The organism is Paenibacillus sp. PDC88 (assembly GCF_900106725.1).
In the GTDB taxonomy this organism is placed as follows: Bacteria; Bacillota; Bacilli; order Paenibacillales; family Paenibacillaceae; genus Paenibacillus; species Paenibacillus shunpengii.
Window position 1 is genome coordinate 1 of the sequence record NZ_FNNT01000010.1, and the last position, 57,671, is coordinate 57,671.

Genomic DNA, 57,671 nt, shown 5'->3' on the forward strand with positions numbered 1-57,671 from the left:
CGCGGCGGACACCCTTGCCTTTGGCTAACAGTTCCTACTGCCAAGCCTGTAGCGGACTTTCACCGCCGAGCTATCGCCCATGCCGGGCGCACTAATAAAAGTGCGTTACAAGAGATCCCACTCTTGTAACGCACTTTATGACCTGTACTAAGTAAAATACCTACCTTTGATTCTATTAATACGAATCATTATTATACCAAGAAACGTTTTGGACCAATTTACGTTGCTATTCAACCTGCTCTATAAATAACTCAATGGATTTTGTGGAGTTCCATTCACACGTACTTCAAAGTGCAGATGTGGACCTGTTGAATTCCCAGTTGAGCCCACTTCAGCGATTTTTTGACCGCGGGATACAGATTCGCCTTCTTTTACTAGAGTACCATTCTCTCTGATGTGAGGATATAGTGTCCATAAGCCATCTCCATGATCAACGATAACTGTATTACCATATCCACCATACCACTCTGCCATAATGACCACACCTTCTTCTGCTGCATAAATACTCGTACCCTGAGGGGCAGCGAAATCTGTCCCATTATGCATTTTCCCTACCTCACCTGTTATAGGGTGAACACGTGGACCAAAGTTAGAGGAAATGATTGCACCTTGAATCGGCATTCCTAGTACTCCACCTCCGTTGGAAGAACTGCTGGAGCTCGATTTAGTATTGGAGCTAGAAACCTTTTGCAGTGTTTTTTTTCTCTCTGCCTCTTCTGCAGCGGCTTTCGCCTTCGCAGCTCTTGCAGCCTGCTCTTCTTTCAACGCATTTTTTTCCTGAACCAGTTCCGACCGTTTTGACGCAATTTCAACCAACATTTGATCTTGCTTATCACTGAGTTCACTTTGTGTTTCAATCTCTTTCTCATATCCAGCAATCAGCTTCTGCTTTTCTTGCTCTTTACTAGCTAGCTCCGCTTTATGAGCTTTCTTCTCTGCGTATAGCCGTTTATGCTCTGTATACTGCTTATCAAGTTGCTGTTTCTTCTCTACAACAAGCTGCTTATCTTTCTTGTGTTCAACTAATAGATTTTGGTCTTGGTCTACTATCATTTTTAAAGAATCCATACGCTGTAGAAAATCGGTGAGGCTTGTAGATGATAACAATACATCCAAATAGGAAACTGTACCATCCGTGTACATCAAACGTACTCGGGATTCTAGTAAGTCCTCACGAGCAGCAATCCTCTCTTCTGCAGCTTGTAATTCTTTCTTTGTATTGCGTAAGTTTTCTTCCGTTGTTTCAATATTGTAGGAGACAGTTGCAAGCTCATTGCTTACGTTATCTATTTGCTTCATGATGCTCTTCAAATATGTTTCTTGCTTTTGCTTATAGTAAACGGCTTCCTGCTTTTTCTTTTCAGCTTTTTCCTGCTCTGATGTTGCCGAATTAGACTGTTGTTCGAGCTTTTCCAACTCATTATCAATATCACTGATGCTTGACGCTGCATGACTATAAGCAGGGCTAAGAATAGTGGCTGTAATCAAACTTATTGCAAGTGCAGTTGCTGTCTTTTTCAACTTAATTCCCATCCTTGTACATATTTTTAAATTCGAATTTTGTCTTTCATTGAGATAAATGGCCTTAAGATTAATAGAGAGATGACGCTACTTGTCCTAAATCGCCTCAAAGTTACTAAAACCCCTAAAATATTGCCATATATGTATTCGAGATATGGCGAATTATTAAAATTTTGTTACCTTACATAATGTAGTTTATTTCACTCTACCTTGTCAACTCTTGGAGACGACAAATAAAGAGAGATTATCAATTTATCTGACAGCAAAGAAGATCCCTAAGAACGTTAAATTTCTTATTGGAATGGTTTGAAGGAGCAACCGTTGTCTGGCTCTTTTCTCTAGGTAACGTTCTTCAGACACGTTCAATTGAAAAGACTCGTAACTCAATACGTAGTCTAATTGATCTTGCTCCTTCTGAAGCTTTTGTTAAGAGCGACCAGCAACTTACAAAAAGACCTGTAGAAGAGATTTCTGTTGGAGAAATTATTGTCGTTAAACCTGGTGGAAAGATTCCTTTAGACGGAGAGGTTATCGGTGGTGAATCGAGCGTAAACCAAGCCCCTATTACAGGTGAATCCATTCCAGTTGATAAGAACGTTGGAGATACGGTCTATGCAGGTACCATCAATGAGCATGGATCTTTAGAAATAATCGTGACTAAATTAGTTGAGGACACAACCATTTCTAAAATTATTCATCTTGTTGAAGAAGCACAAGAGCAAAAAGCGCCGACAGAGGCATTTGTTGATAAATTCGCGCGTATCTATACTCCGATTGTGTTCGTTTTTGCCCTTGTCGTGATGCTTGTACCTCCATTAGAATTACTGGTTGTAGCATGTCCTTGTGCCTTGGTTATTTCGACTCCTGTTGCCATTGTATCTGCAATTGGGAATGCTGCTAAAAATGGCGTTCTCATTAAAGGTGGTGCATTCCTGGAAGTCGCAGGAAAGGTCTCTGCAATCGCCTTTGATAAAACGGGTACATTGACTGAAGGAAGACCTAAAGTATCGCAAGTAATTACAACGGTAGCAACAGAGGAAGAGTTGTTGTCCCTTGCTTATACGTTAGAAGAGTATTCCACGCACCCGATAGCTAAAGCTGTAGTTGAGTACGTCAAAGAACAAGGACTCTCCTCACTACAAGGCAATAAGTTTAGAAACCTAGTAGGTAAAGGTGTAGTAGCTAACATAGGTGATCAGGAATATTATGCGGGAAACCTCAAATTATTTCTCGAGTTGAACACCCCTCTTGGGGAAATCGAGTCGAAAGTTCAGATCCTTCAACAAGAAGGGAATACTATTGTTATTATTGGTACGCAAGAAAAAATAATCGGTGTGCTTGCCGTGGCTGACAGTATTCGTGAAACTTCAGCTAGAGCGCTTCGAGACCTTCAAAGTGTCGGTATGAAACAAGTGGTGATGTTAACGGGTGACAACGAGGGTACAGCTAAGAAAGTTGCTTCAAAGACAGGAGTAACCCGATTCTTTGCCGAACTGTTGCCTGAGAATAAAGTCACTGCTATTAAACAGCTTCAAAACGAGGGTCACTTAGTAGCAATGGTCGGAGACGGGATAAATGATGCTCCTGCTCTTGCAACAGCTGATCTAGGTATCGCCATGGGTGGAGCTGGAACTGATACTGCAATGGAGACGGCAGACATTGTATTAATGGCTGATAATTTAGAAAAGCTTCCTCATACGGTTAAACTTAGCCGTAAGGCAATTCGTATTATTAAACAAAATATATGGTTTTCACTTATTATTAAGGCTGCTGCTTTAGTATTGATATTCCCTGATCTGCTCACTCTTTGGATAGCCGTAATTAGTGATACCGGTGCGGCGCTTATTGTGATCTTAAATAGTATGCGATTATTAAAGGTTAAAAGTTAACTATTGTTCTAAAGAATCCCCTACTTTTCAGTTTGGGATTCTTTAGAATTTTCAGACACAAATTGATGGGCGTCATTATTAGATTGAAAAAAGTTGTTTAATTGTCTACCGCTTTCTTCTTTACTAAACTAACCTGCCCGTTAGAATTCCTGTAATACGAATATTTGGAGTTTGAATAAAAAAGAGCGCCTCGTTAAGATGGGGTTACGCACGAGGTCATTGCCTCAAAAACCCATCTGGAGGTCACTCTATCATGAAGTTTAAAGCACAAGACAAACAAAATCAACTCATTGAAAACATTACCGTTCATCATTTAGTGGTCGGCGTAGATATCGCTCAAGAGACCCATGTAGCCAGGGCCGTCAGCTTTCGTGGGATTGCTCTAGGGAATCCGCTCCAATTTGGAAATCATCGTGAAGGCTTCGAGCTTTTCAAACGTTGGATCCAAGACTTACTTAAAACCCACCAATTGAACAAAATTTTGGTTGGCATGGAGCCCACCGGTCACTACTGGTTCAGCCTAGCACGCTGGCTCTCCGACCAAGGTGTAGAGGCTGTTCTAGTAAATCCGCATCTTGTTAAAAAGAACAAAGAAAACCGAGATAATACGCCCTCTAAAAGCGATCACAAAGATGCGCTTGTTATTGCGGACATGATTAAAAATGGGTACTACTCCCCTGTTCGTTTTCATTCCGAGACTTACGAAGAACTACGTATTCTCATGGCTAATCGAGAAACCGTTACCAAGCACCTCAACAGTGCCGTCAACCAGATTCATCGCTGGGTCGATATTGTCTTTCCTGAGTTGCGGCAGGTCTTTAAGATCCTTACCTGCACCAGTGCAATCGCCACACTGAGACTCTTTCCGTTACCGAGTGAGATCGGTCAGTTAACTACGGATCAAGTTATTTCTGGCTGGAAGCAATATGTGAAGCGTCATGCTGGAGTGAAGCGCGCTGAGCTGCTGATTTCACTTGCAAAATCCAGTGTGGGTACGACTCAAGCTCTCCGTTCTTACAAGCTTCATCTGAGTCAGCTGCTCGAAGAATATGACTTAGCTCAGCGTCAACTTGAGCAGATTGAGCATGAGCTCCATACTACTCTCAAATCTATTCCTTATGCACAGAAGCTGCTTGAAATCCGAGGCATTCATGTAACAAATCTAGCAGGTATTCTTGGTGAGGCTGGAGATCTAAGTGGTTATTCACATGGTAATGCGCTGTTACGTCACGCCGGCTTGAATCTAGCCGAGGCTAGTTCCGGGAAATGGCGAGGAAAGATGGTGCTGAGTAAACGAGGCCGACCTCGCTTACGTCATTTTCTGTATCTCATGACGATGAGCATGGTGATGACGAACCCGGAAATTCGGGCTTTACACCACTACAATGTCGAGGAAAAGAAGTTAAAGAAGATGAAATCCATTATGAAATTATGCGGTAAAGTGGCGCGTATGCTTGTTGGTCTGGCCAAAAACAATGAACCTTACGATTTGACCAAAGTTTTCCCACAGGCAGTCATAAAATCATTCGATCCTCACCAGCTCATGCATTCGTAGGATTTCAAGAAGCACGGAGTATCGGGAGACATTACGCAAAAGGGCTCGGACCCGTTCCGTTAGAAAGACCGACCTCCACCCCTTAGATAGATGTGACGAAGGAATGATAGGGCTTTGACCCGTTGAGACATGGGAGCGAGAATCGCTAAGGTGAAGTGGAGACGTGCACGATATGGAACAATTTAGGTGATTGATACTTCACCTGTGTTTGCGCATGCCCTTTTCTATTCACCCCAGCCAAAAGCTGCTCCATAACTTCTTCTCGCACACTTACCACAGGGTGAAATCCTGCGAATTCACGAGCTTGAGTGAGGAAGTGAAATCATTTCGAGGGAGCTTAATGAAAATGGAGTAGCTGCCGACCGGCAATCTGCTCCATGCTCTTTGTCCTATCCAAATAGAATAACTCTTTTCCCGAACTGAGAGGGACCGTTATATTTGCGATGAGATAAGAATTGCTGCAAACTTACATTGTTTTATATAATCGGCGAAGTGCATCTCTCATTTCCGACTTAATATTGATATCTGGTCTCTTAGATTTTGCAGTTTGTTCAGCAGAATCTACATCCTTCTCATGTCCTAATTCAAGCAGAAGTCCTGTTGAAACCGTTCCTGTACGATTACGTCCTCCTGAACAGTGAAAGTATACCTTCTTCCCTTCATCTACTGCTTTCTTAACAGCTTGAATAGCCCTTTTAATCGATTCGTCTTGATGATCTTGATCTTCAACGATAGGGAAATGGTGACGAGTAGTACCCTCACGCAACTCTAAGTTGCCACTTGAACTGTCCCGCAAGTCAAACACATCCGTAATCCCTTGCTCCTTTACCGATTGTTCAATATCATCAGCACCACCTATATAGACTTTACCTTTTATAAGTTCATGGTAACTCATTACTGGTTTCCTCCAAATTATCTAAGATAACTTTCTTAAATCCCTAAAAGAACCCGAGTATTTTAATCTCGGCTTACGTTACACGCTTACTCGCCCGTTTTCGCGAACGTTTCGATACGCTGTCCAATTTCATCGCGTACACGTTGGAATACTGACCATTTTTCTTCGTCTGTTCCTTGAGCTTTCGCTGGATCATCAAATCCCCAGTGTTCACGGCGAACATTTGGTGGAGTCATTGGGCATTTATCAGCTGCATCACCGCAAAGAGTGATGACAAGATCAGCAGAATTTAGAATAGCTGGGTCGATTATATCGGATGTTTGATTGGAAATATCAATACCTACTTCGTTCATTGCTTTTACCGCATTTGGATTTAAGCCATGTGCTTCAATTCCAGCACTATACACATTCCATTCGTTTCCTAAGTGTTTTTTTGCCCAACCTTCAGCCATCTGACTGCGGCAAGAGTTTCCGGTGCACAAGAAATAGATCGTTTTTTTACTCATATTGTTATCTCTCCTTTAATAAGTCCAAACTATATTTTTTATAAAATGAGGAGCCATAAATACAAACCTAAGAGTGTAATAAACAGGGTTGGAATCGTAATAATTATCCCCGTTTTAAAGTAGGTTCCCCATGATATTTTGATGCCTTTCGTTGAAAGTACATGCAGCCATAGAAGCGTTGCTAATGAACCGATTGGAGTAATTTTAGGTCCTAAATCAGATCCGATGACGTTTGCGTAAACCAAAGCTTCTTTTATGACTCCTGTAGCATGAGTCGCATCAATAGCAAGCGCATTAATCATTACTGTCGGCATGTTATTCATAATGGATGAAAGAATAGCTGCAATGAATCCCATTCCCATCGTTGCTGCAAACAACCCCTGCTCTGCCACAGCTGCAATTGCATCAGCCAAGAGATCTGTCATGCCTGCATTTCGTAGTCCATATACAACAACGTACATCCCGATTGAAAAGAATACGATATTCCAAGGCGCACCTTTAACTACTTCTTTCGTTTGTACAGCAGGACTTCTTCTTGCAAGCATTAAGAAAGCTAAAGCGATGATGCCAGCAACGATAGAAACTGGAATACCAACAAACTCACTTACAAAGTAACCGATAACGAGAATGGCCAGCACGTACCACGATATCCGAAACATGGCGTGGTCTTTTATCGCTTCCGATGGAGCTTTAAGATCGGAATCATCGAATCTCTTAGGAATACTTCTTCTGAAGAAAATATAAAGAACAAGAATACTTGCCACCAAGGAAAAAACATTCGGAACAATCATCCGACTCGCATACTCAGTGAAGCTGATCCCAAAGAAATCGGCAGATACGATGTTGACCAGGTTACTTACAACCAGGGGAAGCGATGTAGTGTCTGCAATAAAACCGCTGGCAATGATAAACGGAAACACTTTTTTCTCATCAAAGTTTAGGGCTCGTACCATAGCAAGCACAATCGGCGTCAGAATGAGTGCAGCTCCGTCATTCGCAAAGAAAGCAGCGACGAGTGCACCGAGTACACTAATGTACACAAACATTCGAATTCCATTTCCTTTGGCTGCCCGAGCCATATGCAGTGCAGCCCATTCAAAGAACCCGATTCGATCCAAGATTAATGAAATCAAAATAATGGCCACAAACGCTAAGGTTGCATTCCATACGATTTGCGTAACGTCCCAAACATCTTGGAAACTGACGACTCCAACTAACAGAGCAAGAACAGCACCGCCACATGCAGACCAACCAATGTTTAAATTTTTCGGCTGCCATATGACAAGCACTAGTGTAACTAAAAAAATGATACAAGCTAAGATTGTCGATACCACTATAAAACCTCCAACTTGACTATCTTCTAAGGTTTAGCAAGACATACACAGCATGCTCTGACCTTATCTGTTAAAAACATCAAAGAACCTGAATATAAGCTAGCTCTAGGATTTGTCATAAACCGCCTCCTCTTTTCCGAAATCATTATATAAGCATATACTTATATATACAACCCACTTTTTTTATTTTCCTCCGATACAAGAGGATTGTAATCCCTGTTTATTAAGCTCCGTCAGAATTTGCTGAGCATGAGGTAAATTTTGCAGAACAGCCTGAATATACGGTTTGTCCTCCACATGCAGCGAGTAGTAAATCCACTGACTTCTTCTCGATTCTTTTACAAGATCCAAGGATTTCAGCTTCCGGATATGCTGACTTATCGCTGGCTGAGACATTTCAAAGATATCCACAAATTCGCATACGCACCATTCGCGTTCTTGTAAAAGCAACATCATCGTAAGTCTTGTTTTATCTCCTAGAAGCTTCAAACGATCCGCAGCGAGAGATAAATCAGATGTGGTTACAATTTCACTCATGATCCTACTCCCCTTTCTTACTATCGATAATTTCTGTTGTATTCATCATACATAACATCTATCCATTTATCAAATTATTTTGATGTATTGATACCATGCTGACTCTATGTTAAAATTTAATTAATCAAAAATATTTGATTTATATAAGGGAGAATATTCTCATGACGATAGACGCGACATTCTTGGCCAGTTATGAGGCCAAATTCAAAGCATTAGCGGATCAGAAGCGACTCCTCATAATCAATGAGCTTTGCCAATATGAAGAAGTTTGCGTTTGTGATCTTGTAGAAAAGATGGAAATACCTCAGTCCAAGCTCTCCTATCACCTTAAGATACTTCTAGATGCCGGATTCATACTCAAAGAAACAAGAGGTACTTGGAGCTATTACAGGCTAAATCAAAGTGAAATCAATAAAGTACTGTCTCCGGAATTGTGCTGTATATTCACAAAACCGAGTAGTACTACCAATCAAACCAGATGCTAATCTAATTTGTCTGTTAAGGAGGATTCTTATGTATAAATCAGTTATTATTGGTACCGGTCCTGCAGGATACACAGCAGCCATCTATCTTGCGCGTGCTAATTTGAACCCTCTCATTATTGAAGGACTTCAGCCTGGTGGACAGTTAACCACAACGACCGAAATTGAGAACTTCCCGGGTTTTCCTGAAGGAATCATGGGTCCAGAATTAATGGATAACATGCGTAAACAAGCCGAACGTTTTGGCGCTGAGTTCAAATCCGGATTTGTAAGTGAAGTGGACTTCAGTAAACGACCTTTCAAACTCAAAATTGATGGCCAGGATGAGATCGAAGCAGAATCCGTTATTATCTCCACTGGAGCATCAGCTAGATATCTTGGTATACCTAATGAGCAAGAATACGTCGGGCGTGGCGTGAGTACCTGTGCTACATGTGATGGATTCTTCTTCCGCGGTAAGAAAATCATTGTCGTAGGCGGTGGAGACTCTGCTATGGAGGAAGCTAACTTCTTAACTCGATTTGCTTCTGAAGTCGTATTAGTCCATCGTCGGGATGAATTAAGGGCCTCTAAAATTATGCAAGACCGGGCAAGATCAAACCCAAAAATAACGTTTGCCTTAAATCGAACACCAGTAGAAGTACTTCCCAAAGAAATGGGGATTCAAGGATTAAAAGTCCTTAATAATGAAACGGGACAAGAAGAAGTGATTGAGGCGGACGGATTGTTTGTCGCTATTGGACACACACCAAATACCTCTTTCCTAGGTGGACAAATCAATACGGACGCTCATGGATACATTGTTGTAAATCCAGGAACGACAGAAACCAATATCCCAGGTGTTTTTGCTTGTGGAGACGTACAGGACTCTAAGTACCGTCAAGCGATCACCGCTGCAGGATCAGGTTGTATGGCTGCTATGGATTCTGAAAAATTCCTGGAGGGTTCGGCCATACAGGACTGGAGCGGCATTCTAGATCAATAATCTCTCTTCAAAAGCTCATCAAACACTCTGATGAGCTTTTGTTTTATATTCAAGAAAATAGTCTACAATGGAGGTAGCAAAATGGAGATACGTATTCGACCTGCAATCGAAAGTGATGCTCAAGGTATTATGGAGATCTATAATTACTCAATCGTAGTTGAGAGAAATGCAACCTATGAAACAATACCTAAGACGTTAGAAGATCGAACCCAGTGGATACGATCCCAAGGAGATCGGTATCCCATTGTAGTTGCAGAATTGAATGATCAGATTATTGGCTGGGCCTCTGTGTCTAGTTACCGGACAAGGGAGTGTTATCGAGGGGTTGGAGAATTTTCTGTATATGTACATAAAGACTTTAGAAAGCAAAATGCAGGCTATAAGCTGCTTGATGAACTTATTAAGGTGTGCAAGGATTCAGGTTATTGGAAGCTGCTCTCACGTATCTTCACCTTTAATCAAGGAAGCCGGAAACTGTGTGAACGCTGTGGGTTTAGAGAAGTTGGAATATATGAAAAACACGCGAAATTAGGGGATGAGTGGCTCGATGTTGTCATAGTCGAGAAAATCATTTCTGAAAATCTAATCTAGTGGAGAGTAAAAAGGCCCGTCATCCGGCGGGCCCTTTTAATTATTTATTTGTAGCTTAGCTACAGCAAGAAGACACTTTAGCAGCAGGTGTTGGAGAACAGCAGCTATCCTCAACTTGATCGAATACATTATTTATACTGCATACACCCGTCTCTGGTAATTCCAACTCCACTTTTTCGGCTCCTTCATAATCTCCTACCAGATAAGCAGCAATGGATCTCACCTGCTCATAGCCTGTTGCCATAAGAAAGGTTGGAGCTCGGCCGTAGCTCTTCATGCCCACAATATAGAAGTTCTTTTCCAAATGTCGAAGTTCTTTTTCGCCGTGTGGACGAACCGTTCCACAGCTGTGTACATTAGGATCAATAAGTGGAGCTAGAGTCTCTACACTTTCCGTAGTTTGATCGATACTCAGTCGCAGCTCGCTTAAGAACGAGAAATCCGGACGACTTCCTGTGTTTACAACAATTTCGTCTATGCCCTCAACTTGTTTTACTTCACCAAGACTCGTGCCGGTAATGTTGATTTTACCATCCATTTGTTTCAAATGATGAATACGGAATGGTGTAAAGACCTTTATTCTACCTTGATCTACAAGTCGATGAATCCGACTTCCAAGTGCTCCTCTAGCCTTCAATTGGTCATTGTCTTCCCCACCATACGCATTTCCTACTTTACTCTTTCGCATGATCCAAAAGATTTCTGTATTTGGATCTTTAGACAGTTCCAGCATTGAGTTAATTGCCGAATGCCCTCCTCCAATTACCGCCACTTTCTTACCATTGAATCGTTCACCATCTCTGTTATTAATATCAGGGATGCCATAATAAATATGCTCTTTAAGATCTCCTTCTTCCTTCGTCCAAATCCCACTGCTATGGATCGGATTTGCTTTCCCCCAAGTGCCTGTCGCATCAATCACTGCTTTTGCCTCATACAGGGTTGTTAATTGGTTTTCCTCCACTAAAATAATAAATGGCTGGCTTTCACGCCCTAAGGTTTTCATTTTGTCCATATCTTTTCTGCTGACTGCTGTTACTTTTACATTCAGTTTTAAGCTAGATTCTATCTCAGGCAAACGGGATAGTGGGTATAGATACTGCTCCAAAAGCTCTTTACCAGTTGGTAAAACATCATCATCTGGACGTTCCCAACCCGCTTTCTCGAGTAATCTAGCCGCTGCTTTATCGATGTTGTATTGCCAAGGGGAAAATACTTGTACATGCCACCATTCCTTAATATGACTTCCCACCTCAGCTCCAGACTCAAAGATGATAATATTTTCTCCTCTTTCAATGAGGTGGGCTGCTGCAGCAAGTCCGATTGGACCGGCTCCAATGATGGCTACAGGTAGATTGGAGGACGGGTTACCGCTCATTTTAACGACATCTTTGTTGGTTTCAGGAGCACAACAATTATTTTGAACTTGTGTAAATTGGATTTCTTTCATTTAACATACCTCACAACATGTTTTTATTTGCAATTTGCAAGTATATATTGATTATGTAGGGTGATCTTAAAGATCACCCCATTGGTGTACAGCATTTATCTGATTTCAGCATACTTTCATTTAACAACTTAATCGATCGGAGAACCGTTTCTCTCTCAAATTCATTCATAAAAGAGAAAACCTCATTTAAGTAGCTGTTCATATTCTCATCGATCGTCGTAGCCACGAATTTCCCTTCAGTCGTCAGATGCAGAATATATACTCTACGATCCTCTGGAAGTGTTGTTTTCTTAACTAAGTTCTTTTTAATCAACGTTTGTACCTGACGGCTAAATGTGGTTATATCCATGCCAAGCGTCTCCGCGATCTGCTGCATAGATGGCTCATGCTGTCGATCAATTTCATAAAGTATATGGCTTTGGATCATGGATATATCATTAGTCCCTACACTACAACAATTCTTATTCAAAAGGCCGAATCGGCGTGCAGTCACTTGTAGTAGTTCTCTCGGACTTTCTTCCATCTAAGCTCACCTCTTGATTCAGTTATACTATATATATTTGCATTTTGCAAGTATATGATTTAAATCATCCATGTATATATCCGATCACCAAGTCAATATTCAATATTAAAGAGGCAGAGCGTTAAAATCTTAAAAACAAATTTAGACTTCTGATTTTAAACTAACCATCCTAATTTAAAATTTTTTGGCTTGATCGATTACATATCGAGCATCGGGTCCAACACCACGAAGTGTAGCAGATGAAAAAGACCGCTGTCCAGGTATTCCCACATAATAAAGTCCTTCTACAGCAGTACTTACCCCTTTCTTTTGTAACGGTTCTTCATTCACATTTAAAGCATCTAACCTCTTTAAATATTCATAATTTGATCGATAACCCGTTGCAAATATGACCTGATCTATCTTCTCTTTCTCACCGTTTTCCCAAACCACTCCTTCTTCATAAAAGGCACTGAACATCGGTCTTTGTTGTGGTTTTCCTTCCTTTAATCGCTGTCGATAATGATCTAGATCCATTACGGATGAATTAAGGGCTAACTTTTTACCGATGGGCCAAACGGAATTGATACCAAACCATTTAAACCAATCATGAATATCCCGACCTAAAATACGCTGCGGTACTAGAGATACAGGTTCTCTTACTGCGAGTGTAGCATGTGCTACTTCCGCTAGTTCCATGCTAATTTGTACTGCTGAATTCCCTCTCCCCACAACAATTACTCTTTGATCTTTGTATGCTTCAGGGGATCTATAAAATGCAGAGTGAGTTATAGATCCTTTGTAAGTTTGCTCTCCGGTTATTTTAGGAACATAGGGCTTGTTAAACGATCCGGTAGCACAGATAAGAGTCCGGGATAAGTACGTTTTGCCTGAAGAAGTATGAATTTCAAAAGCACCTGTATTATTCCGGAGCACCTCTATGACTCGGGTATGAAAAACCAGAGGCAACTCAAAAAATCTCGCGTATTCATTTAAATACGCTATCACTTCATCTCGAAGTGGATAACGCTCCCCCGGTGATGCCAAAGGAAGACCCGGTAATGATGAGTACTTAGCCGGTGAAAATAACTTAAGGCTGTCATAATAATAAGGCCAAGATCCTGCAGCCTGCCCCCCAGCTTCTAAAATCAAAAAAGAACGTCCACTCGTCTTTAAGTAGTATCCCGAAGCTAAGCCTGCCTGGCCGCCGCCAATAACAATCGTATCCCAAATTTTCATTTGTACCTTCCCTTTCCTACATCATTATGAAACTTGATACAATCGTTTCCGCCGATGATTAAAATATAAAAACAGACTACACAACCATAAAAGCAGAGCGGCCGCAGTGTTAATCATCGTATCTCCGAACACGGAAAGTAAGGTGAATCCCAAAAAAGGGCCTAATGCTGCTCCCACATCGACAATCATGGAGTAAAAAGATACGACATGATGGCGATTGGAGGACGTAGAAGCGTACTGAGCAGCGTCTGCATCAGTAAGGGTCGTCACAATAGAAGAAATAAGAAGTAATGCGATCAAAGTAAGTAACCAAGCTAATGTATTGACATTCAAACCCAAAATGGCAAACATTATTCCTCCTGCTATAAAGCTTACGGTTAACCAAACCACCCTTGATTTAGATTTATCGCTAAGCTTACCTGCCCAATAACCTAAGATCGGATCTGAAAACCATTTAAATGCTAGCAGAATGCCGGTAATTGTAGCTGCTCCGATAGAGCTCAATAAAGCTATCGTTGAAAAGTCCTGCAGTTCAATCCAATAACTTAAAGTGGATTTCATATAACCTTGAAATAGGAGGGAAACGCTGAATCCAGCAAAAAGAATGATAAGGAGTTTTGAATCTATTTTTAACATTGCTCGCTGGTCCAATTGTGTTAATTCCTTTTTTGTCATTTCATTTCTGCCTGGCTTACGAATAAAGAACAATAACGGGATCGAGATCAAAGCAAATATTCCGAATCCCATAAGTACAAATGAAACCCCGAAATTTTCTGACAAAAGAGAGCCAAATACCATACCCACCACAGCCCCACAGCCTGAGAGCCCATTAAACAGTCCAGTAAGCTTACCCGGCTGGCTGCTTACGGTAACAGCTTCAACGATCGAAAGTTGACCGGCTTGTCGGATAAATGACCAAGCAATGCCCCAAATACATCTTGCTACGAGCAAAAAGGCAAAACCTTGAAAGTAGCCATAGGAAAAAGTAGTAATTACTGTGAGTATAATTGCAATCATTAATCCACTTTTAATGGAATACCGGGTATAGAACCAGCCAATGAGCGGATGAATTGGAATGCGGATAAAACGATTAATAGATAGTAGAACCCCCACCTGCCATAAAGCAGTTAGTCCAAAATCTTTGCTATACACGGGTAATACTGCGTAAAGCATTGCATCACCAAATAAACAAATCGCAGTAATAATCGCGATAATTCTCAGATTATTTTCAACTTGTGGTGTATTAAGTGGCTGACTCCTCTTCCTTTCAACGAGCAACGATCTTCACACTCCTCTGCTTTCGCTTCTCAATAAACGGTTATATGAAACATCTTCTTTATACCCTTAAAACTTGTTATTTGCAATTATTTTTTTTATAAAATCAATAAAAAATCTCTATATTTAACTGAATTCGGGGAATTCAAAATAAATTAGAATATATTTTACTTGCATTTTACAAATATATAGTATATAACTTAATCAAATAAATAGATCAGGAAGAACACACCATGTTTAGAGAATTTTATTATTACGAACACACAATAAACCAAGAGAAAAATACAACAGAATGGATAGATGACAGTATATTCAGAACAATAGAGACTCTCATAAGCACTTTGAGAGAGTTACTCAAAGGTAATAAAAATAAGACCAGCAATCTAGTATGCTGTCCTTAATAAGGATATTTTACTTACCAACAAAGAGTTGAAGTGATTCGACTCTCAAGTAATGTAAAAACGACCTTCTATTGAGAAGGTCGTTCTAAATTGACGATTCGTCAATTTAGAATTAAACTAACCTGCCCGTTAGCTTAACAAAAAAGCAGCCGATCACATTGACCAGCTGCTATTTGTATTATTTAATTAACGTTTCCCGATAGTTTGGTTTAAGATTATTTACGAGACATTATTATTTAATGGTTTACAGCACAAATTGCCCTCGCCTTTTTCTAGAGTGGATTTCAAACTTTCAAGAACACCTGACCAAGCCATTTGGTGCCAGTTAAATGCTTCAATCCAGTTCTCATTATCTTTAAAACCTATATGTTTAACAATTACTTTTGTAGAATTTTCACTTACCGATTTAAAACTAACTTCGACAGTTGTTAGGGTATCTTCATTGTTCATTAGATTTTTAAACTGGTCTGGACCCTTCCAAGTAAAATTTAACTTTTGTTCAGGTATAAACTTAGTGATCTTACACCCCATCGTATTCATACCTGTTCTATCTCCAGGTATGAAGAAAAGTTCGTATGTACCACCTTCCTTAGCCTCTATTACAGTTTCAGGTGCAAACCATTCAGAAACTCTTTCAGAAATTGTCCAAGCATACCATACTAAATTTAATGGTGCATTAATGCTTACCTCTTTAATAAGAGTTTTATCATTTGTATTGTTTGTCAGAAAAATCACCCCTTCTGTAAATTTTTTCAAATATATAGTAGCATTCATATAAGGTTTATGAAATAGCTTTCTTTATTTCCAATAAAAGTTATGCTTATGATGTGAATGCTTATTACGAAAAATACCGAGTAAAAGTTAAAAAGGCCGTTCGTCTGCTCGTAGCTTAATAGAAGAAAAGCAGCATATCATGATGATCTGACCTGCTGCTCTTTAATGATGAGTTAAATTTATTCTGTTGATAGAGAGGACACTGTGTACGGTGCATGGATTTTCCCCTTACTGTGATCTGCTTTCATTCCATTTAAAACAACTTCTATTTAGAAGGGAATTACTTATGCAGCCGATCACTTATTTCAGTAAGATTCTCAGCAAACCCCACGAATACTCTATCATCTATAACTATAGTTGGAACTATCTGCTTCCCCGTTAGTTTCCGAACCTCTTCTGCATACGTGGCATCCTCTTCGCAATTATATTCAGTAAAGGACACCTGATGTTCATTGAAAAATCGTTTAGCATAATTGCAATCACTACAAGTTGGAATCGTATAAATCTTAATAGAATCTCTACTCATCTCATCTCCTCCTTCTTCTTTGTGTTGATTATCCAGCTACACTCTTTAGCTCATCAAGCGAGACCCGATTGACAAACTTACTGAACTTTTCTTTTCCTTTGGCATTAGCAATGTAATAATGAATAATGGCCTTAATAACCGGAACGAGCTGCTCTGCCGCTAGTCCAGTTAGTAACTTAGTTGCAATGGAAGCTTTTAGTCCCTTCGGTTCACCACCGACATAAATATCGAATGCACTCTTCATCTTGACTACACTAATATCTTTTAACAATGGCTCACTTGTTCCGAGTCCGCAACCTGCATAACCAATTTTTATTGGTGTTGGTGTTTCAATTCCAGCTACCGCTTCATTTAACCTTAGTGCTGTATCTAAACCGGCATCTTCTGCTCCTTTGCAAAAATTGCAAGCAATTAGACTTTTCACTACAAATCCAGACGGATAAAATTCTAATCCAGCTTCCCTTAGCTCTTTTGTAATTCTGTCTCTCTGATTGACCGGCACTTCCATGTAAAGCTGCTTGAATGGTGTCATTTCTAATTTTGTTTGACTATCTGCCAAAGCACCGATCTTTACTAACTGCTCTGGAGTGAAGAGGCTTCCGCCAACTTGTATTGGCGGATTGACAGCAATTTTAATGTTTTCTCCCATAACTAATCCCCCATGTAGATCATTAATGCTAGAGTTTCACACGTTGTAATCGTAAAGCATTTAGAACAACGGAAACTGAACTCAGTGCCATAGCTGCACCTGCTACCCAAGGTGCCAACAAACCGATAGCTGCGATCGGAATCCCAAGGGTATTGTAACCAAGAGCCCAGAAAAGATTTTGTTTGATGTTGCTCATTGTCTTACGACTCATATATATAGCGTCCGGAATGCTAGACAGATCCCCACGCATTAACGTAACGTCCGCAGCTTCCATAGCAACATCTGTGCCAGTGCCGATTGCCATTCCGATATCAGCTGTAGCGAGTGCCGGAGCATCGTTAATTCCATCCCCCACCATAGCAACCTTTTTACCTTCTGTTTGAAGTTTTTTTACTTCCTCTGCTTTACCTTCTGGAAGTACTTCCGCACGAACATGGTCGATGCCGACTTCAGCGGCAATCGCTTTCGCAGTTCGTTCATTATCCCCAGTGATCATAATGACCTGAATTCCCATATCCTTCAATCGGCTAACCGCAGCTTTTGATGTCTCTTTGATAGTATCCGCTACTGCCACCATTCCGGCATACTGACCATCAATTGCAACTAGCATTGCAGTTTTTCCAGACTCCTCCAAGGTCGCCATGTTTTCAAAGGCTTCTTTCGCGCTCACGCTGTATTTATCCATCAGCCTACGTGTTCCGATCAGGACATTCTTTCCTTCTACGGAAGCCTTGATGCCAAAACCGGGAATAGCCTCAAACGCTTCGGTTGCTGGAATCTCAATATTTCGATCTTGAATACCTGCAACAATTGCTTCTGCAAGAGGGTGCTCTGAATTTTTTTCAGCGGCACCAACAAGTCTTTGAAACTCCACTTTATCTATATTTGTTATTACATCTGTAAGTTCTGGCTTCCCTTTAGTGACAGTCCCCGTTTTATCAAGAATGATGGTGTCAATTTTATGAGTTTGTTCCAGGTGTTCACCACCTTTGAATAGAATACCGAATTCAGCCGCCCGCCCGGATCCTGCCATAATGGATGTCGGGGTCGCCAAGCCAAGTGCGCAAGGACATGCAATAACAAGAATCGCAATTGCCTTTTCTAGAGATCCGGCAAAATCACTTGGAGTTATAAAGAAGTACCAAATTAAGAAGGCCAACACTGCGATACCAACAACAATTGGGACGAAAATGCCCGAGATCTTGTCGGCAATTCGTTGAATAGGAGCTTTCGAACCTTGGGCTTCCTCTACGACTTTCACGATCTGAGCTAATGCGGTTTCTTTGCCAACTTTCGTTGCTCGAACCCGAAGCATACCATTTTTGTTAATCGTTGCTCCAATTACCGCATCGCCGGGTTTCTTTTCGACAGGTATGCTTTCTCCTGTTAACATGGATTCATCTATTGAAGATTCTCCTTCAATGACTTCACCATCTACAGGCACTTTGTTACCAGGACGTACAAGGATGATATCACCAACCAAAACCTCGTCTACTGACATTGTTAATTCCTGGCCATCACGAATAACTAGAGCTGTCTTTGCCTGAAGTCCCATCAAAGATTTAATAGCTTCTGAAGTGCGTCCTTTTGCTTGGGCTTCAAACAATTTACCCATGACAACCAATGTAATGAGAACCGCACTTGTCTCAAAATACAAAGAAGGACCATGATGCATATCACTGCCGTTTAAGTACCAATCCATTGTTAAATATAAACTGTAAAAATAAGCTGCAGAAGTACCTAGCGAGATTAGTACATCCATATTCGCACTGCCGTTACGAAGAGCTTTATAGGCGCCAACGTAAAAATGCCAACCTATATAAAATTGCACTGGTGTTGCAAGTATTAATTGAAACCATGGATTCATAAAGATCTCCGGCATGTAAATCCAAGATGTGAAGGAGAAATGGGCAACCATACTCCACAACAACGGCAATGATAGGATTGCTGAGATGAGTAACCGTTGTTTCTGGCGCTTAGTTTCTTTTTCCCGATGATCTCCAGCAGATTCGTTTTCATTCTTTAAGATGGCTTTGTAGCCTAGCTGGTTGACTTTGTTTTGCATATCAGAAACTGATATTTCATCAGGAGAATACTCAACCCGTGCCGATTCTAAAGCAAAATTGACGGTTGCATTCGTTACGCCGGGCAACTTTCCTAGACCTTTCTCTATCCGGTTGGCACATGCAGCGCAGGTCATACCCTCAAGCTGAAATTGAGCGACTTCGCTTACCGTTTCGTAACCCAACTTACGGATGGTTTGCTCAAAATTCTCAATACTTATTTTAGTAGGATCATAATTAACACTTGCTTTTTCCAAAGCAAAGTTGACGTTTGCTGTAGTCACACCATCAAGTTTGCTCAATCCTTTTTCAATGCGATTTGCGCAGGCGGCACAAGTCATGCCGCTCACCCGCAAAGTTGTTTGTTTTATTGGAGTTGAACTTGTTTCCAATGTACTCACTCTCCGTCCATTAAAATTCACATAACATCATATCCTTGTTCTTCAATGGTTTCTTTAATTTGATCTAATGTTATCTTGTCTTCGTTATAGGTTATCTCCACAGCATTGCTGTTCAAATCCACCTTTCCAGATACCCCTATACTTTTCAGTGCACCTTCGATGGAGTTCACACAATGCTGACAACTCATTCCCTCAACTTGCAAAGTCATATTTTTCATTTTAAATTCTCCCTTCAATATCATTTTTTATAGTGTTTCCCTATAGATAAAAATTAATTAATTTATATACCCCCCCTCCCTATATTAGATTCTTTTTTAAAGGGCCTTGTTAAAAGGTCCCTTTAATTCATCATTTATTTCTGTTTCAATTTACTATACCCCCATGGGGTATGTCAAGATACAAAGTTCTAATTATCAAAAACCAGGTATTCGCTGATTATAAGACTTGAGTTGTATAAATATATCCTATAACATAAAAGATACTTCGTTATTTAAACATCTATTTCAATACAAAACACGAGGAGTATATAGAATCATGATTACAGTATTAATAATAGACGATGAACAGAGAATGTTGGATTTATTGTCTCTTTATCTTACCCCCCTAGGGTATAAATGTATCAAAGTAAACTCAGCTGTAGATGCACTAATTTATTTGAAATCAAATCAAGTAGACATAATTTTATTAGATATAATGATGCCAGATATGGATGGTTGGGAAGCATGCGAGAAAATTAGAAAAAATTCGAGTATTCCAATCATTATGCTTACCGCACGGAGTGAAAAATCTGATATTGTAAAGGGATTAAATATCGGTGCTGACGATTATGTAATGAAACCATTTGATGATACTGAATTGGTAGCAAGGATAGAAGCCGTACTTCGGAGGGGAAAGACTGAAGAAGGAATAAATGGGTTATCTTTTAAAGGCTTATCCTTGATAAAAGATTCGTTTGAAGCCCTTTATAAGAATATAAAGATTGAATTAACCCCTAAAGAGTTTTATATGGTTGATCTTTTCCTCAATAATCAAAACAGGGTTTTCTCAAGAGAACATCTAATCAGTAAGATTTGGGGATATGATGTTTTTATCGATGATCGTACCATTGATTCTCACGTTCGAAATATACGCAAAAAACTTCGAGAAGCAGATTTTCCTGCTGATGATTATTTACACACCGTATGGGGGGTCGGGTATAAATGGACAAGTGATAAAAATAAATCATAGAAAATAAAAGCAGAAGAAGGCTTGTAAGATGCTCTCTTCTGCTTTTGTTTAAGACAAATCACTCAGCAGCTGGTGCTAACTCATTTTCTGTTACCCATTTATGATTCTTAACTTCTTCGCTACCTGTAGTTGGGGTAAAATCAATCATATACACCGTTGTTCTTTCAGCAGAGTCAATTTTTACAGTTGCACCCTCCATACCTTCCATGTGAGATGCCTCTGTTTGCACTTCAGCCCCAGGCGCTAATGGTTCTTCACCTGCATCAATTAGTTCTTCATGAATTACCCATTTATGATTTTCTACGGGTTCTCCACCTGTAGTCGGGGTATAAGAAATCGCATAGGCTGTAGTATCATAAGCACCAACAATAGTTGCTTCAGCGCCTTTCATTCCCTCCATATGCCCTTCTTTAATAATTGCTTTAGTACCGACAGGATACTTAGGATTTTCTGCTTCCTTTAGATACTCTGGTACTTCACCTGAAGTCGAATGGTTCATCTCAGAGTGATCCATTCCTGTATTTTCTTCTGTACCTTGATTCATGTCCGTATTTCCATTTTGATTTTCATCATTAGCGCCACCGCACGCAGAAAGCATGAGCGCTGTGATTAGTGTAATAATACCGATCATCAATTTTTTGTTTTTGAACATAATTAATTCCTCCTTTATTTACCCTCACTATAACCACTAAATTTGCAGAAAATATGGAGCAGTTAGACATAAAACCTTACAGACGACACATTTTTAATTAAACAAATTCCAAAGTCATTTTAAATATTTCCTGGAAGGTGTACATAATATACATAAAAAAGTTATTTTGAAATAAGAATTTTCTTCTAAAAAATTAAGAAAAGAGCACTAGCAAAGTGCTCTTCTCTAATATTCCTTTTCTAAATACACTTCAAATCTTGTTCCTTTCCCTACTTCACTAGATACACGAATAGATCCATTGTGTAACTCAACCAACATTTTCGTTATGGCAAGTCCTAGACCGGTTCCTCCATGTTCTCTCGACCTTGATTTCTCGACCCGGTAAAATCTTTCAAATAAGAAGGGTAGTTCTTCTTTTGAAATTCCTGATCCCGTATCTGTAACCGAAATACATACCATATTATTATTAACTTGCTGTGCTGATACTTCTATAGAGCCCTCCTTCGTATACCGAATGGAGTTATCCAATAAGTTCAAAAAGATTTGTTCAAGTCGACCAGGATCCCCACTAACTATAAACGTTGAGTCGATATGATTTTTAATTGTTATCCCTTTGTTCTCCGCTCTCATTGACACTTTATTGACAACTTGTTCTATAATTTTACTGATACATACCGAATCTTTATATAGTGTCAATTTACCTTCTTCCATCTTAGATAAATCGAATAAATCAATAATCAAGCGATTAAGCCGTTTAGCTTCCTGTGATATGATCTCTAAGTACTTTTTCATATCTTCTTCCGTCTCATAAAGTCCCTTTGATATTACGTTCGCATAACCTTCAAGGTACATAATCGGTGTTTTAAGTTCGTGTGAGATATTAGCAAAAAACTCAGTACGTGTATCTTGATATCGTTGCAGGTCTTTTGCAAGATCATTTATTGCAGCTGCTAATGAACCAATTTCATCCTTAGTACTCACTTCTACTCTACTATCAAGATGACCAGCAGCTATTTTTCTAGTAGCTTTCTCCATTTGAACCAAAGGTCCAGACATCTTTCTTGATAAAAAAAATGAAACACCCACCGCTATGATAAAACCGATCAATCCAGTTAAACATAAGAGCTGCCTCACCTCCAGTATAGAGGCATTAACGATATCAAGAGAAGAAATCACAAGAACTCCACCCCCAATATCCAACAATGGTTTACCAGAGATTAGGTAGGATTCTCCATTCTCAGCACTATAGTTTATCATTAATGATTCTCCGTTAAGCAATCTATTGATTTCAGTTGCGGTAATGAAATTTACATGATTATTAGAGGCCTTACTTGATTTTCCTAATAATTCCCCTTGCCTATCTAAAACAAAGATCTCCACCTTCGAAAATTCTGCCATAGTGGATATCAAATCTGTAGGTATGCTCTTACTAGAATGTACCATTTCAACAAAATGAGATGCCATTTCGGCCACATCTTGTTCTGATTTTTGATAATACATATTCGAAAAGATTTTATCAACGACATATCCCAAGGAAAGCAGAACCACTAACAGCAGAGATACGATAATAATTCCTAATTTAAAAGCTATTCGATTCATTTTGATGACCACCGTTCTATTAATTTTTCCAGATATATGACTTAAATTATTTATCAAATATTTCAAGTAGTAATGTTTTTCAAAATTCTATTGTAATTTCGAAACCCATGATCTCCTTAAAACCCAAACGTTTATCCACCATAAGCATAAGATTGTTTATTATTATTATACGCCTGAACTTTGAATATTTTGTGCATAAGCCATGACTTACCGATTTAAAGTTCTTAGTTCTGGCTATAGTTAGCTTTTCAAAGTGATATTTATACTTCGAACTAATCATTGATTAAATTAGCTTTTAGAAAATAGATTTTTTATTTTCACTCGTTATCTCCACATATTCTGCACATTTTTGGTTAATTTACATTCAAGTCCTTGAGTATGTATCGAGGATTAATTGTAAATAGTAATTACGTATGTAAAAAATTAATCACTGAAAGGAGAATGGAAATGTCACATGAACAGTATAAACAATGTATAGAGGAATGCTTACGATGTATGGTGACTTGTAATCACTGCTACGATGCTTGTTTAAAAGAAGAAGACATTAAAATGATGGCAGAATGTATTCGTCTAGATCGGCTATGTGCCGACATCTGCTCTTTTGCTGCAACAGCAATGAGCAGCAATTCACCATTTATCAAAGAAATTTGCTCATTGTGTGCTGAGATATGCCAAGCATGTGGTGATGAGTGCAAAAAACATAGTCATGACCATTGCCAAAAATGTGCGGAAGCTTGTTTTAAATGTGCAGATGCATGTCGTAACATGGCTGCATAACATAAAAAAGTATACTACTTTTATAACCGCTCCCAGTAACTGGAGCGGTTATTTTTGATTAAATCTGAAACAGTTTTTGAAATAAAAAAAGACATATTAATTACAAATTTGTTATGATATTACCTGTCATAAAATATGACCCACTTCTTGTTAAGTTGTCGATTATTTATGAAAAACCTTTCTAAATTAAATAAATCCTCATGAAATCATAAGAAGCAACAAATTTTACAGGTTATAATTGACAAGTCTCGATTTATACACTACAGTTATTAGTGTTACAATATTTTAATTATTTTGCCGAATTTAAATTTATTTAAAACGGGGGAACCACTTTGGGTGAATTGTTCAAAATAGTGTTGAATATAGGTAACCTTCTACCGAATCCTTAAGCTAACTCCGTAGGCATCGAAGGGAGAATATTATACTTGAAAAAAATTATCATGTCTTTATTAGGGTCTGTTATTATTATTTCTTCTGGTACCACAAGTGCATTTGCTGATGACAAATCAAAATTACAATCAGAAGTCAGCCAAGTGGTAGGAACACCTTATAAATGGGGAGGAACGACCGCAGCAAGTGGCTTTGATTGCTCCGGCTTCATATTATACATATTTGATAAATTTAATCAAAACCTTCCTAGAACCTCAGCTGCTCAAGCTAAAACAGGCACTGCGGTAGCAAAAAGCAATTTAAGAACTGGGGATTTAGTTTTCTTCAATACAAGTGGAAAGGGAATATCTCATGCGGGAATTTACATAGGGGATGGACAATTTGCTCATTCTTCGAGCAGTAAAGGAGTAAGAGTAAGTAAACTCTCGGAAACATACTACAAGCAACGGTACGTTACAGCCAGAAGAACAATTGATGATAAGAGTTTTTCTAATATGGTTGATGACTCTCATTAAAGAGGGAAGGACAAGCTATATTTACAACCCCGCCCTTATGAAGGGGTTTTGACTGAATTATTTCGAATCAAATTTTGATACACAATCTGCCCGGCATCTTCATGAAATAAGCAGCCGATCGCTATGACCCATACGTTCTTACGTTTCCCGTTACTTAACGAAATGAAGCACCTGAAAAACAGAAACTGATTTGAACAAATTACAGTAATAACTTAAGTCTCTGTGCACATAAAAAACTCTACATTTTTTCTTTATAGATGCCACTTACCCCCGGATATTAACTTCCGGGGGTAAGTGGCGTCGGGAGATCTTAGTATATACTTTGCCTTGGATTCAATATTACTTTATAAATAGACTCTTAGTATAAAGAGAGAAAGTGCATTGATAAGTGTTAACTCGGTTTAAAGCATACGATGGTTCAGTTACCAAGTTCTCGAATTTATCGAAACCGTAGGTTGAGATTGCTTTTTCAGTAAGCCTGGTGTCGACACTTTACTCCATTAGCTACATTATCTGAAATAAAAAAATCGGATATTAGCTGGCACAAAATTAGCTAGTTACATATAGTGGGGTAAGCGTAAATATCGGGAACACAAATACAGTAACAAAAATATTTGCAACTGAAGCTCCGATGTTTCTAACACTGAAAAGGGTGTTCGGCCGTCGTTGTGCAGATTAGAGCAGTATAGAATGAAACGATTTAATGAGTATTTAGCTGGCGTACCTTGCTGGACACGCTATGATAAATACCTTTATCTTTTCAAAGCGTATAACTGTGATGTGTAGACGCTACATTGATCACTATGGACATTTTTCATTTTTATACTCCACTCTATTTTCTGTTGCAATGTAGAAAGCCCTATCAAGTACAGAGCTTTCTATTATATTATTTGATTTATTCAGTTGAACGAGGTGCTTCGGTTAACCCGATTTCTGCATCGTATGCATCAAATATTTTTCGAGCAATGGGCGCAGCGCTCATAGAGCCGTATCCCCCTTCTGGAACAACTACTGCAACGGCAAGTTTAGGATTTTCACGCGGTGCAAATGCGATGAACACGCCATTTTCAACATTTATGGCTTCACCATCTTTATATATCGTCTGTTGGGAGGTACCTGTTTTCCGGGCAAAGTCATATGGAAATCCTGAAAAAGCAACATCTACATTTGTAGCCATTCCCCTGTGAATGGTTTCCCAATAAGCTTCATTAAACTCCACTTCATTAAGAATTTTAGGATCGATTCTTTCGACTACATTTCCGCTTGAGTCCCTTATTTCTTTAACTAAATGCGGTTCCATTCGTTTACCTTTGTTAGCTAACATAACTGCATATTGTGCGAGCTGCATAGTCGTGTATTTGCCCTGTTGACCGAAAGAAGCGAAAGCTAAGCCTGTAAGTGACGTTTGATTCTCTTGGTTATACTCAATTCTCCCTCTAAATTCCCGAGGTAAATCCACCCCCGTATCTACACCAAGTCCGAATTCTTTCATATATTGATCCCAAACATCAATTCCTTCATTACCATATTTAATCCACAGTTTTTCACCAATTAAATCGACCATAAATGCATTCGAAGAGTTTTGAATAGCTGTGTCTGGATAGAGAAGCCCCATAACCGTACTCCCTGAATTCCGCACTCGTGTATTATCACTTCCAAATTCCGCATAACCTCGGTCTAAGTAAGGAGTATTAGGACTGAATAACCCTTCGTTTAATCCAATAAGTACGCTTAACGGCTTAATAGTCGACCCTAACAATACTGTTGATTCTGGATGCTGTCCTGTATCATTGGGAGGAAAGGATTCAACCGTTCCGTTTCGATAAATATACTTTATGCTTTCATAGTCCCAAGCTGCATTTGGATTGTAATCAGGCATACTAGCCATAGTCACCACATTCCCCGTATCGACTTCCATTGCTACAGCGAATCCTGTCTTTGCATTTGGATGCAGCTTTCCCGACACTGGATTTCGCTGCAGCCATTCAAGCTGATCGAGAATAGCCTGTTCTGTCTGGATTTGCACTTCTCTGTTAATGGATGATACAATATCTAATCCTTTTTGAGGTGGCTCAATGACTGTCCCCTCTTCAGGCAAATTCAGAGAGTTTATTGGAATTTTACTATATCCACTTTTTCCGCGAAGCACGTCCTGATACTGGAGTTCAAGGCCATCTACGCCCACTGGTTCAAGTTCGGAATAAATCAAACCGGGATCCATTTGAGTATCATTTTGTTCATTGATTTCTTCATATTTACTGATGGTCTTTGATGTCTTGAAGGTCTTCAGATAGCCTATAGCCTGAACAGCTACCGTTTCATCATCGTATTTGCGGACGGTTTCTTCAATTATACTTATACCTGGAAAATCCATTTTGTTTTGCATAAAGTATGCAATTTCTTTATCTGATAAATTGCTTTTTATAAGTCTCGGGGTATATCCAAGAGCTTGCCTGAATTCAAGGTCCATCGCTTCCACAATCTCCTCTACTGACATGTCTTCAGCTTCCGGATCTTTATATTTTGAAAATACATCACTTAGACGTTCGGCTATGCCTAAAACTTCCACTCGATTGGGATTAGCTGGACCACCTTCAGACTGACTATAGTTTTTATATAATGTAATATATAAAGATTGAGCAGGTTCTGAATAAGCCAGTTTATATTTACCGGTGGAATCATATATGGTTCCTCGAACAGGAAGTAGAGGAGTACTCTTGGTTACACTTTCGCTTTCTTTCTGTGCTAGTACTGGCCCTTCCACAAATTGTAATACAGCTAAGCGAATAATAATGATAGAAAAAACAATAAAGGTACCAAAAAAAAACAGATTCAGCCGAAAATGGATACGTTGCTTCTCTGAACTTTCATTTTTACTTCGTAACTTAAACTTTGACATAACGATTACCTCACTACATATTAAAGAATTGCTATAAAAGTAACTGATAAATTTGGAGGAAGTATGGAGTATGCATTTTTTTTACATTTATACCTTTATTAAAAAGGGAAACTCCTAATATGATTAGGAGTTTCCCTTTTTAATTCTAATTTAATCTATATAATTAATGACGTGTTACCCCATTTGTTCCCATACTTCTTTCAAAAAATTTATTGTATTTTTTCTTTATTTCATATTAGCTAATGGTCGTAATCATTTAAATAAACATAAGACTCATCATATCCTGTAATAATCGTACTGGAATCTGGGTTATCAAATGAATGAATGCATGTCACCGATTTAATCGTCATAGGGATTGCAAAATCGCATTCATCCCTTGCCGTCTTATATGGAGTCGTGTCCCTCTTGATATATTTAGCGGAATCCATCATATCTGCCTGTACACCTGCATAATTTAGCAGCATGGTCACACTGATTACTTCGTAGTCCCTCCGTAGTTTAGGCATTTGATTAATTAATGGTGTACCTATGATCTTTAAACTTGCTTCAGCTCTATATACTTCCCCTATGTGGTGATTATTCTTATTCCCATATATATTTTTGAATCCTATACAATTCTGCAGATTCTAAGACTTGATTAAATCTTGACAAAAATCAATACATATTCTTCGTTTATAGATTTAAAGTTTTGCAAACTAATTCTGTCACTTCTTCTCTCTTATAAAAGATGACTCAAGAACGTTAACATATCCTCATAAAAAGACCGTACAAATGCGGTTATCTTTTGTAAACAATTCAAATAACAGAATAGGCCTCAATCGTTTTATTCTTGTAAAACCTAACTAATATCTCTGTTTCTAACAATTATAAAACAAAGAAATAAAAACTATTGATATTACAAATAAAATAACTCTTTTCTCCAATTTCTTCCTTTATACAGCCTTGAGATTCAGCCGATTTCGTTCTAGGATGAAGGTTTGATGCCAAATAATAAAGATAATTATGGTCCAAAGCTTTCGACTCGCATCTACCTTCCCCTCTTTATGTTTTTCAAGTAACTCGAGTGTGTATGACTTGTTAATCCATCTTTCAATAGGAGCGGTTTCAATCAAAGATTTTACCCATTGATACCACTCATTTCTCAACCATACTCTTGTTGGGACAGGGAAACCGAGTTTTCTTCTGTTCTGTACATCTCCTGGCACGATTTCTTTCATCGCTTCTCTTAGCAATACTTTAGTAGCCTGAGGAGTGACTCTGTACTTTGTTGGAATTGTTGAAGCGAATTTAAACACTTCTACGTCTACAAAAGGCACCCGAAGCTCTAAGGAATTTGCCATGGACATCTTATCTGCTTTAGTGAGTATATTGCCTCTGAGCCAGGTATGAATATCAATATATTGCATCTTCGTTACATCGTCGTGGTGAGAAACTTTTTCATATAATGGTGCCGTTATAAAATCAGTAGCTGTGAACGCGGCTCTTTCCATGAATTGTGTAGAAAGAATTGAGACTTTATCCTTCTCATTGAAGATTTTCGCATTTCCTACATACCGTTCTTTCAGTTCTTTACTACCTCGTTCCAAAAAGCTCTTACCCTTCATGTCTGTTGGCATTAATCCTGCTATAAAACCAGCCATCTTTCTTAATTCTGGATTTAAAAGACTGAACCATCTCAGTGAATAGGGTTCTTTATAAATATTATATCCTCCAAAAAACTCATCCGCACCTTCCCCAGAAAACGCAACTTTCACCTGTTGACTAGCTAATTTAGATGCGAAATAGAGTCCCACTGCAGATGGATCAGCAACGGGCTCATCCATATGCCAAACCAGCGTTGATATTGCCTCCTTATAATCTTTAGATGTAACGCAGATCTCGTAGTGATCCGTTCCGAGAAAGGCAGCTGTTCTTCTAGCTTGATCCAGCTCACTGTACCCTGGCATGTCAAATCCAACGGAGAAAGTTTTAGTCGGTTCTAAACTCTGAAGAATGCCAACAATACTACTGGAGTCAATCCCTCCTGATAAAAAAGCACCTCTTGTAACATCAGAATTCCTGTGTATTTTTACCGAATCTGTCAATACGCTCCGAGCCTCTTCCGCTAAATCACTGAATGATCGATTATTCTCTTGAGGATTAAATTTGACTTCATAGTATGGCTCAACCTTTATTTTCTCGTTTTGAATAATCATTGAGTGGCCGGCTTCTAACTTTTTTATGGATTTAAACATAGTCGATGGTTCAGGAACATACTGATACGTTAGATAGTGGTAAAGTGAATTTTCATCCACCTCGACATTAAAATGTTCATCGGCTAAAAAAGACTTTATTTCCGATCCAAACATAAACCGATCTTCTAATTCCGAGTAATACAAGGGCTTTATTCCGAAAGGATCCCGTGCTATAAAAAGTTGCTGTTTTCTTGAATCCCAAATTGTGAATGCGAACATACCACGTAAATAGGTGGGACACTCCGTTCCGACTTCTTCATATAGACGTAGAAGTACTTCCGTATCTGAGGTTGTAGTGAATACGTGACCTTTTATAGTTAACCAGTCTCTGAGCTCTTTATAGTTGTAAATTTCCCCGTTAAATACAAGAGCTATATCTTTGTCTTGGTTTTTAAATGGTTGTGCTCCATTCTCAATATCAATAATGCTAAGTCTTTTAAACCCAAGCCCTGCAGATCCGTCTATATGGTAACCTTCGGCATCTGGTCCACGATGCTCTATAATTTTCGTCATCTTTTGAAGCATAACGAAATCAATAGGAATTTGTTTTTTGTTATAAACGGATATGAATCCACACATTAGCTAGTATCCCCTTTAAAGTTAGTAACTCTAATTTAGCAGCAATTTTTGTGAAATTTATGAAGTTCCTATTGTATATTTGTTAATCAAAAAAACTACTGCAACCGACAGTAGTTTTTTTGATTAACAAATAGTTAAAATAAGCTTCGAACAAAATAAAACACATCATGACCCACCCAAACTTCCGCAGCAATGGAGGGTGCTTTTCCAATAAATGTGGCCGTCATGAACATTAAAACATTCATTTTCGTCCATGCTGCGGCAAATGTAACGACACCGGAAGGCATGAATGGTGCTAGACGTGCAATTAGCAGTAAGAAAAATTGTTTCCACAACCCTGAGTTTGCAAAACTCTTGCTCCATTTACCACGGCGGATAGATTCTTTATCAATTTTCTTAATGCCTTTGTTATACAGCTTATATGATATATAGGCACCAATTGTCTCTCCAATCAGAGAAACCGCAAATCCTAGAGGCAAGCCAAAAACAAGGGCATTTGCACCTGAAATAAAAAAAGTCGGAATTACACCTAAAACACTAACAACAATATTTAAAGCTAGACTAATCAGTATCGCGGCCATGCCGAAATCATCCATAATTTCTGCTAATTTTTCTGGATTTAATAACAGATTAATCCCCACAATTATGTTCAAGAATCGCTCCTCTCCAAATCAAGCGGTAACGATACGATAAATTCGGATCCAACGCCCAATTTGCTTAAAACAGTAATCTTCCCATTCAACTGTGCTATTAATTGTGATACAATGGCAAGTCCAAGTCCTGTACCTCCCATTTCTCTGGACCGGGATTTCTCCACTCGATGAAAACGGTCAAAAATAAAGGGGAGGTCTCCCTCAGGTATCCCTGCTCCTGTATCTTTTATAGATATAAAAATCTGCTCCTTAATTTGAGATACCTTAATTGTAATTGCACCTAGTTCCGTGTAATAGATAGCGTTTTCTAATAAATTAAGAATAATTTGCTCAATTCTCGATCCGTCAGAAACGACTGAAGGTAGATCATCTTTAATTTCCTCTAGTAGCACCAAGCCTTTATTTTTTGCTTTTAAACTTACTTTCTGCACGGCTAATTGCACTACATCTTCAATATCCACCGACTGAAGGTAGAGCTTGATTTTTCCTTCTTCCATTTTAGAAAGTTCGAACAAGTCTTGGATGAGATTAGCTAAACGTTCTGATTCTTTCTCAATAATTTCCGAATATGTTTCCAACTCCTCAAGATCCTTATATTGATGCCTGTTTATTAATTGTGCATAGCCCTTTAGATAGGAGATAGGTGTTCGAAGTTCATGTGAAATATTGGCCAACAATTCACTCCGATTTGTTCTGAAATTATTTAATTCCATACTCAAGTCATTGATGGCCTGCCCCAAAGATCCAACTTCATCATTGGAATTCACCTTAACTTTAGAAGTAAGGTCACCTTTAGCTATCGATCTTGTAATCTTCTCCATAATGATTAGGGGACTAGACAAACGATTTGAGACAAATAATGTATATCCAAGAGCCAACATAATGGCAACCAGTATCGATAGGAAAATCCACCTCCTAACATCATGCATCGTCTGATGAATTTCGTCTATGGATGAAAAAACGAGGATCCCACCTTCAAATGTTTCACCGTCGATAATGGGTCGCCCTACATAAAAGAAACGCTCACCATCTTCAGAATTTACGTACTCACGTTCGAAATGTTTTCCTTCTTTCATGATTTTAAAAATGTTTTTATCTATAAATTCATTTTGAGTATACTCAAAAACGTCTTTGGAAGTGATAATTCCCATTTCGTTAAAGACGACGATTTGTTTACCTGTAATCAATCGAGTATGATTTAAGAAACCCACAGCGGTATCAGGAGAATCGGTTATATACTCCGTTACCTTTCTAGAAAGATTATTTACATTTTGATGCACTTCTGTTGAGTAAATTTGAATAAAGATACGGTCAATGACGATTCCAAGAGGTAAAAGGACAATTAAGAACAATATCATTATGGTAGATCCTATTTTAATGACAATTCCTTTGTTACGCATTATCCGCCCTCTTTACTGCTCATTTTATATCCAACGCCCCAAACAGTTTGAATAAACTTCATGTTCTTTTCAATTTGTTTTAATTTCATTCGAATATTCTTTATATGAGTATCAACTAATCTCAAATCCCTAGATTCATAATTTTCCCATATGTGATCAAGCAAGAGCTCTCTAGTAAACACACGCATTGGCGAAGACGCCAGCTTACTAAGCAAGCTAAATTCTTTCCCAGTTAATTCAATTAACCTATTGTGAATAAACACCTCTCTGCTTTCAATATGAATTCTCAAAATATCATTATAGAGCGTAATAACTTCAGGTTCATGAAGAATATTGTCTTTTGGTTGGGATCTTCGTAATAATGCCATGACTCTTGCTTTTAACTCTTCAAAATCAAAGGGCTTAATCATGTAATCATCAGCTCCCAATTCAAGCCCCTTAACACGGTCGTTAATATCACTTCTCGCAGTTAACATAAGGATAGGCGTGTCACTTTTCCTTCGTACGGTTTCACAAATCTCCCACCCGTTAAAATAAGGAAGCATGATGTCCAAAATAATCAAATCATAAGAAAAGTCTCTGAGCAATTCTATTGCTGCCGCACCATCTAGCGCCTCTACGATAGTGTACAGTGGCTCTAAATGAATACGAAGCAAATTTAACATATATTTCTCGTCTTCAACAATTAATACTTTCTTCATGAATTAAACCTCTCAAAATAATTTACATTAGTATGCAGTAAATATAAAAGAACAATATTACTTTAACATTTAGTTATGAAGATTATATGGAGGTTAAGACCAAAAAAAACAAGTAAGTCACCCTAACTATTAATAGACAACAATAAAGCAAGCACTTATTCTATCTGGATTTATATTTATTAGGGAACAAATTGCAGAGCACATGTTAAAGCGTCAGTTTCAGACTGACAGACCTATGCAGAAGCTCGTTACTGACATTACGTATTTACCATTCGGAGGGAAGACTTCTTAGACTTGTTTAACGGAGAGATTGTAGCTTACAGTATAGCAGACAAGCAAGACACGACATTTGTTCTAGACACATTAAACCAACTGCCCATTTTACCGGGCACGATGCTCCATATTCATTCCAACTTCCACTTCTTATACAACGATAGAACAAATAAGCATGTAGAGTTTAAAAGTATTGATTTGAAATGACTAAAAAGTCTTCTATACATACCTCATCCAGAAACTCCTTTTCCATGTATCTTTTAAGTAAGTTGGTTATATATGCGGTACTACAAACGCCAACATTTTTAACAAAAACTAAACAACCTAAGCCCGATGAATACCGGATTTAGGTTGTTTTGTGGTGGTTTATTTACGTACTGCTTATCAGGGGCAGTCCAAATCTCCGTTTTCGTCACACTCAACTTATTACACCGCAACTCTCATAATATCTTTTGTCTAGTTTTAATTTAAGTAGTTCTACTTTTCCAAATTCCCTCATAATCTACTGATAAAATAACACTAGATTTTGAGAGAAGCAGGAGGGTGAATTATGGGTAAAACATGTAAGTATGTTATAGTATTTGGACTCGTCTTTTCGTTAGCTTTCTATGCAACGATTGGGATAATTAATTACAATATGAAATCCGCTTCATCTCAATCTCTAACTAAATCTGATCTCCAAACAGTAAAAAAAACAAATTTAACATCCTTAAGCTCCACCTTAACAACAAAATCTTCAGACCAAAAGTTAGAATTATCTGCATTAAAAAATAAAGAGAAAACATCAAATGTGCATCACAAGAACTCATTGGAGGAAAAAAATACTAGTAACCTTTCCTTGCCTCAAGTTCTTATCTACCATTCTCACAATCGTGAATCATGGATACCGGAATTAAAGAATATCAAAGTAGCAAATGAAGCCTTTGACAGTAAAACAAATGTTACATTATTAGGTGATTATCTAATAAAAAAAATGAAAACATATGACATACCGGTTTTTCATTCAAAAAAAGATTACCCTTCAGTTATCAGCAATTTTAATTATGCCTACTCATATACTTACTCTAGGGAAACAATAGAACAGGAACGAGCTATGCATAATAATATAGAATATCTGATTGATATCCATCGGGACTCACAAGGGAGAGATAAGACAACCATTCAATACAATAATTTAAATTATGCTCAGGTGTATTTTGTAGTAGGTACAAATAATCCGAACTGGCAAAAGAACTTGAAGTTCGCTGAACGCATTCAAAAGGGCCTAAACAGCAAAGTACCTTCTCTTTCAAAAGGCATATACAAAAAAGACTCATCCATTGGAAATGGTGATTACAACCAAGCCTTATCCGCTAATAGTGCTCTGATCGAGATTGGTGGCGTTGAAAATAATCTAGAAGAAAATTATCGTACCATAACTTTACTTGCTAAAGTTATGCGGGAGATCTGGTTAGAAGATAACAAACTATACTAGTTTACCATTTGGTTTATCAACTTCTACACATATTTCGTCGCTTTATCTTTATCTCTTATTTTTTATTTAAACAGCAGAAAAAACAACGTATCTGCAATTAATATAATGATTTAAAAAGCTCGGTGCAGGTTCTCCGAGATCTTTAACATCTGTTTTCCCTTTACAAATACATTCATTCTTCATTCATTCGTTCATCAAACTAGACTTCATTCTCATCGAACATTCCACAATCGCAATAGCTGCATCATTACCAGAATTAATAAGGAAACCCTGTAAAAGAACCTGCTCCCACTCTAGTAAATAGACCCTAGTAGCGTTAATATTTCTGGCCGCTTTTATAACTATCACGATGTCGTTTAAATTCCCCTCCTCTATTGTAATGATTCCTTATACGATTTTAGTAATGCTTAGAGGATACATCACTTTCTTTAACATGGAGCCGATAGTTCTGTCTATTAATATAGCTGTCTCAATATTGAGAGAAAAGTGACCAAACGTCTGAGTTTGCAAACTAAACACCAAAGTTATTATTAACAGGATTACCATAAAGAATTTATTTATAGATGCTAGCTCTTTTTTGAAAACTATAATGCTGTCGTTAATCGATATTTCCACGGAAGTGTCAAGACACCTTATTACCATGCTATAACACTGTATGTTAAGTTTTGGTATGTAATTCCCCAAACGTTAACAAGTCCCCGGTTAACCACTAAAAACTTCGAGACAATTCTCAAGCCCTATATAAATAAAACGAAGAAATGATTAGCCTGATCCGCTATTTCAATTGCTTCATATTACAAACTTTAGTTTTGAATATTTTGTGTACCTTCATAATTTCAACATATTTTTGGTTTATTGTTGTAAACATAAATTGCAAATATTAATGAGGAGGTAAATATATGAAGGGCGTATTGTTAAAGAATCTTGTCGTCGTCGGCGCTATTGCGATTATTACATCGGGTTGTGTGAATGCTGTCAAAGATAGTATGGAGGGCATGGATCATTCAACCATGAATTCAAATACTCCAACAACTACTAACACTATTGATAAAAACTCCATAAAACTTACTTCAGCAACACCAGTAATAAACGGAAAAGAGTTTACGATTACGGCACAAGAAAGCAACCTCGAAGTAACTCCAGGGCAAGTACTCCCAGTGTGGACATTTAACAACTCGGTACCAGGACCACAAATCCGAGTGAAGGTCGGGGATATTGTGAAAGTCAACTTGAAAAACGAGCTAAAAGAACCAGTATCGATTCACTGGCATGGATATCCAGTTCCAAATGATATGGATGGTATTCCTGGAGTCACACAGGACGCAGTCGTACCCGGGAAAACTTTCGCTTACGAATTTGAGGCTACAATACCTGGTACCTACTGGTACCATTCTCATCAAGATAGTGTCAACCAACTCGATAAAGGTTTATACGGCTCATTAATTGTTGAAGATCCAGATGAAAAATACAACAAAGATTTCACATTAATGCTGGATGAATGGATGAGTTCCGGTGAAATGGATACGAGTAATCAAAAAAGTAACAATCTAGACAACAAAATACAAATAGAAGGTATGGATCATAGTAATATGAACATGGATGATATGGACATGGATGGTATGGACATGGCAGCTCATGATATGAGTATGTACGATATATATACGATTAACGGGAAATCTGGTGATTCTATTGACAAATTAACTGTTAATGAGGGTGATAAAGTAAGGATTCGCTTAGTTAATGCAGGATATATTTCACATAAAATGCACTTACATGGTCATGACTTTAAAGTTATTTCTTCGGATGGTCAACCAATTAACGACCCTGAAGTGATTAAAGATCAACTGATTTCAATAGCTCCTGGTGAACGTTACGACATTGAGTTTACTGCTAACAATCCTGGCTCTTGGCTCCTTGAAGAACATGGAGATAAATCAAAGAATATGAAGACCGTAATTCAGTATGACGGTTCAGATACACAAAAGGATAATTCCAATTCATCTGAAGATCTTCGAGTATTTGATTTAGCTCAGTATGGTGTATTGGTAAATAGTAATTTTTCACTTGATGAAACAACATTTGATCAAGAAATAAATATGGAACTAAATACTGAAATGAGAAACGGTGAAATGGTGTATACCATTAATGGAAAAGTATATCCAGACACAGAAAAACTTAATGTTAAAAAAGGAGACAAAGTTAAAGTTACCTTCGTCAATCGCTCAGAAACTGATGATCATCCGATGCATTTACATGGACATTTTTTCCAGTTGCTTAGTAAAAATGGAATGCCAATTAAAGGATCACCAATCATGAAAGATACAATTAATGTGAAACCGGGAGAGGAATATGTTATTGCTTTCGAAGCTGATAATCCAGGAGAATGGATGTTCCACTGCCATGACTTACATCACGCATCTTCAGGTATGGTAACAGAGGTGCAATACTCAGATTATCAGACAAATTATACTCCCGATTTGAGTATAGAAAATAAAGCTGAGTAAAATGGTCACGCCACAGCTCCAACCGATTAAATATAGGTTGGAGCTTATGTTTTTTATAATTCAGTCAATCCCTATCATGATATTTATCATACAATGATTATCATTTAAATGTCTTTTAAGAATCTCCCTATAAGTAATTACTCGAAATACTACACTTCCTGCGTGAAATGCAATCGTATGTAGAGGATGGACAATTCCTAAATCGATCCTGTCGGAGACCAAAAGCATCACCATTAAGGAAGTACGAACGAAATTCCTGCCGATACCCTACCCAAAATAACTGTTGGTTTCATCACATCAGCAAATGAAAAAAAAGATGAATCTTTTATAGATAGGCTACAGTGATAAAACCACCTCCTTGAATCCTGGTACCTCCATTCCATATCACGAAGATATCACTTAGGTATGATCATAAAAGTCCCACTGAATGAAGATAACATTTGCAAAATGCTGAAAACAATAGTTACGCCAAACAACATAAGTCGTGAGGTCTAGTATATTTATGCTTTCCCTCCCTTTTGACAAGAAATGAGCAACTCAAATGCTGATTATGATCGCCAGAGCAACAATTACACCATAAGAAAGAATATCAAAATTAGCAAAAGAATGAGTGTAACTTTCATCGTTTAGATTTCTAGTAGCCTATTATACTCATAATATTTAGTACATTACTGCCAATAAGTTATAATCATTTCCCAGTATTTGAAATAACAGTCCGGCAGTCCGGTCTCTCTACCCATCTTCCTTAACCAACAAATTCCAAGAATAAAACTGAGTCGCTCATTATTTGAGGAAAGGGACACTTGAGTCAATGGACCGATCACTTAATCCAATTAAGTATTTCCTTACGTATTCATCAACTCTATATAACAATCAAAAAAACTACATTCAGTAGTGTTTATATGCAAAAAAGGGCAGCTTATGAACATCCGCCCGATATCAAGCCAATCATGATGAGAAAAATAACTACAGTTAACAAAAGAGAATTGCGATAAGTAAAAGGAATATCGATGGGTTGATTTGGTTGCAGAACTTGTAATATTCGGTAGTTCAATGCTGTGTTAGCGAAGGGCACAGCCACTATGACATTTCGAACATTCACTAAATTGGATAGTTTCAACAACACACTTCCTAAATGATACTCCGTTTTCATATGAGTCAGAGCAAACCTATCAGCAAGAAGTTCGTTCCTTGTTGTAAATTCTTTGCTTAACGTTTTTAATAGGGGGATATATCCCATGCTTTCCGTTAACAAAACTACCAAGAACATTTGAAGCGGATCACGTCTCCTGCAGTGGTACCATTCGTGAAGTAATATGGCTCTGACTTCCTCTTGGTTGAACATGTTAATTAGCCCCGTTGAAATGATGATACGTGGATTCCAAATACCCATTGACAGAGCAATAAAGGCATCATCTTTAATAACAATAATTTCAGTATTCCAATCCCGATATACATAATTAAGGTATGACATATGTTGTAAATCCCTATTCCCCTTAAAATTACGCATCCATTTCCAAGTCAAGAATAATTGACTACTAATCCTACCAGCTAGGCGCACCACCGTATAAATAATGACAAGATTAAATAAAACTTTGATGATGTCATGACCCAAGGTGTCTTCTTGTATAACGGTTAAACAATATTGAATAATGTTCCAATTTACTGGAACACCTAATACTTGATGGGCCATATACCAACCCATCTGGATTAAGACAAATGATCCAGTGAGTAGCATGACAAAAAAAATTGAATTTGTCTTTGCAGTCGATTTCATGATTAACTCCTGTGATTCATTTGATTCAGTTTATGCTGTAGCTTAGAGATCAATTTAGGATCTGCCTCATCCAATGCATCTATCATATGACCAACAACCAACTCTCCAAATTCACGGATTAGTCCTTGTGTAACCTCTTTAGTTTGGTCTGATAAGAACTGCTCTTTGGTTTGTAAAGGTTCATAAAAGGTGGTTTTACCCCTGCCACTTCCATGAGAATTTTTTTGGAGAAGTCCCTTCTCTATTAATCGATTCATAACGGTCATCACAGTATTGAATGAGAGCGGTTCTTCATGGTTTAAAATCGTTTGAACATCTCGAATCGTTGTTCTTTCACTGGCCCATAAGATCTCCATGACCTTTGCCTCGAGCGGCCCGAAAAATTGGTTCAAACCATGTTCGTGAACATTAAATTTTTTGATTTTCATTTTCTCACCTCTATCACTAGAGATTGTAGTAATAATAATTATTGCTGTCAATTGCAGAGGTTGAATCGTTATTTCGTTTTAGTCCAGTTCTCTCCACCGTTACTGCTTTCATAAACAGAATATCTATCCGTAATAATCACCAGACGGCTGCCATCCTCTTTAGCTGATTTAATACCTAGTGGCATTTCCCCATTTAATTTAACGTCTATTGCTGACCATGTTTTAAAATCTATTGATTTTTGGAATCCACTCTCTGTCATGATGACAACTTCGTTGTTAGGTAAAGTTAAAACTTGATAAACAGGCCCATTGGTTAATTGATTTTCTCGAACGGTTCCACTTTGGATGTCATATCGGATAAGCCCCGCTTCGGTTGCAGCCAAAATTGATGATGGAGCACCTGAAATCATTGAGATGGAATACGCACCAGCTGGTAAACTCGTTATACTCCGCCATGTATTTCCGCCGTCCTTTGTTTCATAAAGGTTTTCACCTTCACCTGCTAACATTACAAATAAATGATTGGAGTCGTCCGGATCCATCGTTAAATAATGGGCATCAGGTTCATCAGGTTTTGCTAGGTTTGGTAGTCCGTTTTCTATAACCTGCCATGTCTTCCCGCCATCTACTGACCTTTTCACAAAACCATGACCGGATACAAAGATCCTTTTGGGATTACGTGGATCAATTTCCAAGCCCATAATATCATTTGAACGAAGTTCAAAAAGTGTCCTTTGAAACTTATCGTTATTAAGTTCATAAACACCTGTATGAGTGCCTACCCAGACCGTTTCATTACCAGGTGAGTAGCTAAATATGTGTGGATGCGTATTAGAGTCCGCATTCAGTGTATCAATCGTTGTATCATTTGGCTTTTTCACATTTCCCCATACAGCAAAACCAATCAAAACAATCATAACAACAGAAAATAAAGTGCCTATCCCTGAAGAATTTCCTTTCCCTTTTTCTTCTAAACTTTTATTCATAATAATCAGTCTCCTAACTTATTATTAAATAATATTCTATTATAATCAGTATAAGTGTAGATTTTATGATCACTTTCTCACAAAGTATTTAATAAAAAGTCTATGAAGAATTTCAAAATGAGAGGTTCTAACTTTAAGAATCTTCAAATTAGATTTAGAATCTGCTTCCACTTAACGAGTCGGGTCGGGTATAAAAACTGGTGCCACAATGCGAATAAATTGTTCATATTTTCTTGAGTTATCGATTTCAATTTCGGTTATCCTTTAACATACCAACAACATGATTTAGATTATTCCATTTACCAATGCCGCTTATTATAATTTGTTCGATCATAATATCTGCGATAGAACTATAAGTCATGCTTAATAGTATTAGAGATACTTACTAGTCTCATTCTTATTCAGTAAATGTCATAGAACTACCAACGAATCGCTGCACTAATGGCGTTTAAGCCTATTAAATAAGGTTTGTTCGTAGAAACTAAACGGATTATATCTACATTTTGTTTAATGATCTGTTGCAGGTGTTCAGTTTCAAGATAGTGGCCTTAGTGAGGGTGGCTCTATTAATACACAAACAGCTCATAGAACCTTACCTACAATGCTGATTCTTTTAATTTCAGAAACCTAAAGCTAATTGGGTATTATCTGTATGGTAATAGAATAGTTTTATTCCAAATGGTAACGTGCAACTCTATACCCACAACGGTTGTAACTAGGAGAATGACTGGGTGCCTTCCTTTAAACTAAAAAAGCATGTAGTGTTTAAAAGCAGAGGGGAGTTTAATGAATTCAATATTTTAACAACAATTACACTACAAATTGTAGTCTAATTGTTAGGACTAGTCAATTTTTGATTTTGATATTTCTGTTGTTGTCCAAATGCATAATTTTTATTGATGATACATCCTCTTTAACAAAGACTTTGTTAAAAAATATCTAAAGCTAGAATAGATAGTAAAAAACAAACCCGTAATGAACTGACCCCTGTCAAGTAGACAGTAATTTAAAAGCATCATTAAGCAACCTGAGTCCGATATTCATACGGGCTTAGGTTGTTTAGTTTCTGTTGAAAACGTTGGTGGTTGTAGAAATGGATGTACCGTTGGACGGCATGCTCTACTTCCTTACTAGTACGAAAAGTGTATAGATTAAAACACTCCGATTTAAAATGACTAAAAAAGTTCTCCATACATGCGTTATCCCAACAATTCCCTTTTCTCGACATACTGGCAATCATCCCGTATCTTTTAAGACGTTGGTTATATTGGCGAGAGGTATACTGGAACCCTTGGTCACTATGTAGGAGAATTCCTTCAACTTTTTGTTTTTTTCTTGCCTTTGTGAGGGTATCCATCACAAGCTTGAGATCATTTCTTCGACTGATCTGATAGGAGATAATTTCGTTGTTATACAAGTCTTTAATAGCTGATAAGTATAGTCTCTGCCCGTTGAATATTAAATAGGTAATGTCGGTGACCCATTTCTCATTTGGTTTTGAAGCTCTAAATTCTCTGTTTAGAAGATTACTCGAGATCACATAGGCTTCTCGTTTCCCATAATAAAGTTTTTTCTTGCGGACGACCGCTTGAATCCCCATCCCGTTCATCAATCGTTGGATTCGTTTGTGATTTACTCGTAGTCCGTATTTCTTTTTAATCCATACTCTGACCCGTCGATATCCGTAAATTCCTCGTACCTCTTTATAGCATTCCGCTATCTTCTTTTTAATCTGTCTATTCTCAAGTTGCTTAGGTGAGGTGAACTTTTGCCTTTTTATCCATCGGTAATATCCACTCCTCGAGACTTGAGCGAGTCGACAAAGAAGGAGGACGCTATATCCGTTTTTGGTCAACTCCTCAATCACAGCAAACTTTTTGTTACAAGGTACTAAATCCATTCCACCTTTCACATCTTTAAGAGCTTTTTTAGCAATTCATTTTCAGCTTCAAGCCGTTTTATTTTAGTCTCAGGATCTTCAGTTCTTGTTCGTGGTCTACCTTTACCAGGACCTTTTGCTAATCCACATTTTTCTTTAAGCCCTGTTATTCCTTCAATTTTAAAATGCTCCACCCAACGGCGTACCAAAGAGTGATCGATTCCTAGCTCTTTTGCAACCGTTTTGTAGCCCATGCCATCTTTCAAGTATAAATCCACCGCTTTTTTCTTGAACGCTATATCATACGTTTTTCTAATTTCCCCCATAATAAATCCCCCCATAATAGACAGAGTAATGTGCTTGCTTTTTTCTGTCTACTATGAGGGGATCATATCATAATTACCTGGGCTTGTTTAATTACAAATCGTATTAGTGCAATACACTGACCATTTTTGTATAACTTTGTTTAGAGATGGTACGTCTTGCTGTAACGTATCGATCCTTGTAATATTTCTCAGTTAGTCTACTAATTCTTACACCTTTACTGCTGGAAGAATGAGCAAATTGCCCACTCCCGATATATATCCCCGCATGTGATATACCAGCACCACTTGTATTAAAGAATACCAAGTCACCAGGTTTTAGATTATTCTTTGATACCGGGGTACCAGTTTTTGCTTGGGCATTTGAGGTACGAGGCAGATTCAAATTGAATTTATCAAAAATGTATAATATAAATCCCGAACAATCAAATCCACTTGAAACTGAAGTCCCCCCCCACTTGTACTGGGTACCTACAACTTGACTTACTTCTGAACGCAATTTGGATTGATCATCAGCAAATGCATTGGTCGCACCGGCAGATAAAATTAAAGCAGAACCAATTAACGATATCATGAATTTCTTCAAACACATATTCTCCCTTCGGATGCCTACGGAGTTAGTTAAGAGTTAGTTAAGAGTTCGGTAGAAGGTCCCTTTATCCTTTCCAGTCAAGAATAATTCACTCAGAATGAATCCCCCGTTTTCAAAAATGAAACTAGGCAAAAAAATTAATTTTTTGTAACCCTACATAATGTAGTACATTTTCGTATATGTTGTCAATCACATCCTTCAAATCCATCTTTTATTTCATTTCATGACAATTTTCATTCAAATCGCTGCAATATCTAGAAAAATGAAATGAAAAATTCCACATTCTTTTTATAGTTGTTGATTATATATAAATAACAATTTTGTAACTAATTTAATTTCAATTTCCATGAAAAAACTCTAAGAGACAGATTACAAAATGCAGAATCAGTTAACTCACTCTACTATAAAGGAAGGAAAGGTGCATTCAACAATACAAACCTCCATTCATTTTAGAAAGATTACATTGTTGATTATTCAGTTTGTTTTTACCTCAACAAGCCTCACCACATCTGCACATACTTCATAATAAATATCGGCACGGTCTCTCGTGCATAAACGCTATTCGTTTACCTTGCATGCCTGCCATCGATCCACCATACAAGGTCAGTATTCTTCAAATACATTTTGGTATTGTTCATGAACAAAATCCAAGATTTATGTTTTAGTGTCAATCATCACCTTTCAAACTGTTTTAAAATATCCGGAAACCAAATCTTCTCATTGCTTTACTAGGACTTGAAACCTTTTGTAGGATTGAATATTATATAACCCAAATTTATGTAGAATTTGTGAAGAAAGCTTAATAAAAATATAAGATATTGGTCTTGTTATTGAACACAAATTACATAATTTTAGTTAAAATTAGTTTGCATTTTATCGCATCTTTCCATCTCCTATAAAATTCCTTTATTGTATCCTCGTGAAAAGAATGCAAATAAAAATCTAAACTAAATACATTGTACATGTTTAATTTAGTCTTAATGGGTAAAAATACTACGTGATGTAGTCCTACTTTCTTATCTATTACTTCACACTAAAGATCCTATGACGAGGTGAATTCAATGTATAATGACCCCAAAAAAAGCGTGAAACATCAATCACTGAACAATCATACGCAAGGGCACGAAAGTGAGAAGCATGGTGCCGAGCACCATCATAGTGGGGATAAGCATGCCGGTCATCATGTAGATGATTTTAAGAGACGCTTTTGTATTTCACTAATTATCACCATTCCTATCATAGCTTTATCGCCCATGATTCAGATGTCAATTGGTGTAAATTGGCGTTTCCCATATGACACTGTCCTGCTGTTTCTACTGTCTTCCTTTGTCTTCTTTTATGGAGGTAGGCCTTTTCTAGTTGGTGCATATCGGGAACTAAAACAAAAGAACCCAGGAATGATGACGTTAATTTCGCTAGCTATCGTTGTAGCTTACGTATACAGTTCATTAATCGTCATCGGGTTGACTAATGTAGATTTCTTTTGGGAACTAGCAACTCTTATTGTTATAATGTTGCTCGGTCATTGGCTAGAAATGAAATCTATTTTAGGTGCATCTAATGCGCTTGAGGAATTAGTGAAACTAATACCCTCTGAAGCACATCTTATTACTGTTGATGGAATCATCAAGGAAGTACGCGTGTCGGAGTTACGCCCAGATCAGAAAATTTTGATAAAACCCGGGGAACGAATTCCAGTAGATGGTATCGTTGTCAAAGGACAATCATCGCTTGATGAATCCATGCTTACAGGAGAATCTGTCCCTGTTATCAAAAATCCTGGAGATAGACTTATTGGAGGAGCTATTAACGGTGAAGGAGCATTAACTGTAACCGTAACTAATAGCGGCGAAAAGGGTTACCTATCCCAAGTTATTTCGCTGGTTAAGGAAGCCCAGGAATCTAAATCTAAAACTCAAAATTTGTCAGATCGTGCAGCAAAATGGTTGTTTTATGTCGCTTTAGGTGCTGGGTTAACAACCTTACTCGTGTGGCTCTCATTAGGTTACAGTTTTAATTTCGCAATACAGCGAATGGTAACTGTCATGATTATTGCGTGCCCACATGCTTTGGGTTTAGCTGTACCTCTTGTTGTATCTACTACCACCGCAATAGCAGCGAAAAAAGGGTTATTGATACGTAACCGCACTGCCTTTGAAGAAGCTCGAAAATTGAACGCTGTCGTATTTGATAAAACAGGAACACTAACTCAAGGTAGATTTGGAATAACCGATATTTTACCTGCCTCGGGATATACAGAGACTGAAATTCTTACTCTTGTGGGCTCCCTAGAAGCTCAATCTGAACATCCTATTTCTAAGGGTGTAGTGGAAGAAGTGAAAAACCGTGAAATAAAAATATTTGAACCAGAATCTTTTGAAGCACTGATAGGGAAAGGACTTAAGGGAAATGTTAAGGGTAAGTATGTTTTGGTTGTTAGCCCTGGCTTTATGGAGGATCAAAAAGTAGATTATCCTATTAAGGAGTATAATAAATTGTCTTCGCAAGGAAAAACGGTTATCTTTGCCGTTGTTGATAACCAATATGCTGGTCTAATTGCCCTGGCCGATAAAGTCAGGGAGAGCGCAAAGGACGCTGTAGAAAGTTTAAAATTGTTAGGAATTAAATCAATGATGTTGACGGGGGATAATAAAAAAGTCGCCAAATGGGTTGGCGAAAACTTGCAATTAGATGAGATATATGCAGAAGTACTCCCACATCAAAAGGCTCATAAAATTACGGAAATTCAAAATGAAGGTTATATGGTTGCCATGACAGGGGATGGCGTGAATGATGCTCCAGCATTAGCAAAAGCGGATTTAGGTATTGCTATTGGCGCCGGAACTGATGTCGCTATTGAGACAGCAGATATTGTACTGGTAAGAAGTGATCCTAATGATGTCGTTTCGATTCTTAACTTATCCAGGAAAGCTTACAATAAAATGATACAAAATCTTTGGTGGGCCAGTGGTTATAATATTATTGCTATTCCACTTGCTGCCGGTCTATTATATGGCGTCGGAATTGTCCTAGACCCAGCGATTGGGGCTATACTGATGTCACTGAGTACTATTGTCGTAGCAATTAACGCCAAACTTCTTAAGGGATAACGCTGTGTAAAACAAACACTAACTGCAAAAGGAGGCTCAAATGATCCTCTTTTTGCTTTGGGCTTAATTTCATTTCATGGTAAATGTCACTGTCAGCCAATAAGCAAATATCTTAGGCGGCGAATTAAACATTATGAACGGTGTCTGTTTGGTTGAGAAAGATCGCAAGAATGTTCAGAGAGATATTGGGACGACAAAGTCATTCAGGATTGTCTTTACATTCCAAGTGGTCCTTTGAATCATTAGATAATGATGGTAAAGCATTAAATTTAGGAGAGGCTGCGTTGTTACAAGAAGAAGTATATCCTTTCACATGGTATTTGCAAAGAGCCGGAATTATCATAACTTCGCTCCATAATCATTGGTTATTTGATACCCACATTTAATGTATGCACATTACGCTTCAATTTAAGAGCCATTGTCTTTTGCAAAGAAAATTGCAGAAGCATCGACCTATCTTAAACACGAATAGTTACATGTTCCTAGAGTATCAACGAGGGTATTAACCGCAAAAGATTGGCTTCCGGTTTACAACTCCGAATTGGCTTCTTTTTTAAAAATTCCGAGCTTCAAACTGTCCGGTATAAGTTCAGACGATAGAATTTTGCTAAAGAAATTGGGTGATTATGTCCAATTTACGTTAGTTTTTTTAGAAACCCATCAATGTGATTTCGATCCATCATATTAAGAAGTTAATGACTTCGATTCCAAAACCCGGAATAGCTTCAAATTAATCTGTACCAGGCAACTCTATATTTTTTCCTGTATTCAACAATTTTTTCTGCAATTTGTTGCTCCAAAAAAGTGTCATCTCATCACCTTCCGAATCAACATCGGTAAGCTTGGAATTTACTTTTTAAACGTACCGGTCTTGTCAAGTATAACGGCGTTGAACTTATGGGTTGTTCCAGATGCTCGCCACCATTAACAAGATGCCAAGTGCACATGAGGAAGTAATAACAAAAGTCGAGATTGTTTCTTCTAATACCTCTGCCAAGTTGCCGCGGCGGTGCTCTTGACCCTGCGCTTTTCTCTCTTAATTCTCCCAAGTTAACATGGACTCAGCAGCCCTTCCTGCCATTGATCATCCACCGGTACATTATCACCAGGACACACAAGAAACGGACATATCCATTCCACCAATGGACAAACCAATCGTTAGATCCATACTGTAAAATTGATCGGCTGCAGTCCTAAGAGATATCAATTTATTTCTACTACCATTATGTATACTCCTAGATAGAACTGAACAGAATTACCAAGATAAGTTTATATTATGTATATATCCACGACGTGAAAGAAAATGTGAACCCACTGTCCATTTTTACTGAGAGTAAGACTGAAAATTAAGCAATTTTTGTTTTGCTGCGCACGTCTCTGTTACAGCGATTAGCTGTATTTTCATTATCTTCTATCTGGTGTTGACATATACATTTTGTATACCCTTGTTTGCATGTGGCTGGAAGAAACGATTAAGAAACTGGGATATGGTACAGTAAAAGAATTCGCGAACTTTTGGAAATTACTCTATCATTTCTTTTTATATCGAAGATAGTTAACTTTCTTCTAAGGTGAAATTAAACATTTACCGACAATTCAATAGGCATTAGCCGAACATGTTATCCCCGTGATTTGTAAAAGTTGATTGTTTATGCTACAGCTTCCATAAGTTGTTCCCACTTAGGTATGATTTCAATTTTAATCGGTGCCTTAGTAGAAGTTATTACCGGAATATCAGTGGTCTAATGACTGTACTGGTGGATTGACAGAAGGAATCATGGGAGGGTATGATGGGAGTCATTTTATAATGATGATCTCATTTTCTTACATTGATGAGCCAGCCATCAAAAAAATACTGTACTTTACTATTTCATAATTTTTTTTGTATTTTCCTCTTGTTACGTGGTGAACTAGATAACTCATTAACTTAATTAAACTATTTAACCATAGTAATTACATTATTACAAATTCACCTCAGAGAAATTTATTTTCCTTACAACTATAGCCTACCAACCCCAGATTGAATCAAATAGGCTTTATAAATACGTAAACCATTTGCAATTAAAAGAAATATTACTGCAATACAAACCAATTGCTTTTGTTTTATCTGATTTGTGCTATTCATGTTTACACAGTCCTCTCCTCAGTCTTTAACTTCACCATACTATTATATGGACCATATTTAAAAATGTTCACTCGAATTACTTTATAATTTATTTTTCTTTAACCGTGTTCCTTATAAGAATTGATTGTGCTCCCCTGTGGTGTACGTACTTTTATCAGCTAAATGTCCCAGCAATGATAACAGTAACAAGCAAAATAAATAAGGCTAACATTGCACCAATTCTCCTCCAGCATTCGCTCCCCAACTACCTCACTCATCATACATCCTCCTTTAGTGAAGTACGTATTGGTGTGTATAAAACTGGGTATGAAAGCAGCTATTTAGACGGTCTCTTTCTTTGATTTCTCATGGAGTTAAAATTAAAAGGAATATAAGCAAAGTAACGAAACTTTCTGATCATCTTGGTTTGACCATAAACCAGAAATCGCTAGAAATGTATCTAAACTTTGCAGGTAAAATGTAAAAATGTGAAATATATCGTTATTTACAGTTAAATATCCTGCATCTTTCGTTTATGATATCTACTGTTCGTTTAATTTCATTGGTGATCATTACATGATCCCTCATCATATTCATCATTTAATTCATTTGCTTAGACATCATTTCCTGACGTACTGAAGACACTGATGGATATATCATATGCATGGTTGAAAATAATTCACTAGCCACCCCCTCCTAAAAAGGGTTTCACCTCAACGTATGGTTACATCAAGATACATGTCACTAATCAAATTGTCCATATTTGGGGCTAGTTTAAACATAATAACTTAAGCGGGCACTTCATTTACCCTTCCATGTTTAAACGAGGCTGAAATAAATACAACAGGCCATATACAGACGCACCAATTACTAACGTAGCCGTGAACCCTAGGTTTATAGAAATTAAAACTGCGAGAAGGGAACCCGCAATCGTCATCAAGCCATTAATTGCCCAGCTTATAGATACTTGTCGTTTAGAAAGCAATGAGAGTCCGAACGGGAACGGCATACCCATAAAAAAACCAAGCGGAACTAAAACAATTACTCCTAACATTAACCGGATTAGAAGCGGTAAATAAATCATTTCTTTTTGGTACCAAGAAATCAAAAGATTAAGGCCAATCGTTAGAACAGCTACCCACAATAGAGGTGAAAATCGCCTAGAGCGACTGGATGACCAGTGAGAAGAAACCATACTTCCTATTCCCCCGCTGACTAACAATACACTTAGTACAAGTACAAATGCGTATATTGGATGGCCTAACGGTAGGATGAGTCTTTGAATAAGCGTGGTTTCAATGATCATAAAACCGATCCCTATACCAGAAATATAAACTATGCTTCCATAAGGTAAGCGTTTTTTTCGAATAAATAATAAACTAATGACAAATACACACGCAAGTAACCAGAGCAAAGAATTAGGAACTCCCTTCGATTTTTGATAGAAAAAAGGCTTGTCATCCTGATTAGATAAAAGATCAAGATTATCCTTTTTTAAATAATCCTTAATTGTGCTTAGTCGATCAGCTATAAAAGGAACATGAAGTGGTATCTGCTGGATATTCTCAGCCTCTGTTTTTAATTGCCTTGCATTCTGTTCGGTAAAAGGGTTTTGACTAATAATAAGCAGTGGTCTAGTAATTACTGTTTTATTCATGCCCCAAACTATATGACCAAGATGATGATAAGTACCGATAACTGCCATATGTTCATGGGTCTTGCTTTCTTGTACACCCCGAGCCTGTAATACCTTCTCAGCAGCATTTTCGACCTTCAGCATTTCAGCTTCATCATGTAAAAGAAAAGCAAGCCTTCCACCAGGGTTAAGCTTTTTTATGTATTCTTCAATAGCCTCTTGCGTAAAGAGGTAATTTTCCGTCAGAGCAATTCCCAAACCGTTTTCCGATTCTTTCTTAACGAGTGACAAATAGATAACATCGTACTGGTTTTTCGTCTGTCGGATGAAGGTTCTTCCGTCAGAGACAAACGCTGACACCCCTTTTTGATGAAAGACATCTCCAGAAAAATGGGACATTTTTTGCACAGCTTTAAAGCTGCCCTCATTAATATCAACGGCATCAATTTGTTTGAATCCAGCAATTTGGGCAGTAAGAACTTCTTGGCCTCCGCCAGCACCAATAATTAATGCGCGTTCCTTAAGAATATCTTGAAAAGCAAGGTAACTGGTTGTTCCGGTTAAATAATCTACTTGTTTTAAATTTCCTGTATATTTTGAAATTGGAGAAACAGCTCCCCCATCGATGGTAATGTAAAGCAATTCCCCGTCTCCAGCATCATAAACATCGGTTTTAGCGAGGGAGTTCCAATCGGAGAAAACGGATTTTACACCGCTTCTATTGTTAAATACATGGTTAGGGCTCGTTGTAAAAGCACGAAAAATCATTTCTTTGTTATAAGGCTCTATGATGTTATAAATTGCTATGATAAGTACTAGGATGTAAATGATCTTCAAACGTAAAGAAGAATGTTTTACAATTAGAACAAAGCTAATGAGTAGGACTACAGTTCCCAATAGAAAAATAGTCTGAACAGGGTCAAGAATGTTCATAAACCAAACAGAACAAACTGCTCCTAAACCAGCACCGACTAAATCCGAGAAATAAACGACATGCAGTTGACGATAGTTTGCCTGCAAAATAGCTGCAATTAGTGCCCCTCCAATTAAAAAAGGTGGAAAAGCTGCGACTGTATAAAACCACATTCCTCTGAAGGGGAGAATATACATCATAAATACAGCTGAAAGCATGGCGAAAGCAAACATACCAAGCCATAAATAACAAGCACGATATATTGCGACACCTGATCTGTATGCCACATAACCTCCAAATCCAGCTCCTAGTGTAGCAAGTGAAATGGCTATAAAGACAAAATTGTAGGCTAAAATAGCCGAAAAAAATCGGGAGAGAAAAACTTCATAGACGAAAAGGACAAACGAAATACCAAATGTAATAATACTATCCCTTTTAACTGAACTTTGACGCATTGTACTGCTCCTTTATTAGGTTATTGTGCTGCAATTTTATTGTCAGTACGCTTCTACTAAGCCATAGGGAACCTTTTACGTTTCAAGTTCGTTATATCCTGCTATTCATCGCAATGGAAAGCCGCCTTCCATCCTTTCTTTTATGTTTTCCTATCCGTCATCGGTTTTCAGTTAGAGGCCGGTCGGATTCTTAGTGGACTGGCTCAAGGTAGCTTGTTGCAAACTGCAACCTGCTAGTATCCTGCCAAGGATAGCACAGGTATTTCCATCATAAGGAATCAGTTGGATTTAGTATGCTAAATCATGGTAGTGCTTATACATCAAATTGAAAAGAAGCTCACATAGCAACTCAAGGTAGATACCGGTAAAATGGTAGTGATGTAATCAGCAGCCCTTCATTTTTTCTATACCACACATATGATGACAGTATTACAACTCCCTTCTTAAATCTTCAGAACAGTCATTGCATTTGTTTGTAAACCACCAAAGTTTCTAGAAGTCTCTTTTCTCACTCCTCGATCAGTTGTCTTATCATTTTTTGATAACCTCGGAGATGCAACAGCCTAGGTGTAAATGGATTATGAGTATTTATTAGAAAGCTATCCGAAAAACTGACTTTCCTTCACCGTTTTGGCGACAATCGAGGCTGGCATTCAACGAAATACTCTACAGAATTCCCACTATGTATATCTAATGTTTCATGTAATTCAGATGGTAACGATATTCTTTCCAGCTATCTAGAGGACGGTTCATTCCTGATCTCCCCATATTTAAATAAATATATAAATATTATCAGTTCATATAGTCGCAGTGTCTTACAAACATAGAAATAACCAGAGTACGCATGAAAAATCCCTCCTGGAAAATACCAAGAGGGATTTATAATATTATTTTATAAAATAGCTTATTACCCAATTATTTATTAAATTCCAGATGTTAAGGTAAACGTAAATACAGATCGATAAGTCCCGGCCATCAATCCGGTTTCTTCCCCTGGAACGAACTTACTTCTTGTACCTGCAGATTCAATTTTCACTTTATCCGGAATGCTTAGCGTAAAGTCTAAAGGTATTTCATAATATCCCATACCTTCAAATTCCTTAGCTGATGCCAACACTTCCGACTGGGTTCCTGTAAATATTTTCTTCCCAACACTAGATAATTGGGCTTCTGGACCAGACAATGTATTACTATTCTTAACATCTACAGATAAGGAGCTTGCTGGAATACTAACTATCAAGTCTTTAGTATTCAACGAGTTATCCGTTAAAGGATCTGAAACAAAATCCTTCACATCGAGACTATATTGCCATCCCTTCGCATTACCTCTGTAGTCCTCAATAAGCGCTCTACTTACCGAATTGATCTGTTGGTAAGGTCTAGTGCTATCAATGACAATGGTTGAAAGATCCGCACCTTCAAAACGGGAATTTAGCCCTCCACCTATAACTGTAAAATCTATATCTTCAGAAGTAATGGATTCTAGTGGTCCTCCAGGATTCGGTGTTGGTTCCGGATTCGGGTTCGTTCCTTCACCTGGGACAACAATGGTGAATGGTCCTCCAGAGTAAACAACTTCTTCAGTAGACACTTTTCTGACTTCAACATAAATTTGGTAAGTACCTGGCTCGTATGCCACCGGTCCTATGTACTTGTTCCAACCTCCGTCTTGGCCATCTTTGTAGTAAACCTCAAGATCTGAAGATGAAATACCCGGATCAACGATAAGTTGTCCATTTTCAACCGTAACCCTAGGATCTACTTTTGACGTAACAAAACTTATAGTTTCACTTTCTGTTCCATCAGCAGCTTCTACTTTTGCTCTTACCGTGTGTACATCATTGGATAAGGATACGACTCCTGTTGTTTGAATCCAATCACCACCACCTACAGAGTAATAAGCATCTCCTTCTGTTGGATCAAACTGAATCTCTAATTCCAATCCATACTGACTGTTTAAACCCTTCTGTACAACTACCGGCTTGTTCACTTCTACAGGTACCGATGGGCTATCTGCTGTGAGGGTGAAAGATTTATTAATTAATATTTCACCTCGTGAATTGAGCATACGAACTTCAACGGTATGGTCTCCCGTTTCCAGTAACAGGTTGTTATCTACATTGAATTCTTGCCAATCTCCACCATCTACCCTAACCTGTACTTTTGTACTGCCTGTTGCCGATGCACTTACTTTGAATTCATCCTTCGAGATTTTTTCCACCGTTGGATGACCTTCTGTGATTACGATTGGATTATTGGTAATTGTGAGCTCTCCAATTTGACTGATATTTCCTTTACTGTCTGCAGATCTTGCTTGGATGGTTACATCACCTGATTGAGTGATGACGATCTCACCTGTATAATCCAGCCAGCCCCCACCATTGATTTGGTATTGTTTTGTTGGAGTATCACCTGTCGTTCCAAAATTAATTGATACTACGGACTGATCAAACTTGTCTTGCGAAGCAATCGATAAAACAGGTTTATCAGGAGCAGTTTCTGGTACAACATAATCTGCTGGATAAACTACCGGGGCATTATTCACCACTCGCCAGTTCGAAGCATTGTCAAAATACCCTAACTGGCCGTCTTCGTCTATAGCATATACATAAGTATCCATCGAGTTATTAGGTCTTAAACTAAAGAACGAAAGATACTTTTTAGGTAGAACAGTAATATTACCATCACTTTGCCATGTCAGAACTGTGTTGTCATCCTTCAAAGCGAACATCTGTTGTGTTCCATTTCCTTTGATAGCAAAGTCTTTAATATTTTTGATCTCGTTGGACGGACCGGTTAGACGAACAGGAAGGGAAGTGACGTTCCGATCCTGTGTTCCAAACAAACCATCATAATTAGTCCCCCACCCGTACAAATAACCGTTAGGTTTCTGGAATATTAGGGTACCAGCAATACTTGCCCATACCTTTGATACTCCGGTAGCAATTTGAGTTCTTGTTGAAGAAAAAGTGGTTTCTGAAGCATTCCAACTATTGATAGGAGTACCCCAATATTCAAGATTACCATTATCAAGATTCAGGTAACCTGTTGAGATGTTCTTGCTATTGAAGTTTGGCTTTGTCCCTGCAGATGCCATCTTTCTAAGGTTCTCCACTTGCACTCCGGCAGGCAAAGGTTTCAATGTACCAACGGTGCCTGATTCGCCCACATCATAAGAACTTTTCTTAATATCATAAGCTAAGAAATCTGTAAATGAGACTGATTGTCCTTTCACTGTAAACACACGTCTAGATGCTTCCGAATGCTGGGTAGCAGCGCCAGTGGAGTAAGGGTCGTTAATATAATTAAAACCTTCTATAGCTTTCATCTCAAATTCAGATGCATTAGAGAAAGCAGGAAAGTGTTTAGTTACATCTATAGGTATAGCATTAGTACGAGAGCTTGTATAAAATGCATGACCTACAAGATAGACTTTATTATTCGTAACTAGAATTACACTCTCTGACGATATGCTATAGATCTTTTGAACACCTTCCAAAGGGTCGCCAGTAGCAGGATTAACAACTTCTGTAGGCACAACTTTGTCTATTTTACTACCAATACCCAACTGCCCTTCTATTCCTCTCCCCCAGGCCAATACTGTTCCTTCTTCCATCAAAGCAAAGTAGCTTACGAAGTTAGAATAGGTAGTGGGGCGCTTAATAACTTCAAAATCCTTTACCCCATCTAGCATTTTAACTGCGGGGGATCCTTGGTAAAGTTCTCCGGATCGCGTAATATAAACACTATTACCTCCGGTATAACTTCTGACTTTCTTCATGCCACTGTCAAAGACAGTAACTTGGTCCGGTCTATTCATATTGAGGTGAAGACTTTTACCATCATCCAGCTTAAATTCATAAGCCACAGCAAGCCCACCAGAGACATCTGAAACGTATGGCTCTATACTCAGAATCTTTGAATACTCCGAAGCTTGCACTTTAGGTCCCAGTTCTGCAAAGGAGTACGTTCCCGCTAATAGTGCAACCACCAGCGTTCCGATTACACTCCTCTTCCATCCAATCCGTATCTGTTTTTTTTCTTTTTCCTGATTATTTTGCAACTCAGTCACCCCTCCTTAAATACCTGAAGTCGCTGTATATGTAAATACAGACCTATATGTTCCAGCTATAACCCCGATCTCTGCACCAGCACTACTTGTCATAGTCTTCGGTAAGCTCAGGGTGTAATTCACCTCAAAATCGTACGCTCCTTGTCCTTTACCTACATCTGCGGAAACAATAGTGCTAGGTACAGACGAAAGAACCTTGTTCTCTGCAATCTCTCCGCCCTGCGTAAAATCAATCGGTACACCGGAAATGGTATTTTTCAGAGTTGTAGTGAATTGTACGATACTAGCTGGCAGTTTAAACTCTTGGCCGTCCATAGTAGTGATAAAATCTGTAGCTGCGACACTATATGCCCAGCCAGCCCCATTGCCTCTATCATCAATTGCTCTAAGGGTCGAAACCGCTTGTGATTTTAGATTATCCCTTGATGATAGAGTAATATTGTTAAAACTTAGACGGCTTTGGATGAATTGTAGACTTCCGCCTGTGACTGCAATCTCCTTCTCAATTTCTTGTGCAGAAGCTGCTAGAGGTAAAGCTAATACCATTACTAGCATACTTGCTAAGACTTTCTTCATCTCCTGTTCACTCCTTCAGATGTATTTGTTCTAGTAAATCCTAAGCTTACATCTTGCTCACCTCCTTTCAGGACAGTTTTTCTAGTTAGTCCCCTTTGAGGCTGAAAACTGATGTGAGGCAAGCTTAGATTTAAGAGACTTCTCATCCTTTTCTTTCTTTTTCTTCTTAAGCAGGAGGAAAAGCAAGATGAAGAAACCAATAATAAATACAAGAATTAAGATCCCTATTACAATAACTAAGGCCAGATTATTTTTTATCCAATCCCAGATTCCTGTTTTTTGTAATATTCCTGCATAGTTCAATGCGTCTTGAGATTTCTGTGCTTCCGCTTCGGTTATGGTAAAGTTAAATGTTCCACTTACTTTGTCTGCGCTATAATTAGCTTCAAAAATTGCGGAGTACTCTCCAGGAAGCAAAACTTTATCTTGTACCGTATAGACCATATCTGCTGTCGTACCCGCATAGATGGACTTCTCTAATGGTTGATTATTAAAACTCTCACTAAAGATACCATTACCCTGAGAGTCTCTTACTTGGAGGACACCGTGAGGCCTTTCTAAAATAGTTCCTTTGTTAGTAAGCTTTACAGTAAATTGAGAAAAACCGTTAGCTATGTACTCATGTTTGAAATCGTCGATGCTCATTTCGTGCTTAGACTGTTCAACTTGATTTTCAAGAACGATCTGTACGCCTATTCTTTGAGCCTTCTCAATCAACATGACAGCATTAGTCGAGTTCACCTCGGGTGTTCTCCTTTCAGAATTATCTAAAGATTCCTCTGCTGCCACTACTCCTACATACTGTCCAGGAACGATATTCTTTGGAACATTCACTGTGAAACTTAACTTCTTCTTCTCTTTCGCTTTAAGAGATACTTTAAAAGGTTCTGCAGGTTGTATCCACGAACCTACTGATGCTAATTCCTCATCTTTACCTGAGAACAGTTTGCCACCATTAACACCTGGTTTAGCATCTGCAGGATAAACCCAAACATCTAACGGTTCTTCTTTTAAGTTCTGTAGATAGAAATCATAGGTCTTTGATTCTCCTCCACTTACAGTATCTCTGTAAAAACCCGTAGATTGTTCTATCTCTTTAACTGGAGACAAAAGGAACTTAACATACTCTTGTGCTTCGACATGAGTATTTCCTATAACCATAAAGAAAAAAAAGCATAAGATTCCTAACATCCAGCTAGATTTTTTCACTTCGTCATCTCCTCTATTCTTCTGCTACCTTTAGATGGAGTAAGCCCCTAACTACCTGTAATTAACAGCGTCTCATCTTTTTTTGTAGTTAGCATGTTGAGCCAATTTGTTACTTTATCTAATTGTTCAGTATTAATAGTGTTTCTAGGTTGATAATCG

Annotated in this window: 44 protein-coding genes, 2 pseudogenes and 2 riboswitches (1 of these 48 running past the window's edge); of the genes and pseudogenes, 13 read left to right on the forward strand and 33 right to left on the reverse strand. The window is 38.1% G+C overall.

The features are described from left to right. Nucleotides 1-240: 240 nt before the first annotated feature. On the reverse strand, nucleotides 241-1,521 hold the full coding sequence (locus tag BLW49_RS23270; protein ID WP_090727165.1) for a murein hydrolase activator EnvC family protein: 1,281 nt from the start codon (nucleotides 1,519-1,521) through the stop codon (nucleotides 241-243). Nucleotides 1,522-1,820: 299 nt separating this feature from the next. On the opposite strand from BLW49_RS23270, the pseudogene BLW49_RS23275 reads away from it, so the two are divergent. After that, nucleotides 1,821-3,410 (forward strand): annotated as a pseudogene (locus tag BLW49_RS23275) (heavy metal translocating P-type ATPase); the annotation flags it as partial. Between the two features lie 253 nt (nucleotides 3,411-3,663). After that, nucleotides 3,664-4,965: an IS110 family RNA-guided transposase gene (locus BLW49_RS23280; protein WP_090727169.1), complete on the forward strand. Its 1,302-nt coding sequence runs from the start codon at nucleotides 3,664-3,666 to the stop codon at nucleotides 4,963-4,965. Nucleotides 4,966-5,431: 466 nt separating this feature from the next. Here BLW49_RS23280 and BLW49_RS23285 read toward each other — a convergent pair whose 3' ends face one another. From BLW49_RS23285 to BLW49_RS23300, 4 genes are all read right to left on the reverse strand, one after another. Further along, nucleotides 5,432-5,860, reverse strand: a complete 429-nt coding sequence (locus BLW49_RS23285) for a protein-tyrosine phosphatase family protein (protein WP_090727170.1) — start codon at nucleotides 5,858-5,860, stop codon at nucleotides 5,432-5,434. An 86-nt stretch (nucleotides 5,861-5,946) separates the two neighbouring features. Continuing rightward, nucleotides 5,947-6,366: an arsenate reductase (thioredoxin) gene (gene arsC, locus BLW49_RS23290; RefSeq protein WP_090727172.1), complete on the reverse strand. Its 420-nt coding sequence runs from the start codon at nucleotides 6,364-6,366 to the stop codon at nucleotides 5,947-5,949. A 38-nt stretch (nucleotides 6,367-6,404) separates the two neighbouring features. Next, nucleotides 6,405-7,700, reverse strand: a complete 1,296-nt coding sequence (locus tag BLW49_RS23295; RefSeq protein WP_090727174.1) for an arsenic transporter — start codon at nucleotides 7,698-7,700, stop codon at nucleotides 6,405-6,407. 183 nt (nucleotides 7,701-7,883) lie between these two features. Next, nucleotides 7,884-8,237 carry an ArsR/SmtB family transcription factor gene (locus tag BLW49_RS23300; RefSeq protein WP_090727175.1) on the reverse strand — a complete coding sequence of 118 codons (354 nt, stop codon included), beginning with the start codon at nucleotides 8,235-8,237 and terminating at the stop codon, nucleotides 7,884-7,886. 161 nt (nucleotides 8,238-8,398) lie between these two features. Between BLW49_RS23300 and BLW49_RS23305 the strand changes: the two genes are divergently transcribed. The 3 genes from BLW49_RS23305 (at nucleotide 8,399) to BLW49_RS23315 (ending at nucleotide 10,295) form a co-directional block, all read left to right on the forward strand. Next, entirely contained in the window at nucleotides 8,399-8,722 is a 324-nt protein-coding gene (locus tag BLW49_RS23305; protein WP_090727177.1) for an ArsR/SmtB family transcription factor, read from the forward strand. Nucleotides 8,723-8,750: 28 nt separating this feature from the next. Continuing rightward, nucleotides 8,751-9,704 carry a thioredoxin-disulfide reductase gene (trxB, locus tag BLW49_RS23310; protein ID WP_090727178.1) on the forward strand — a complete coding sequence of 318 codons (954 nt, stop codon included), beginning with the start codon at nucleotides 8,751-8,753 and terminating at the stop codon, nucleotides 9,702-9,704. Nucleotides 9,705-9,785: 81 nt separating this feature from the next. After that, nucleotides 9,786-10,295: an arsinothricin resistance N-acetyltransferase ArsN1 family A gene (locus tag BLW49_RS23315; RefSeq protein WP_090727180.1), complete on the forward strand. Its 510-nt coding sequence runs from the start codon at nucleotides 9,786-9,788 to the stop codon at nucleotides 10,293-10,295. 55 nt (nucleotides 10,296-10,350) lie between these two features. Here the strand turns inward: BLW49_RS23315 and BLW49_RS23320 are convergent, their stop codons facing one another. From BLW49_RS23320 to BLW49_RS23360, 9 genes are all read right to left on the reverse strand, one after another. Next, the gene (locus BLW49_RS23320) at nucleotides 10,351-11,745 is read right to left on the reverse strand and encodes an NAD(P)-binding domain-containing protein (RefSeq protein ID WP_090727181.1); all 1,395 of its coding nucleotides are present in this window, start codon (nucleotides 11,743-11,745) and stop codon (nucleotides 10,351-10,353) included. A gap of 73 nt (nucleotides 11,746-11,818) precedes the next feature. Next, a complete protein-coding gene (locus tag BLW49_RS23325) occupies nucleotides 11,819-12,268 on the reverse strand; it encodes a MarR family winged helix-turn-helix transcriptional regulator (protein ID WP_090727183.1) in 450 nt (149 codons plus the stop codon). Between the two features lie 174 nt (nucleotides 12,269-12,442). Further along, nucleotides 12,443-13,486, reverse strand: coding sequence for a flavin-containing monooxygenase (locus tag BLW49_RS23330; protein ID WP_090727185.1), 1,044 nt, complete (start codon nucleotides 13,484-13,486; stop codon nucleotides 12,443-12,445). A gap of 24 nt (nucleotides 13,487-13,510) precedes the next feature. After that, entirely contained in the window at nucleotides 13,511-14,764 is a 1,254-nt protein-coding gene (locus tag BLW49_RS23335; protein ID WP_090727187.1) for an MFS transporter, read from the reverse strand. A gap of 617 nt (nucleotides 14,765-15,381) precedes the next feature. Beyond that, nucleotides 15,382-15,888, reverse strand: a complete 507-nt coding sequence (locus BLW49_RS23340) for an SRPBCC family protein (protein ID WP_256209930.1) — start codon at nucleotides 15,886-15,888, stop codon at nucleotides 15,382-15,384. A gap of 328 nt (nucleotides 15,889-16,216) precedes the next feature. Next, nucleotides 16,217-16,462, reverse strand: coding sequence for a glutaredoxin family protein (locus BLW49_RS23345; RefSeq protein ID WP_090727190.1), 246 nt, complete (start codon nucleotides 16,460-16,462; stop codon nucleotides 16,217-16,219). A 28-nt stretch (nucleotides 16,463-16,490) separates the two neighbouring features. Next, nucleotides 16,491-17,111 carry an NAD(P)/FAD-dependent oxidoreductase gene (locus BLW49_RS23350; RefSeq protein WP_090727192.1) on the reverse strand — a complete coding sequence of 207 codons (621 nt, stop codon included), beginning with the start codon at nucleotides 17,109-17,111 and terminating at the stop codon, nucleotides 16,491-16,493. Nucleotides 17,112-17,139: 28 nt separating this feature from the next. Then, a complete protein-coding gene (locus tag BLW49_RS23355; protein WP_256209915.1) occupies nucleotides 17,140-19,566 on the reverse strand; it encodes a heavy metal translocating P-type ATPase in 2,427 nt (808 codons plus the stop codon). Between the two features lie 26 nt (nucleotides 19,567-19,592). Next, nucleotides 19,593-19,793, reverse strand: a complete 201-nt coding sequence (locus BLW49_RS23360; RefSeq protein WP_090727193.1) for a copper ion binding protein — start codon at nucleotides 19,791-19,793, stop codon at nucleotides 19,593-19,595. A gap of 316 nt (nucleotides 19,794-20,109) precedes the next feature. On the opposite strand from BLW49_RS23360, the gene BLW49_RS23365 reads away from it, so the two are divergent. After that, the gene (locus tag BLW49_RS23365; protein ID WP_090727195.1) at nucleotides 20,110-20,802 is read left to right on the forward strand and encodes a response regulator transcription factor; all 693 of its coding nucleotides are present in this window, start codon (nucleotides 20,110-20,112) and stop codon (nucleotides 20,800-20,802) included. A 58-nt stretch (nucleotides 20,803-20,860) separates the two neighbouring features. Here the strand turns inward: BLW49_RS23365 and BLW49_RS23370 are convergent, their stop codons facing one another. After that, complete coding sequence (locus BLW49_RS23370; protein ID WP_090727196.1) at nucleotides 20,861-21,454, reverse strand: YdhK family protein; 594 nt, start codon at nucleotides 21,452-21,454, stop codon at nucleotides 20,861-20,863. Between the two features lie 225 nt (nucleotides 21,455-21,679). Beyond that, nucleotides 21,680-23,053: a sensor histidine kinase gene (locus BLW49_RS23375; protein ID WP_256209916.1), complete on the reverse strand. Its 1,374-nt coding sequence runs from the start codon at nucleotides 23,051-23,053 to the stop codon at nucleotides 21,680-21,682. Between the two features lie 447 nt (nucleotides 23,054-23,500). Here BLW49_RS23375 and BLW49_RS23380 point away from each other — a divergent pair, with 447 nt between their 5' ends. Further along, nucleotides 23,501-23,830, forward strand: coding sequence for a four-helix bundle copper-binding protein (locus BLW49_RS23380; RefSeq protein WP_090727198.1), 330 nt, complete (start codon nucleotides 23,501-23,503; stop codon nucleotides 23,828-23,830). A gap of 285 nt (nucleotides 23,831-24,115) precedes the next feature. After that, a riboswitch (cyclic di-AMP (ydaO/yuaA leader) is annotated at nucleotides 24,116-24,250 on the forward strand. A 5-nt stretch (nucleotides 24,251-24,255) separates the two neighbouring features. Further along, nucleotides 24,256-24,735: a C40 family peptidase gene (locus tag BLW49_RS23385; RefSeq protein WP_090727199.1), complete on the forward strand. Its 480-nt coding sequence runs from the start codon at nucleotides 24,256-24,258 to the stop codon at nucleotides 24,733-24,735. Nucleotides 24,736-25,630: 895 nt separating this feature from the next. On the opposite strand, the gene BLW49_RS23390 is transcribed toward BLW49_RS23385, so the two are convergent. From BLW49_RS23390 to BLW49_RS23415, 6 genes are all read right to left on the reverse strand, one after another. Next, entirely contained in the window at nucleotides 25,631-27,634 is a 2,004-nt protein-coding gene (locus BLW49_RS23390; RefSeq protein ID WP_090727201.1) for a peptidoglycan D,D-transpeptidase FtsI family protein, read from the reverse strand. A gap of 239 nt (nucleotides 27,635-27,873) precedes the next feature. Further along, nucleotides 27,874-28,104 (reverse strand): hypothetical protein, encoded by a 231-nt coding sequence (locus BLW49_RS23395; protein WP_143042152.1) that lies wholly within the window; start codon nucleotides 28,102-28,104, stop codon nucleotides 27,874-27,876. Nucleotides 28,105-28,566: 462 nt separating this feature from the next. Continuing rightward, nucleotides 28,567-30,447 (reverse strand): asparagine synthase (glutamine-hydrolyzing), encoded by a 1,881-nt coding sequence (gene asnB / locus BLW49_RS23400; protein WP_090727204.1) that lies wholly within the window; start codon nucleotides 30,445-30,447, stop codon nucleotides 28,567-28,569. A 134-nt stretch (nucleotides 30,448-30,581) separates the two neighbouring features. Further along, complete coding sequence (locus tag BLW49_RS23405; RefSeq protein WP_090727206.1) at nucleotides 30,582-31,100, reverse strand: TVP38/TMEM64 family protein; 519 nt, start codon at nucleotides 31,098-31,100, stop codon at nucleotides 30,582-30,584. Further along, nucleotides 31,097-32,500 (reverse strand): sensor histidine kinase, encoded by a 1,404-nt coding sequence (locus tag BLW49_RS23410; protein ID WP_090727207.1) that lies wholly within the window; start codon nucleotides 32,498-32,500, stop codon nucleotides 31,097-31,099. The genes BLW49_RS23405 and BLW49_RS23410 overlap by 4 nt, the downstream gene beginning before the upstream one ends. Next, complete coding sequence (locus BLW49_RS23415; RefSeq protein WP_090727209.1) at nucleotides 32,500-33,201, reverse strand: response regulator transcription factor; 702 nt, start codon at nucleotides 33,199-33,201, stop codon at nucleotides 32,500-32,502. The genes BLW49_RS23410 and BLW49_RS23415 overlap by 1 nt, the downstream gene beginning before the upstream one ends. Nucleotides 33,202-33,397: 196 nt before the next feature. On the opposite strand from BLW49_RS23415, the pseudogene BLW49_RS29325 reads away from it, so the two are divergent. The 3 genes and pseudogenes from BLW49_RS29325 to BLW49_RS23430 all read left to right on the forward strand — a co-directional run. Then, nucleotides 33,398-33,603 (forward strand): annotated as a pseudogene (locus tag BLW49_RS29325) (IS3 family transposase); the annotation flags it as partial. 421 nt (nucleotides 33,604-34,024) lie between these two features. Then, nucleotides 34,025-34,948 carry a stage II sporulation protein P gene (gene spoIIP, locus BLW49_RS23420; RefSeq protein ID WP_090727211.1) on the forward strand — a complete coding sequence of 308 codons (924 nt, stop codon included), beginning with the start codon at nucleotides 34,025-34,027 and terminating at the stop codon, nucleotides 34,946-34,948. Between the two features lie 986 nt (nucleotides 34,949-35,934). Continuing rightward, nucleotides 35,935-37,452 carry a multicopper oxidase family protein gene (locus BLW49_RS23430; protein ID WP_371264621.1) on the forward strand — a complete coding sequence of 506 codons (1,518 nt, stop codon included), beginning with the start codon at nucleotides 35,935-35,937 and terminating at the stop codon, nucleotides 37,450-37,452. Between the two features lie 919 nt (nucleotides 37,453-38,371). On the opposite strand, the gene BLW49_RS23435 is transcribed toward BLW49_RS23430, so the two are convergent. The 6 genes from BLW49_RS23435 to BLW49_RS23460 form a co-directional block, all read right to left on the reverse strand. Continuing rightward, the gene (locus BLW49_RS23435; protein WP_090727215.1) at nucleotides 38,372-39,229 is read right to left on the reverse strand and encodes a M56 family metallopeptidase; all 858 of its coding nucleotides are present in this window, start codon (nucleotides 39,227-39,229) and stop codon (nucleotides 38,372-38,374) included. A 2-nt stretch (nucleotides 39,230-39,231) separates the two neighbouring features. Further along, nucleotides 39,232-39,657 carry a BlaI/MecI/CopY family transcriptional regulator gene (locus tag BLW49_RS23440; protein ID WP_090727216.1) on the reverse strand — a complete coding sequence of 142 codons (426 nt, stop codon included), beginning with the start codon at nucleotides 39,655-39,657 and terminating at the stop codon, nucleotides 39,232-39,234. A 68-nt stretch (nucleotides 39,658-39,725) separates the two neighbouring features. Continuing rightward, entirely contained in the window at nucleotides 39,726-40,643 is a 918-nt protein-coding gene (locus BLW49_RS23445) for a WD40/YVTN/BNR-like repeat-containing protein (RefSeq protein WP_090727218.1), read from the reverse strand. Nucleotides 40,644-41,661: 1,018 nt separating this feature from the next. Beyond that, a complete protein-coding gene (locus BLW49_RS29545; protein ID WP_090727219.1) occupies nucleotides 41,662-42,543 on the reverse strand; it encodes an IS3 family transposase in 882 nt (293 codons plus the stop codon). Nucleotides 42,544-42,551: 8 nt separating this feature from the next. Then, nucleotides 42,552-42,848, reverse strand: coding sequence for a transposase (locus tag BLW49_RS23455; protein WP_090727221.1), 297 nt, complete (start codon nucleotides 42,846-42,848; stop codon nucleotides 42,552-42,554). A gap of 103 nt (nucleotides 42,849-42,951) precedes the next feature. Beyond that, on the reverse strand, nucleotides 42,952-43,431 hold the full coding sequence (locus BLW49_RS23460; RefSeq protein ID WP_090727222.1) for a C40 family peptidase: 480 nt from the start codon (nucleotides 43,429-43,431) through the stop codon (nucleotides 42,952-42,954). A gap of 4 nt (nucleotides 43,432-43,435) precedes the next feature. Further along, nucleotides 43,436-43,578: riboswitch (cyclic di-AMP (ydaO/yuaA leader) on the reverse strand. A 920-nt stretch (nucleotides 43,579-44,498) separates the two neighbouring features. On the opposite strand from BLW49_RS23460, the gene BLW49_RS23465 reads away from it, so the two are divergent. After that, entirely contained in the window at nucleotides 44,499-46,547 is a 2,049-nt protein-coding gene (locus BLW49_RS23465) for a copper-translocating P-type ATPase (RefSeq protein WP_090727224.1), read from the forward strand. A 170-nt stretch (nucleotides 46,548-46,717) separates the two neighbouring features. Continuing rightward, the gene (locus tag BLW49_RS23470; protein ID WP_256209931.1) at nucleotides 46,718-46,933 is read left to right on the forward strand and encodes a DUF1259 domain-containing protein; all 216 of its coding nucleotides are present in this window, start codon (nucleotides 46,718-46,720) and stop codon (nucleotides 46,931-46,933) included. Nucleotides 46,934-49,456: 2,523 nt separating this feature from the next. Here BLW49_RS23470 and BLW49_RS23475 read toward each other — a convergent pair. The 5 genes from BLW49_RS23475 to BLW49_RS23495 all read right to left on the reverse strand — a co-directional run. Then, a complete protein-coding gene (locus BLW49_RS23475; RefSeq protein WP_090727226.1) occupies nucleotides 49,457-51,655 on the reverse strand; it encodes a spermine/spermidine synthase domain-containing protein in 2,199 nt (732 codons plus the stop codon). A gap of 922 nt (nucleotides 51,656-52,577) precedes the next feature. Next, a complete protein-coding gene (locus BLW49_RS23480) occupies nucleotides 52,578-55,718 on the reverse strand; it encodes an RCC1 domain-containing protein (protein WP_090727228.1) in 3,141 nt (1,046 codons plus the stop codon). Between the two features lie 15 nt (nucleotides 55,719-55,733). Continuing rightward, complete coding sequence (locus tag BLW49_RS23485; protein WP_090727229.1) at nucleotides 55,734-56,303, reverse strand: WxL domain-containing protein; 570 nt, start codon at nucleotides 56,301-56,303, stop codon at nucleotides 55,734-55,736. Nucleotides 56,304-56,384: 81 nt separating this feature from the next. Continuing rightward, the gene (locus BLW49_RS23490) at nucleotides 56,385-57,512 is read right to left on the reverse strand and encodes a COG1470 family protein (RefSeq protein ID WP_090727231.1); all 1,128 of its coding nucleotides are present in this window, start codon (nucleotides 57,510-57,512) and stop codon (nucleotides 56,385-56,387) included. A 47-nt stretch (nucleotides 57,513-57,559) separates the two neighbouring features. Next, nucleotides 57,560-57,671: the 3' end of a nuclease-related domain-containing protein gene (locus tag BLW49_RS23495; RefSeq protein ID WP_090727232.1), read on the reverse strand. Its footprint extends 539 nt past the window's final position; only the last 112 of its 651 coding nucleotides appear in the window; its start codon lies beyond the right edge, outside the window; the stop codon is at nucleotides 57,560-57,562.

Bases quoted from the DNA above. Each gene is read 5' to 3' on its own strand.
- BLW49_RS23280 (WP_090727169.1), top strand. From the start codon at position 3,664: ATGAAGTTTAAAGCACAAGACAAACAAAATCAACTCATTGAAAACATT.
- BLW49_RS23285 (WP_090727170.1), bottom strand. From the start codon at position 5,860: ATGAGTTACCATGAACTTATAAAAGGTAAAGTCTATATAGGTGGTGCT.
- arsC (WP_090727172.1), bottom strand. From the start codon at position 6,366: ATGAGTAAAAAAACGATCTATTTCTTGTGCACCGGAAACTCTTGCCGC.
- BLW49_RS23300 (WP_090727175.1), bottom strand. From the start codon at position 8,237: ATGAGTGAAATTGTAACCACATCTGATTTATCTCTCGCTGCGGATCGT.
- BLW49_RS23305 (WP_090727177.1), top strand. From the start codon at position 8,399: ATGACGATAGACGCGACATTCTTGGCCAGTTATGAGGCCAAATTCAAA.
- trxB (WP_090727178.1), top strand. From the start codon at position 8,751: ATGTATAAATCAGTTATTATTGGTACCGGTCCTGCAGGATACACAGCA.
- BLW49_RS23315 (WP_090727180.1), top strand. From the start codon at position 9,786: ATGGAGATACGTATTCGACCTGCAATCGAAAGTGATGCTCAAGGTATT.
- BLW49_RS23320 (WP_090727181.1), bottom strand. From the start codon at position 11,745: ATGAAAGAAATCCAATTTACACAAGTTCAAAATAATTGTTGTGCTCCT.
- BLW49_RS23325 (WP_090727183.1), bottom strand. From the start codon at position 12,268: ATGGAAGAAAGTCCGAGAGAACTACTACAAGTGACTGCACGCCGATTC.
- BLW49_RS23330 (WP_090727185.1), bottom strand. From the start codon at position 13,486: ATGAAAATTTGGGATACGATTGTTATTGGCGGCGGCCAGGCAGGCTTA.
- BLW49_RS23345 (WP_090727190.1), bottom strand. From the start codon at position 16,462: ATGAGTAGAGATTCTATTAAGATTTATACGATTCCAACTTGTAGTGAT.
- BLW49_RS23350 (WP_090727192.1), bottom strand. From the start codon at position 17,111: ATGGGAGAAAACATTAAAATTGCTGTCAATCCGCCAATACAAGTTGGC.
- BLW49_RS23360 (WP_090727193.1), bottom strand. From the start codon at position 19,793: ATGAAAAATATGACTTTGCAAGTTGAGGGAATGAGTTGTCAGCATTGT.
- BLW49_RS23365 (WP_090727195.1), top strand. From the start codon at position 20,110: ATGATTACAGTATTAATAATAGACGATGAACAGAGAATGTTGGATTTA.
- BLW49_RS23370 (WP_090727196.1), bottom strand. From the start codon at position 21,454: ATGTTCAAAAACAAAAAATTGATGATCGGTATTATTACACTAATCACA.
- BLW49_RS23375 (WP_256209916.1), bottom strand. From the start codon at position 23,053: ATGAATCGAATAGCTTTTAAATTAGGAATTATTATCGTATCTCTGCTG.
- BLW49_RS23380 (WP_090727198.1), top strand. From the start codon at position 23,501: ATGTCACATGAACAGTATAAACAATGTATAGAGGAATGCTTACGATGT.
- BLW49_RS23390 (WP_090727201.1), bottom strand. From the start codon at position 27,634: ATGTCAAAGTTTAAGTTACGAAGTAAAAATGAAAGTTCAGAGAAGCAA.
- asnB (WP_090727204.1), bottom strand. From the start codon at position 30,447: ATGTGTGGATTCATATCCGTTTATAACAAAAAACAAATTCCTATTGAT.
- BLW49_RS23410 (WP_090727207.1), bottom strand. From the start codon at position 32,500: ATGCGTAACAAAGGAATTGTCATTAAAATAGGATCTACCATAATGATA.
- BLW49_RS23415 (WP_090727209.1), bottom strand. From the start codon at position 33,201: ATGAAGAAAGTATTAATTGTTGAAGACGAGAAATATATGTTAAATTTG.
- spoIIP (WP_090727211.1), top strand. From the start codon at position 34,025: ATGGGTAAAACATGTAAGTATGTTATAGTATTTGGACTCGTCTTTTCG.
- BLW49_RS23430 (WP_371264621.1), top strand. From the start codon at position 35,935: ATGGAGGGCATGGATCATTCAACCATGAATTCAAATACTCCAACAACT.
- BLW49_RS23435 (WP_090727215.1), bottom strand. From the start codon at position 39,229: ATGAAATCGACTGCAAAGACAAATTCAATTTTTTTTGTCATGCTACTC.
- BLW49_RS23440 (WP_090727216.1), bottom strand. From the start codon at position 39,657: ATGAAAATCAAAAAATTTAATGTTCACGAACATGGTTTGAACCAATTT.
- BLW49_RS23445 (WP_090727218.1), bottom strand. From the start codon at position 40,643: ATGAATAAAAGTTTAGAAGAAAAAGGGAAAGGAAATTCTTCAGGGATA.
- BLW49_RS29545 (WP_090727219.1), bottom strand. From the start codon at position 42,543: ATGGATTTAGTACCTTGTAACAAAAAGTTTGCTGTGATTGAGGAGTTG.
- BLW49_RS23455 (WP_090727221.1), bottom strand. From the start codon at position 42,848: ATGGGGGAAATTAGAAAAACGTATGATATAGCGTTCAAGAAAAAAGCG.
- BLW49_RS23465 (WP_090727224.1), top strand. From the start codon at position 44,499: ATGTATAATGACCCCAAAAAAAGCGTGAAACATCAATCACTGAACAAT.
- BLW49_RS23470 (WP_256209931.1), top strand. From the start codon at position 46,718: ATGTTCAGAGAGATATTGGGACGACAAAGTCATTCAGGATTGTCTTTA.
- BLW49_RS23475 (WP_090727226.1), bottom strand. From the start codon at position 51,655: ATGCGTCAAAGTTCAGTTAAAAGGGATAGTATTATTACATTTGGTATT.
- BLW49_RS23485 (WP_090727229.1), bottom strand. From the start codon at position 56,303: ATGAAGAAAGTCTTAGCAAGTATGCTAGTAATGGTATTAGCTTTACCT.